62 protein-coding genes and 1 tRNA gene (2 of these 63 only partly in view) are annotated in these 54011 nt (G+C 69.6%); 31 read left to right on the top strand and 32 right to left on the bottom strand.

Annotation, left to right across the window (positions count from 1 at the left end):
• Positions 1-465, top strand: the final stretch of a protein-coding gene (locus AC1XX3_RS16635; protein WP_483322290.1) for an arginine deiminase. Its footprint begins 735 nt before the window's first position; only the last 465 of its 1200 coding nucleotides appear in the window; its start codon lies beyond the left edge, outside the window; its stop codon occupies positions 463-465.
• Positions 466-468: 3 nt separating this feature from the next.
• On the opposite strand, the gene AC1XX3_RS16630 is transcribed toward AC1XX3_RS16635, so the two are convergent.
• The 4 genes from AC1XX3_RS16630 to AC1XX3_RS16615 form a co-directional block, all read right to left on the bottom strand.
• Positions 469-1257: a glycerophosphodiester phosphodiesterase gene (locus AC1XX3_RS16630; RefSeq protein ID WP_483322503.1), complete on the bottom strand. Its 789-nt coding sequence runs from the start codon at positions 1255-1257 to the stop codon at positions 469-471.
• A gap of 137 nt (positions 1258-1394) precedes the next feature.
• Complete coding sequence (locus AC1XX3_RS16625) at positions 1395-1592, bottom strand: hypothetical protein (protein WP_483322289.1); 198 nt, start codon at positions 1590-1592, stop codon at positions 1395-1397.
• Positions 1593-1688: 96 nt separating this feature from the next.
• A complete protein-coding gene (locus AC1XX3_RS16620) occupies positions 1689-2246 on the bottom strand; it encodes a GNAT family N-acetyltransferase (protein ID WP_483322288.1) in 558 nt (185 codons plus the stop codon).
• A gap of 9 nt (positions 2247-2255) precedes the next feature.
• Complete coding sequence (locus AC1XX3_RS16615) at positions 2256-2624, bottom strand: MerR family transcriptional regulator (protein WP_483322287.1); 369 nt, start codon at positions 2622-2624, stop codon at positions 2256-2258.
• A gap of 221 nt (positions 2625-2845) precedes the next feature.
• Here AC1XX3_RS16615 and AC1XX3_RS16610 point away from each other — a divergent pair, with 221 nt between their 5' ends.
• Positions 2846-3550, top strand: a complete 705-nt coding sequence (locus tag AC1XX3_RS16610) for an SDR family oxidoreductase (RefSeq protein ID WP_483322286.1) — start codon at positions 2846-2848, stop codon at positions 3548-3550.
• A 50-nt stretch (positions 3551-3600) separates the two neighbouring features.
• Here the strand turns inward: AC1XX3_RS16610 and AC1XX3_RS16605 are convergent, their stop codons facing one another.
• The 4 genes from AC1XX3_RS16605 to aat form a co-directional block, all read right to left on the bottom strand.
• Positions 3601-3888: a rhodanese-like domain-containing protein gene (locus AC1XX3_RS16605; protein ID WP_483322285.1), complete on the bottom strand. Its 288-nt coding sequence runs from the start codon at positions 3886-3888 to the stop codon at positions 3601-3603.
• 55 nt (positions 3889-3943) lie between these two features.
• Entirely contained in the window at positions 3944-4780 is an 837-nt protein-coding gene (locus AC1XX3_RS16600; RefSeq protein ID WP_483322284.1) for an SDR family oxidoreductase, read from the bottom strand.
• A 67-nt stretch (positions 4781-4847) separates the two neighbouring features.
• Positions 4848-5711, bottom strand: coding sequence for an Fpg/Nei family DNA glycosylase (locus AC1XX3_RS16595; RefSeq protein ID WP_483322283.1), 864 nt, complete (start codon positions 5709-5711; stop codon positions 4848-4850).
• Between the two features lie 7 nt (positions 5712-5718).
• Positions 5719-6378, bottom strand: coding sequence for a leucyl/phenylalanyl-tRNA--protein transferase (aat, locus tag AC1XX3_RS16590; protein WP_483322282.1), 660 nt, complete (start codon positions 6376-6378; stop codon positions 5719-5721).
• A 191-nt stretch (positions 6379-6569) separates the two neighbouring features.
• Between aat and AC1XX3_RS16585 the strand changes: the two genes are divergently transcribed.
• Positions 6570-7262: a hypothetical protein gene (locus tag AC1XX3_RS16585; protein ID WP_483322281.1), complete on the top strand. Its 693-nt coding sequence runs from the start codon at positions 6570-6572 to the stop codon at positions 7260-7262.
• Between the two features lie 64 nt (positions 7263-7326).
• On the opposite strand, the gene AC1XX3_RS16580 is transcribed toward AC1XX3_RS16585, so the two are convergent.
• Both AC1XX3_RS16580 and nhaA read right to left on the bottom strand, forming a co-directional pair.
• Complete coding sequence (locus AC1XX3_RS16580; RefSeq protein ID WP_483322280.1) at positions 7327-8100, bottom strand: SDR family oxidoreductase; 774 nt, start codon at positions 8098-8100, stop codon at positions 7327-7329.
• 39 nt (positions 8101-8139) lie between these two features.
• The gene (gene nhaA, locus AC1XX3_RS16575; protein WP_483322279.1) at positions 8140-9447 is read right to left on the bottom strand and encodes a Na+/H+ antiporter NhaA; all 1308 of its coding nucleotides are present in this window, start codon (positions 9445-9447) and stop codon (positions 8140-8142) included.
• A gap of 240 nt (positions 9448-9687) precedes the next feature.
• Here nhaA and efeU point away from each other — a divergent pair, with 240 nt between their 5' ends.
• The 4 genes from efeU to AC1XX3_RS16555 are packed head-to-tail and all read left to right on the top strand — an operon-like array spanning position 9688 to position 14632.
• On the top strand, positions 9688-10578 hold the full coding sequence (gene efeU / locus AC1XX3_RS16570) for an iron uptake transporter permease EfeU (protein ID WP_483322278.1): 891 nt from the start codon (positions 9688-9690) through the stop codon (positions 10576-10578).
• Positions 10575-11765, top strand: a complete 1191-nt coding sequence (gene efeO / locus AC1XX3_RS16565) for an iron uptake system protein EfeO (protein ID WP_483322277.1) — start codon at positions 10575-10577, stop codon at positions 11763-11765. Before efeU ends, efeO begins: the two co-directional genes overlap by 4 nt.
• A gap of 43 nt (positions 11766-11808) precedes the next feature.
• Positions 11809-13164 carry an iron uptake transporter deferrochelatase/peroxidase subunit gene (efeB, locus tag AC1XX3_RS16560; protein ID WP_483322276.1) on the top strand — a complete coding sequence of 452 codons (1356 nt, stop codon included), beginning with the start codon at positions 11809-11811 and terminating at the stop codon, positions 13162-13164.
• A gap of 46 nt (positions 13165-13210) precedes the next feature.
• Entirely contained in the window at positions 13211-14632 is a 1422-nt protein-coding gene (locus tag AC1XX3_RS16555; RefSeq protein WP_483322275.1) for a carboxylate-amine ligase, read from the top strand.
• Here the strand turns inward: AC1XX3_RS16555 and AC1XX3_RS16550 are convergent.
• The 4 genes from AC1XX3_RS16550 to AC1XX3_RS16535 form a co-directional block, all read right to left on the bottom strand.
• Positions 14572-15429 carry an alpha/beta fold hydrolase gene (locus AC1XX3_RS16550; RefSeq protein WP_483322274.1) on the bottom strand — a complete coding sequence of 286 codons (858 nt, stop codon included), beginning with the start codon at positions 15427-15429 and terminating at the stop codon, positions 14572-14574. The two genes, AC1XX3_RS16555 and AC1XX3_RS16550, sit on opposite strands and share 61 nt — an antisense overlap.
• 29 nt (positions 15430-15458) lie before the next feature.
• Entirely contained in the window at positions 15459-15707 is a 249-nt protein-coding gene (locus tag AC1XX3_RS16545) for a hypothetical protein (protein ID WP_483322273.1), read from the bottom strand.
• Positions 15708-15841: 134 nt separating this feature from the next.
• Entirely contained in the window at positions 15842-16429 is a 588-nt protein-coding gene (locus tag AC1XX3_RS16540) for a hypothetical protein (protein ID WP_483322272.1), read from the bottom strand.
• A gap of 77 nt (positions 16430-16506) precedes the next feature.
• Positions 16507-17247, bottom strand: a complete 741-nt coding sequence (locus tag AC1XX3_RS16535) for an SGNH/GDSL hydrolase family protein (RefSeq protein ID WP_483322271.1) — start codon at positions 17245-17247, stop codon at positions 16507-16509.
• 104 nt (positions 17248-17351) lie between these two features.
• On the opposite strand from AC1XX3_RS16535, the gene AC1XX3_RS16530 reads away from it, so the two are divergent.
• The gene (locus AC1XX3_RS16530) at positions 17352-18545 is read left to right on the top strand and encodes a hypothetical protein (protein ID WP_483322270.1); all 1194 of its coding nucleotides are present in this window, start codon (positions 17352-17354) and stop codon (positions 18543-18545) included.
• Between the two features lie 19 nt (positions 18546-18564).
• Here the strand turns inward: AC1XX3_RS16530 and AC1XX3_RS16525 are convergent, their stop codons facing one another.
• The 3 genes from AC1XX3_RS16525 to AC1XX3_RS16515 all read right to left on the bottom strand — a co-directional run bounded on the left by AC1XX3_RS16525 (position 18565) and on the right by AC1XX3_RS16515 (position 20967).
• Positions 18565-19383, bottom strand: coding sequence for a GAF and ANTAR domain-containing protein (locus AC1XX3_RS16525; protein ID WP_483322269.1), 819 nt, complete (start codon positions 19381-19383; stop codon positions 18565-18567).
• Between the two features lie 130 nt (positions 19384-19513).
• Complete coding sequence (locus tag AC1XX3_RS16520; protein ID WP_483322268.1) at positions 19514-19756, bottom strand: CDGSH iron-sulfur domain-containing protein; 243 nt, start codon at positions 19754-19756, stop codon at positions 19514-19516.
• Positions 19757-19773: 17 nt separating this feature from the next.
• Entirely contained in the window at positions 19774-20967 is a 1194-nt protein-coding gene (locus AC1XX3_RS16515; RefSeq protein ID WP_483322267.1) for an iron-containing redox enzyme family protein, read from the bottom strand.
• Between the two features lie 640 nt (positions 20968-21607).
• On the opposite strand from AC1XX3_RS16515, the gene AC1XX3_RS16510 reads away from it, so the two are divergent.
• Positions 21608-22567 (top strand): aminoglycoside phosphotransferase family protein, encoded by a 960-nt coding sequence (locus AC1XX3_RS16510; RefSeq protein ID WP_483322266.1) that lies wholly within the window; start codon positions 21608-21610, stop codon positions 22565-22567.
• Between the two features lie 4 nt (positions 22568-22571).
• Here the strand turns inward: AC1XX3_RS16510 and AC1XX3_RS16505 are convergent, their stop codons facing one another.
• The 3 genes from AC1XX3_RS16505 to AC1XX3_RS16495 all read right to left on the bottom strand — a co-directional run bounded on the left by AC1XX3_RS16505 (position 22572) and on the right by AC1XX3_RS16495 (position 24890).
• Positions 22572-23408, bottom strand: coding sequence for an LLM class F420-dependent oxidoreductase (locus tag AC1XX3_RS16505; protein ID WP_483322265.1), 837 nt, complete (start codon positions 23406-23408; stop codon positions 22572-22574).
• A 169-nt stretch (positions 23409-23577) separates the two neighbouring features.
• Entirely contained in the window at positions 23578-23961 is a 384-nt protein-coding gene (locus AC1XX3_RS16500; RefSeq protein WP_483322264.1) for a VOC family protein, read from the bottom strand.
• Positions 23958-24890 carry a DUF817 domain-containing protein gene (locus tag AC1XX3_RS16495; protein ID WP_483322263.1) on the bottom strand — a complete coding sequence of 311 codons (933 nt, stop codon included), beginning with the start codon at positions 24888-24890 and terminating at the stop codon, positions 23958-23960. Before AC1XX3_RS16495 ends, AC1XX3_RS16500 begins: the two co-directional genes overlap by 4 nt.
• Before the next feature lie 61 nt (positions 24891-24951).
• Here AC1XX3_RS16495 and AC1XX3_RS16490 point away from each other — a divergent pair, with 61 nt between their 5' ends.
• Entirely contained in the window at positions 24952-25575 is a 624-nt protein-coding gene (locus tag AC1XX3_RS16490) for a hypothetical protein (protein WP_483322262.1), read from the top strand.
• 18 nt (positions 25576-25593) lie between these two features.
• On the opposite strand, the gene AC1XX3_RS16485 is transcribed toward AC1XX3_RS16490, so the two are convergent.
• The 5 genes from AC1XX3_RS16485 to AC1XX3_RS16465 form a co-directional block, all read right to left on the bottom strand.
• The gene (locus AC1XX3_RS16485) at positions 25594-26490 is read right to left on the bottom strand and encodes an aminoglycoside phosphotransferase family protein (RefSeq protein WP_483322261.1); all 897 of its coding nucleotides are present in this window, start codon (positions 26488-26490) and stop codon (positions 25594-25596) included.
• 119 nt (positions 26491-26609) lie between these two features.
• Positions 26610-27566 carry a phosphotransferase gene (locus tag AC1XX3_RS16480; RefSeq protein ID WP_483322260.1) on the bottom strand — a complete coding sequence of 319 codons (957 nt, stop codon included), beginning with the start codon at positions 27564-27566 and terminating at the stop codon, positions 26610-26612.
• Positions 27567-27692: 126 nt separating this feature from the next.
• Positions 27693-28259 carry a GNAT family N-acetyltransferase gene (locus AC1XX3_RS16475; protein WP_483322259.1) on the bottom strand — a complete coding sequence of 189 codons (567 nt, stop codon included), beginning with the start codon at positions 28257-28259 and terminating at the stop codon, positions 27693-27695.
• Entirely contained in the window at positions 28256-29089 is an 834-nt protein-coding gene (locus tag AC1XX3_RS16470) for a putative protein N(5)-glutamine methyltransferase (protein WP_483322258.1), read from the bottom strand. Before AC1XX3_RS16470 ends, AC1XX3_RS16475 begins: the two co-directional genes overlap by 4 nt.
• A complete protein-coding gene (locus tag AC1XX3_RS16465) occupies positions 29073-29432 on the bottom strand; it encodes an ArsR/SmtB family transcription factor (protein ID WP_483322257.1) in 360 nt (119 codons plus the stop codon). The genes AC1XX3_RS16470 and AC1XX3_RS16465 overlap by 17 nt, the downstream gene beginning before the upstream one ends.
• Before the next feature lie 89 nt (positions 29433-29521).
• Between AC1XX3_RS16465 and arsB the strand changes: the two genes are divergently transcribed.
• Entirely contained in the window at positions 29522-30676 is a 1155-nt protein-coding gene (gene arsB, locus AC1XX3_RS16460; protein WP_483322256.1) for an ACR3 family arsenite efflux transporter, read from the top strand.
• Positions 30673-31104: an arsenate reductase ArsC gene (locus AC1XX3_RS16455; RefSeq protein ID WP_483322255.1), complete on the top strand. Its 432-nt coding sequence runs from the start codon at positions 30673-30675 to the stop codon at positions 31102-31104. The genes arsB and AC1XX3_RS16455 overlap by 4 nt, the downstream gene beginning before the upstream one ends.
• 86 nt (positions 31105-31190) lie before the next feature.
• On the opposite strand, the gene AC1XX3_RS16450 is transcribed toward AC1XX3_RS16455, so the two are convergent.
• Positions 31191-33566 carry a glycoside hydrolase family 95 protein gene (locus AC1XX3_RS16450; RefSeq protein ID WP_483322254.1) on the bottom strand — a complete coding sequence of 792 codons (2376 nt, stop codon included), beginning with the start codon at positions 33564-33566 and terminating at the stop codon, positions 31191-31193.
• 264 nt (positions 33567-33830) lie between these two features.
• On the opposite strand from AC1XX3_RS16450, the gene AC1XX3_RS16445 reads away from it, so the two are divergent.
• The 3 genes from AC1XX3_RS16445 to AC1XX3_RS16435 all read left to right on the top strand — a co-directional run bounded on the left by AC1XX3_RS16445 (position 33831) and on the right by AC1XX3_RS16435 (position 35810).
• Positions 33831-34082, top strand: a complete 252-nt coding sequence (locus AC1XX3_RS16445) for a hypothetical protein (RefSeq protein ID WP_483322253.1) — start codon at positions 33831-33833, stop codon at positions 34080-34082.
• A gap of 28 nt (positions 34083-34110) precedes the next feature.
• The gene (locus AC1XX3_RS16440; RefSeq protein ID WP_483322252.1) at positions 34111-34836 is read left to right on the top strand and encodes a hypothetical protein; all 726 of its coding nucleotides are present in this window, start codon (positions 34111-34113) and stop codon (positions 34834-34836) included.
• A gap of 119 nt (positions 34837-34955) precedes the next feature.
• The gene (locus tag AC1XX3_RS16435) at positions 34956-35810 is read left to right on the top strand and encodes an alpha/beta fold hydrolase (RefSeq protein ID WP_483322251.1); all 855 of its coding nucleotides are present in this window, start codon (positions 34956-34958) and stop codon (positions 35808-35810) included.
• Positions 35811-36168: 358 nt separating this feature from the next.
• On the opposite strand, the gene AC1XX3_RS16430 is transcribed toward AC1XX3_RS16435, so the two are convergent.
• From AC1XX3_RS16430 to AC1XX3_RS16420, 3 genes are all read right to left on the bottom strand, one after another.
• A complete protein-coding gene (locus AC1XX3_RS16430) occupies positions 36169-36495 on the bottom strand; it encodes a transcriptional regulator (RefSeq protein ID WP_483322250.1) in 327 nt (108 codons plus the stop codon).
• Positions 36492-36992, bottom strand: coding sequence for a hypothetical protein (locus AC1XX3_RS16425; protein ID WP_483322249.1), 501 nt, complete (start codon positions 36990-36992; stop codon positions 36492-36494). Before AC1XX3_RS16425 ends, AC1XX3_RS16430 begins: the two co-directional genes overlap by 4 nt.
• Positions 36993-37460: 468 nt before the next feature.
• On the bottom strand, positions 37461-37910 hold the full coding sequence (locus AC1XX3_RS16420; protein ID WP_483322248.1) for a helix-turn-helix domain-containing protein: 450 nt from the start codon (positions 37908-37910) through the stop codon (positions 37461-37463).
• A 42-nt stretch (positions 37911-37952) separates the two neighbouring features.
• Between AC1XX3_RS16420 and AC1XX3_RS16415 the strand changes: the two genes are divergently transcribed.
• Genes AC1XX3_RS16415 through AC1XX3_RS16405 form a run of 3 tightly spaced genes read left to right on the top strand, consistent with a single transcriptional unit; the run spans position 37953 to position 39906 of the window.
• Positions 37953-38240 (top strand): AbrB/MazE/SpoVT family DNA-binding domain-containing protein, encoded by a 288-nt coding sequence (locus tag AC1XX3_RS16415; protein WP_483322247.1) that lies wholly within the window; start codon positions 37953-37955, stop codon positions 38238-38240.
• Positions 38237-39160, top strand: coding sequence for an ABC transporter ATP-binding protein (locus tag AC1XX3_RS16410; protein WP_483322246.1), 924 nt, complete (start codon positions 38237-38239; stop codon positions 39158-39160). The genes AC1XX3_RS16415 and AC1XX3_RS16410 overlap by 4 nt, the downstream gene beginning before the upstream one ends.
• Positions 39157-39906: an ABC transporter permease gene (locus AC1XX3_RS16405; RefSeq protein ID WP_483322245.1), complete on the top strand. Its 750-nt coding sequence runs from the start codon at positions 39157-39159 to the stop codon at positions 39904-39906. Before AC1XX3_RS16410 ends, AC1XX3_RS16405 begins: the two co-directional genes overlap by 4 nt.
• A gap of 603 nt (positions 39907-40509) precedes the next feature.
• Here the strand turns inward: AC1XX3_RS16405 and AC1XX3_RS16400 are convergent.
• Positions 40510-40592, bottom strand: a tRNA-Leu gene (locus tag AC1XX3_RS16400).
• 130 nt (positions 40593-40722) lie between these two features.
• On the opposite strand from AC1XX3_RS16400, the gene AC1XX3_RS16395 reads away from it, so the two are divergent.
• The 7 genes from AC1XX3_RS16395 to AC1XX3_RS16365 all read left to right on the top strand — a co-directional run bounded on the left by AC1XX3_RS16395 (position 40723) and on the right by AC1XX3_RS16365 (position 48800).
• Positions 40723-41442 (top strand): FhaA domain-containing protein, encoded by a 720-nt coding sequence (locus tag AC1XX3_RS16395; protein WP_483322244.1) that lies wholly within the window; start codon positions 40723-40725, stop codon positions 41440-41442.
• A gap of 9 nt (positions 41443-41451) precedes the next feature.
• A complete protein-coding gene (locus AC1XX3_RS16390) occupies positions 41452-41931 on the top strand; it encodes an FHA domain-containing protein FhaB/FipA (RefSeq protein WP_483322243.1) in 480 nt (159 codons plus the stop codon).
• A 7-nt stretch (positions 41932-41938) separates the two neighbouring features.
• The gene (locus AC1XX3_RS16385; RefSeq protein ID WP_483322242.1) at positions 41939-43363 is read left to right on the top strand and encodes a PP2C family protein-serine/threonine phosphatase; all 1425 of its coding nucleotides are present in this window, start codon (positions 41939-41941) and stop codon (positions 43361-43363) included.
• 3 nt (positions 43364-43366) lie between these two features.
• Positions 43367-44752: an FtsW/RodA/SpoVE family cell cycle protein gene (locus tag AC1XX3_RS16380; RefSeq protein WP_483322241.1), complete on the top strand. Its 1386-nt coding sequence runs from the start codon at positions 43367-43369 to the stop codon at positions 44750-44752.
• Complete coding sequence (locus AC1XX3_RS16375) at positions 44749-46188, top strand: penicillin-binding transpeptidase domain-containing protein (RefSeq protein ID WP_483322240.1); 1440 nt, start codon at positions 44749-44751, stop codon at positions 46186-46188. The genes AC1XX3_RS16380 and AC1XX3_RS16375 overlap by 4 nt, the downstream gene beginning before the upstream one ends.
• A gap of 127 nt (positions 46189-46315) precedes the next feature.
• Entirely contained in the window at positions 46316-48133 is a 1818-nt protein-coding gene (pknB, locus tag AC1XX3_RS16370; RefSeq protein WP_483322239.1) for a Stk1 family PASTA domain-containing Ser/Thr kinase, read from the top strand.
• Positions 48134-48170: 37 nt separating this feature from the next.
• Positions 48171-48800, top strand: a complete 630-nt coding sequence (locus tag AC1XX3_RS16365; protein WP_483322238.1) for an alpha-ketoglutarate-dependent dioxygenase AlkB — start codon at positions 48171-48173, stop codon at positions 48798-48800.
• A 25-nt stretch (positions 48801-48825) separates the two neighbouring features.
• Here the strand turns inward: AC1XX3_RS16365 and AC1XX3_RS16360 are convergent, their stop codons facing one another.
• Positions 48826-49470, bottom strand: coding sequence for an aminodeoxychorismate/anthranilate synthase component II (locus AC1XX3_RS16360; RefSeq protein WP_483322237.1), 645 nt, complete (start codon positions 49468-49470; stop codon positions 48826-48828).
• Between the two features lie 79 nt (positions 49471-49549).
• Here AC1XX3_RS16360 and AC1XX3_RS16355 point away from each other — a divergent pair, with 79 nt between their 5' ends.
• Positions 49550-50266 (top strand): DsbA family oxidoreductase, encoded by a 717-nt coding sequence (locus tag AC1XX3_RS16355; protein ID WP_483322236.1) that lies wholly within the window; start codon positions 49550-49552, stop codon positions 50264-50266.
• Here AC1XX3_RS16355 and AC1XX3_RS16350 read toward each other — a convergent pair.
• Positions 50194-51051 carry a DUF881 domain-containing protein gene (locus tag AC1XX3_RS16350; RefSeq protein ID WP_483322235.1) on the bottom strand — a complete coding sequence of 286 codons (858 nt, stop codon included), beginning with the start codon at positions 51049-51051 and terminating at the stop codon, positions 50194-50196. The two genes, AC1XX3_RS16355 and AC1XX3_RS16350, sit on opposite strands and share 73 nt — an antisense overlap.
• Before the next feature lie 129 nt (positions 51052-51180).
• On the opposite strand from AC1XX3_RS16350, the gene AC1XX3_RS16345 reads away from it, so the two are divergent.
• From AC1XX3_RS16345 to AC1XX3_RS16325, 5 genes are all read left to right on the top strand, one after another.
• A complete protein-coding gene (locus tag AC1XX3_RS16345; RefSeq protein ID WP_483322234.1) occupies positions 51181-51447 on the top strand; it encodes a cell division protein CrgA in 267 nt (88 codons plus the stop codon).
• Positions 51448-51491: 44 nt separating this feature from the next.
• Entirely contained in the window at positions 51492-51923 is a 432-nt protein-coding gene (locus AC1XX3_RS16340; RefSeq protein WP_483322233.1) for a DUF6884 domain-containing protein, read from the top strand.
• A gap of 139 nt (positions 51924-52062) precedes the next feature.
• Positions 52063-52914 (top strand): ABC transporter ATP-binding protein, encoded by an 852-nt coding sequence (locus tag AC1XX3_RS16335; protein ID WP_483322232.1) that lies wholly within the window; start codon positions 52063-52065, stop codon positions 52912-52914.
• The gene (locus AC1XX3_RS16330) at positions 52904-53686 is read left to right on the top strand and encodes an ABC transporter permease (RefSeq protein ID WP_483322231.1); all 783 of its coding nucleotides are present in this window, start codon (positions 52904-52906) and stop codon (positions 53684-53686) included. The genes AC1XX3_RS16335 and AC1XX3_RS16330 overlap by 11 nt, the downstream gene beginning before the upstream one ends.
• Before the next feature lie 15 nt (positions 53687-53701).
• Positions 53702-54011, top strand: the beginning of a protein-coding gene (locus AC1XX3_RS16325; RefSeq protein ID WP_483322230.1) for a MerR family transcriptional regulator. It continues 452 nt past the right edge of the window; only the first 310 of its 762 coding nucleotides appear in the window; its start codon is at positions 53702-53704; the stop codon falls past the right edge of the window.

Below are 54011 nucleotides of genomic sequence, written 5' to 3'. Positions count from 1 at the left end.
CGGCTCGGCCTGGCGCACAGCGTGCTCGCGGTGCCGATCGACCAGGACCGCGCCACCATGCACCTGGACACCATCTGCACCATGGTCGACACCGACGCGGTGGTGATGTATCCCAACGTCGCGCACCGGCTGGCAGCCATTCCGGTCACCGCTGGACCCGACGGCGACCTGGTCGTGGGATCGCCGGCGCCGTTCCTCCAGGCCGCCGCGGCGGCGATGGGGATCGACCAGCTACGGCTGATCGACACCGGGCTGGATCCGGTCACGGCCGAACGGGAGCAGTGGGACGACGGCAACAACACGCTCGCGATCGCTCCCACGTTGGCGGTCGCCTACGAGCGCAACGTGGAGACCAACGCCCGGCTCGAGGCGGCGGGCATCACGGTGATCGCCATCGCCGGCGCCGAGCTGGGCTCGGGCCGTGGCGGACCGCGGTGCATGTCCTGTCCGATCGCGCGGGACTGAGCCTCAGACCCCGACGAGCTGGCGGCCCGGATGCCGCTTGAGCACCGCGATCAGTCGGTCTGGGTAGTCCGTGGTGTAGGAGTGGACACCGAGGGACCGGCAGAACTCCATCTCCTCGGGGTCGTTGACCGTCCAGACGTGCACCTCGTGGCCGCGCGCGTGCGCGCGCTCCACCAGATCGGGGTCGGCCTGGAGCAGCTTGACGTCGACCCCGACCGCGCGGACGCCGGTGGGCAGCGTCCCGTCCACCCAGTGACCGAGTCCCTCCACCAGCAGCGTGCGTTCGATCTCGGGCAACAAGTCGCCGATGGTGGTGATCGCGTCGACGAAGAAGCTGATGATCCGCACGGGGGACCCAGCACGGTGCCAACCGAACTCGGTCAGCAGCTCCGCCACGGCCTCCTCGACGGCGAGACCACACGGGTTGGGGTGCTTGGTCTCGATCGAGAGGCCGATGTCGTGACCCTGCGCCCGCGCATCGCGGACCAAGCCGAGCAGCTCGCGCAGGGTGATGATCTGTCGCTGCTCCGGCGTTGGGTTCGACACCATCCAGGAGCCGAAGTCGATCTGCCGGAGCTCGGCCAGAGTGCGGTCGCGGGCCAGACCACTGTGCGACGAGGTGCGGTCGAGGCGGAGGTCGTGCAGGCAGATGAGCTCGTCGTCGGCGCTGAAGTGCACATCACACTCCAGGGCGAGGCTGACGCCGTGTTCGATGGCCCAGTCGATGGCGGACCGATAGGCCGCGATAGTCATTTCAGGTTGACGGGAAGCAAAGCCGCGGTGGGCGACCACCGAGGGGTGCGGGTAGGACACGGTCTCTACCCTCACACAGCAGGCGACACTGGCCCGGCAAGGTCCAGACAACGTCGACAAGTGTTGGATACGACGTCATCTCGTGTACACGCCGCGGACGGCGGGCGGATCGACGCTCAGACGAGCTGCATCTTCTGCCGCGCGAGCATCTCGCGCATCTCGGGGGTCTGCTCGTCGGGGTACCGGCCGAAGACCGCCAGCACCTCACGGCGCTGGGTCAACGCGGTGGAGCCGCTCCGCTGCCGCTGCAGGTGCTGGCGCTGTGCGCGGGCGGCGCGGGAGTTGGCGAAAGTCGTGGCGAGGATGTTCGGCATGCGGAGCCTCCGGTGGGACTGGAACAAGGAGGCGACGTTGCCCGGGCGGCCGGCTCGGCGAGTCGACCACCATAGTGAACGACACAGGTGGCGCGGCTATTCCGCGGGGCCACCCGCCGCCGAGTGATAGAGGACATGCGGGCGCAGCGGATGGCCGACCGGCAGGTTCGGATGGTCGAAATGGCTGTGCTCCACGAGCCCGATCCGGCGCATCACGGCCTGTGAGGCGGTATTGGTCACCGCCGTCATCGACCAGAGCTCGGCTAGGCCGAGCGAATGCAACGCGAGCCGCAGGGCGGCCCGGGCCGCCTCCGTGGCGTAGCCGTAACCCCAGGCAGCGCGCCGAAGTCGCCAGCCGATCTCCATCCCGCCCTCGCTCGGCGTTCCCGGCGGCATCGGATTGAGTCCGGTGTAGCCGAGGAACTCCCCGCTGCTCCGCAGCTCGACCGCCCACAGCCCGAATCCCTGCTCCTCGAACCGTTGCTCGATCCGGTCGACGAAGGCGTTGCTGGCCGACTCGTCCAGTGGCGCGGGGAAGTGCCGCATCACCTCGGGATCGGCGTTCATCGCCGCGAACGGCGCGCGGTCGTCGTCGTGCCAGCGGCGCATCCAGAGCCGCTCGGTGACCAGCTCATCGAATCGCGTCATCGTCATGGCGACACGCTAGCGAGAAGGCTGGGCCGCAGCGGTGGCGTGGCGACGGGTGGCGGTGATGACCTCATCCAGCCGGTTACGCGTGGTGGCCAGCTCGCGCATCTGGGCGTCGATCCGATCACGCTCGGCCGTGAGCTGAGTGAGCATCTCCGGCGTGGCCACCCCGGTGTGCACGCACGGCAGCAGTCGGGTGATGGCCCTGCTGCTCAAGCCCGCGGCGTACAGCGCCTGGATCCAGCGCACCCGCTCCACCGCCTCGTCGGGGTAATGCCGTTGGCCGCTGCTGCTGCGAACCGACCCGAGCAGCCCCTTCTCCTCGTAGTAGCGCAGCGCCCGGGTACTGACCCCCGAGGCCGCAGCGACCTCACCGATGCGCACCGGCGCTCCTGGTCATATCCCCGTCCGTCATATCCCCGTCCGTCATATCCCCGTCCGTCCGGTCCCCATCCATCGGTCCACCCCCACCTTCTGCCCGGGCGCTGCGGCAGGAGTTTCGACTCACCCTTGCCTTTGACGCCAACGTCAACTCTTAGCCTAGCCGGTACCGGCTGATCGGGCCCGCTCACGGGCTCGCCGGAACCTACGAAGGAACACTGCTGATGAACATTCCCGGATCCACCGCCCTGGTCACCGGAGCCAACCGAGGTATCGGCCGTCACTTCGCCGCTGAGCTCCTCGAGCGGGGCGCGGCCAAGGTCTACGCCGCCGCCCGCCGGCCCGAGAGCATCGACCTGCCCGGCGTCGACGTGATCGCCCTCGACATCACCGACCCGGCGTCGGTCGCTGCGGCAGCGGGACTCGCCGGTGACGTGGACCTGCTCGTCAACAACGCCGGCATCTCCACCGGCGCGACCCTGTTGGGCGATCTCGACCCGGTCCGGGCCGAGATGGACGTGAACTTCTGGGGCACGTTGTCCATGGTCCGCGCGTTCGCGCCGGTGCTGGCGGCCAACGACGGCGGCGCGATCGTCAACGTCTCTTCCGCGCTGTCCTGGTTCGCACTGCGCGGCTCGGGCGGGTATTCGGTGTCCAAGGCAGCCAACTGGAACATGAGCAATGCCATCCGTCTTGAGCTGGCCGGTCAGGGCACCCAGGTGACGTCGGTACATCTCGGCGCGGCCGAGACGGACCTGACCAAGGACTACGACGGCGCCAAGATGGATCCCGCCGCGGTCGTGGCCACCACCCTCGACGCAGTCGCGGCCGGTGAGCTGGAGGTCATCGTCGATGAGTGGTCCGCGATGATCAAGGCGTCCCTCGCCAAGGATCCCCGGGAGTTCTACGCCCAGTTCCTCACCCTCTGACCCGGCGAGGCCGAAGGTCCGGGCGTGGCCGACGAGCGGTGCGGGACGGTTCAGGCCTCGAGTGGCCGGCCCTCGTCTGCCCACCGGTGGACTCCGCCGACCAGGTTGAGGGCTTCCCGACCCTGCGCAACGGCGTACTCGGTGGCCTTGGCCGACCGGCCACCACCGGCGCAGACGAAGACGACCTGCGGGTCGACCTCCTCGAAACGGGCGACCAGCTGGTCCAGCGGGATGTGGCGGGCGCCGGGAATGCGGCCGTCGGCCCACTCGTCGTCGGTCCGGACGTCGACCAGCTGCCAGCCTTCGGCCAGCTTGGTGTCCAGCTCGGACGGGTTCACGCTCGGTACCTCAGGTTGTCCCCACATGCCTTCCATTCTGACCTGCCCGGCGCCGTTAGCGCGACTCCAGCAGCTCAGCCAGGGTGAGCGGTCGCCGTCCGGTGAGCGTCTCGACGTCGGCTGTCACGTCCGCGACCTCACCGGCGGCGATGGAGGTGTACGTGGAGACCCAGGCGTCGACCTGGAAGGCGGGGGCACCCCACGGGCGCCGCGACGCGTAGGCCTCAGCCACGGTCTCGTGGTGGAAGCTGACGGCGCGGCCGGTGACGGCGGTGATGGTCGCCGCCACCTCGGTCAGGGTGAGCGCCTCGGGGCCGGTGAGGGTGTAGGTCGCACCGCGGTGACGTCCGGGATCGGCGAGGACGGCGACGGCGGCGCGGGCGATGTCCTCCCGGGCGACCGCGGCGACCCGGCCGTCCGCAGCCGGCCCACGGATGACCCCGTCGTCGCCTGCCGTCTCGGGCAGGAAGTCGAGATAGAAGTTGTCCCGCAAGAAGGTGTAGGCCATCCCGGAGGCCCGGATGTGCTGCTCGGTGGCGTAATGGTCGCGGCCGAGGGTGAAGACCGAGTCCGCAGCCGCACCGGCGAAGGAGGTGTAGACGATGTGGCGCACCCCGGCCTCGACGGCGGCGTCGACGAACGTACGGTGCTGGTCGACGCGGTCGGCCGCCTCCGCGGCGGAGACCATGAACACGGTGGTGACGCCCGACAGGGCCCGGATGGACGCCTCCCGATCCGCATACGAGCACTGGACGACGACCGCACCGTCAAGCGCCGGTGCCTTGGCCGGGGTCCGCACCAGCAGGCGCTGCTGGATGCCCCGGCCGGCGAGGTCGCGCGCGACCATGCCGCCGAGCGCGCCGGTCGAGCCGGTGACGGCCAGGGTGGTCATGAGGCTCCTCGGTGGGTCGATCGCGCCGGGATGGGCCGGCCTTGGAACCGTACGGGCGACGACAGCCCTACTTGAGCAGGCGGGACATCCGCCGGTCGGCAAGCTTCTTTCCTCCGGTCTGGCAGGTCGGGCAGTACTGCAGCGCGGAGTCGGAGAACGACACCTCGGCGATCGTGTCACCGCAGACCGGGCAGGTCTCACCGGCCCGTCCGTGCACCCGCATGCCGGACTTCTTCTCGCCCTTGAGGTCCTTCGCCGCCAGCCCTTCGGCACGCAGGATGGCGCCGGACAGCTCGTCCTTGATGGCCACGAACAAGGTCGTCCGCTCGTCCTCGGTCAACGAGCCGGACGGCTTGAACGGGCTCAGCCGGGCTGCGTGCAGGATCTCATCGGAGTACGCGTTGCCGATGCCGGCCAGCGTGCGCTGGTCCCGCAGCACCCCTTTCAGCTGCGCCCGGCCGGCTGTGGTGAGCACCTCGGTCAGCGCCGCCAGGTCGAAGTCGTCGGCCAGCGGGTCCGGCCCCAGGGTGGCCACGTGTGGGATGTCCATCGGATCGCTCACCACGTAGACCGCGAGCTTGCGCTGGGTGCCGGCCTCAGTGAGGTCGAAGCCCGACCCGTCGTCCAGGGTGAGCCGCAGGGCCAGCGGGTTCTTGCCCGGCCGGGGCGGCGTCTCCGGCTGGGTGTCCTTCCACCGCAGCCACCCGGCCCTGGCGAGGTGGAAGACCAGGTGCAGACCCTGCGCCGAGACGTCGAGAAACTTGCCGTGGCGGCGAACCTGGTCGATCTCCAGCCCGGCCAGGGCCGACAGCGGCGGGTCGTATGTCTTCAGGGCGCTGAACGCGGCCAGGTCGACGCGGGCGATCGCGTGACCGACGCATCTGTCAGTCAGGAACCGCGCGAGCGACTCCACCTCTGGCATCTCTGGCATGACGACATTATGGTCCCCAGCTCGGTGCCGGCAGGGCCAGAGCGACCTCAAGCCGGCGCAGATATTCCTGCCGACTGATCTCGACAGCGCCCAACGACTCCAGGTGGGGCGTCACCCACTGCACGTCCAACAACCGCCCGTCGTCGCCGGCGGCGGTCAGCAGCTCGACCAGCCCGACCAGGGCCGCCTTGGAGGCGTCCCGCCCGATGTCGGGGCGGTGGAACATCGACTCACCGGCGAACAGCCCGCCGATGCTGACACCGTAGAGCCCGCCGGCCAGCTGCCCGTCGCCGGTCCACGCCTCCACCGAGTGCACCACCCCCTGGGCGTGCAGCTCGCGGTAGACCGAGGTGATGTCGTCGTCGATCCAGCCGCCGTCACGGGCAGGATCGGCGCAGCCCGCCAGCACCGCGTCGAAGTCGGTGTCGATCCGCACCTCGTAGCGCTTCAGCGTCTTGCGGAGCGACCGGGTCACCCGCAGCCCGTCGAGCGGCAGGACGCCCCGGTGCAGCGGGGAGTACCAGCCCATCAGCCCGTCCTCGGCCGGCATCGGGAACACCCCGTTGGCGTACGCCGCCAGCACGAGATCGGCGTCGAACTCGTGCGACAGCGCGATCAGGTCGCTCCGGCGCCAGCGGCGCGGCGGTCCGAAGGGCGAGGTGGGCACGAGCTCGATTCTGCCCGCTCCCCCGGGCACCTTCGCCGCGCGGGTCGTTGGCCGCTCAGGTCGCCGCTCAGGGCTGGGTCCGGGTCGCCTCCGGGTCAGCGACCCGCCAGGACCACGATCGGACACGTACGCTGGGAGTTGCGACTGCCGTCGTCCGGCGCCGCGACCCCGATACGCCCTGGGAGGCCCGCATGCCGTCAGCACAGGAGGTAGGCAAGATGATCGTCCGCGGCATCGGGCCTGTCGTCCGCGGCTCACAAGCGGCCGGTGGCGTCCTGCGCCGAGTGCTCGAAGCGGCGATCGACGGTGTCGGAAAGGTCCCCGGGGCGAAGGCCGCGGCGGCCCGCCAGCTGGAGCGCCATGGCGGTTCGGTCGAGGCCGCGATCGAGGCGGTGATCGACCAGCACGTCCGGCTGGGCTCGGTCCAGGGCTTCGTCACCAACATCGGCGGCATCGCCACCTTGCCGGTGGCCATCCCGGCGAACCTCACCGGCGTGGCCATCGTCCAGGTCCGGATGGTCGCCGCAATTGCGCACCTGAGGGGCTACGACCTCGACGACAACCGGGTCCGGACCGCACTGGTGATGTGTCTGCTCGGCGGTGAGACCGTGGCCAAGCACATCGTCGACGGCAAGCTGCCGACCTCGCCGATGGCGATCGCCACCGCACCCGTGTTCGACCCGGGTCTGGACCGCCGGGTGGCCGACGAGGTGGTCGCGGACCTGCTCGGCCGGATGAGCGGGAAGGGCCTCGCTCTCAGCCTCACCCGGCGGGTTCCGCTGGTCGGTGGTGGCATCGGCGCCGTGATGGACGGCATCGCGACCCAGCAGATCGGCAAGTACGCCAAGAGCGAGCTGCTCACCCGTCGTTCCCTGTCCGGCTGATCAAACCCCGAGCTCCGGCGGGGGCCGTCGCCTTTTCAGCGCAGACGTCGCGCGGGGCTGCGCCTCAGCCGCTGATCCGGCGGAGCACGCCGAGCGGCAGCACCCGCATCGGCCCCGCCATCAGCGCCCACGGCCGAGTCGGCACGTATGCCCGGGCCGGCTCCCGTTCGATCGCCTCGATCATCGCCGCAGTGCCGGTCCGAACATCGACGGCCCACTTCACGTGCGGGTCCTCGGCGTTGATCGCGGTCCGGATGTAGCCCGGATGGATGGTGGTGCACGCGATCGCGGTGTTCCACAGGTCGGACCGGATGCCCTCGGCCAGGGTGGCGATCGCTGCCTTGGAGGCGGAGTAGGCGTTCATCGGTCCCCGCAGCCCGCGCAACGCCGCCATCGACGAGATGACCACCAGGTGGCCGTACCCCTGACGACGGAAGATGCTGACGGCCGACTCGGCGGTGTTGAGGGTGCCGAGGATGTTGGTCTGCAGGGTCTGCCGGTTCCCCTCGGCGAATCCCCGGCCCACCGACCCGCCGCGGGCGATGCCGGCGTTGGCCACCACCCGGTCCAGTCCGCCGAGCGTCTCGGCGCAGCGGACGAAGACATCGTCGACGGCGGCGGGGTCGTTGACGTCCAGCGCCTCAATCAGCACCGTGCAGTCCGGGTGGTCGCGCACGAGCTCGTCGCGCAGCCGTTCCAGCTCGTCGCGGCGCCGGGCGCAGAGCGCGAGTGCCCGGCCGTCGGCGGCCCACTGCCGGGCCATCTGTGCCCCCAGACCTGACGAGGCCCCGGTAATCAGGATGCGGCGCCGGCGCACCGGTGGAAGTCGTCGGACCATGGACCCCACCGTACGGCCCACGGCCGGCGGTCGGAGGCGTCAGTCCCGACTCTGGTAGACGTCGGGGGTGCCGTCGGCGTCCTCGTCGATCGTCTCCCGCTCCCACAGCCGTCGATACGTCCGGTTGCGGGCCCGCAGCAGGATCGACGCCAGCACCGCCGCGAGCACCGAGCCGGTCAGCACCCCCACCTTGACGTGCTCGTCGCGGACGCTGCCACTGCCGAAGGCGAGATCGCCGATCAGCAGCGAAACGGTGAAGCCGATACCCGCCAGCATCGACACGCCCAACACGTCGACCCAGCGCAGCTCGTCGTCCAGGCTGGCCCGGGTGAACCGCGCCATCAGATAGGTCGCCGCGAAGATGCCGATCGTCTTGCCCACCACCAGGCCGACCACGATGCCGAGGGCGACCCGGTCCGCCAGCGACGTGCGCAGTCCGTCGAAGCCGCCGATGGTGACACCGGCGGCGAAGAAGGCGAAGACCGGGACCGCGAACCCGGCCGACAGCGGGCGGATCCGGTGCTCGAAGTGCTCGGCCAGTCCCGGGCCCGCGTCCGGGCCGCCGGCCGCCTGGCTGCGCATCACCGGTACCGCAAAGCCGAGGAGCACGCCGGCCACGGTGGCGTGCACGCCGGAGGCATGCACCAAGCCCCAGGTGAGCGCGGCCAGCGGCAGCAGCAGCCACCAGGAACGGATTCGTCGCTGCACCGCCACGGTGAACAGCGCCAACGGCACCAGGGCCGCCAGCAGCAGCAGCGGGTGCAGCTCGCGGGTGTAGAAGAGAGCGATGATGACGATGGCCAGCAGGTCGTCGACCACCGCCAGCGTCAGCAGGAACGTCCGCAGCCCCACCGGCAGGTGGGTACTCACCACGGCCAGGACCGCGAGCGCGAAGGCGATGTCCGTGGCGGTCGGGATGGCCCAGCCCTGCAATGCGCCATCGCCGGTGCTGAGGTTCACCACCACGTACAACACGGCAGGGACGATCATCCCGCCGACGGCGGCGACCACCGGCAGCGCGGCCCGGCGCGGATCCCGCAGGTCGCCGGCGACGAACTCGCGCTTGAGCTCGAGCCCCGCGACGAAGAAGAAGATCGCCAGCAGGCCGTCTCCGGCCCACTCCCCCAGCGTCAGGTCCAGATGCAGCGAGGCGGGACCCACTGTCAGATCGCGCAGGCCGATGTAGTCGGCCGACCACGGCGAGTTGGCCCACAGCAGCGCGACCACGGTGGCCACCAGCAGCAGCGCACCACCGACGGTCTCCTGCCGCAGCAGTTCGCCGATCCGGCTGGCCTCGGGCCAACTGCCCCGGCCGAAGAGACGTTGACCGGGCGGAGTGGTGGACATGAAGGACCTCTCGGGGTAGACGGACTCATCGCCGACCAGACTTCCCGGCACACCGCGTCTCAGCCTACCGACTCGAGCGCGGAGCGCCCGTCCGCTCAGTCCGTGGGCTCCGCGATCTCTTGCCAGGCCCCGATCCGCGAGTTAGGTTAGCCTAGGCTCGCCCTCATCGCGACGAACCACCTCTCGGACCCCTGAGGTCCGGGCGTCCGGATTCCGCGAACACCGAGAAGGTAGACGAAGATGGTGGCCAATTTTCTGATCGGCCTGCGGGAGGGCTTGGAAGCCGCTCTCGTCGTCAGCATCCTGATCGCCTACCTGGTCAGGTCCGGCCGCCGATCGCTGCTGCCCCGGGTCTGGGCCGGGATCGGCTTGGCCGTGGCGATCTCCCTGGCCTTCGGCGCAGCACTCACCTACGGCCCGCGGGGGCTGACGTTCGAGGCCCAAGAGCTCATCGGCGGCATTCTGTCCATCGTCGCTGTCGGCTTCGTCACCTGGATGATCTTCTGGATGGCGAAGGCAGCACGTAGCCTCTCGGGCACCCTCCGGGCCCAGGTCGACGACGCCGCCGACGGTGGCCGGTTCTCGCTCGCGCTGGTCGCGATGCTGGCCGTCGGCCGGGAAGGGCTGGAGACGGCGCTGTTCCTGTGGGCGGCGACCCAGGCCACCAGTCGCGCGTCGGGGGCGACCAGCACCCCGCTGATCGGCGCCGCCCTCGGGCTGGCCACGGCGGTGCTGCTGGGCTATCTGATCTATCGCGGGGCTCTGCGGATCAACCTCAGCCGGTTCTTCACCTGGACCGGCGCGTTCTTGATCGTGGTGGCCGGCGGGGTCCTGGCCTACGGCGTGCACGACCTCCAAGAGGCCCGGTTCCTGCCCGGTCTGCACACCCTCGCGTTCGACGTCTCCGCCACCATCCCCCCGACGTCGTGGTACGGCACGCTGCTCAAGGGCTTCTTCAACTTCTCCCCCGCCACCACCGTCCTCGAGGCGACGGTGTGGGCGCTGTACGTCATCCCCGTCATGGCCGTCTTTCTCATCCGGGCCGGGCGGCGCAACCGCTCCCCGGTCCGCCCGGCGCCGGCCCCGTCCGCGCCGGCCCGATCCCCGTTCTCTGGAGGAACATCAGCATGAACCTGCGTCCGACCGGTCGCCGTACCCTCGCGGGCTTCTCGACCGCCGCGATCCTCACCCTGCCTTTGCTCGGCGGGTGCACCGACAACGTCACCTCCGGGTCCGCCTCACCGGGTGGTGATCCGCGCACCCTCGCCGTCCAGGCCACCGACACCACCTGTCAGCTGTCCGCGGCCACGGCACCGTCGGGGAACCTGCGGTTCGCCGTGACCAACGGCGGCACCAAGGTGACCGAGTTCTATCTGCTGGCCGAGGACGGTCTGCGGATCGTCGGCGAGGTGGAGAACATCGGGCCCGGCCTGTCCCGGGACCTGGTGCTGACGGCACCTCCCGGCAGCTACTTCACCGCCTGCAAGCCAGGCATGGTCGGCGAGGGCATCCGCTCGGCGTTCAGCGTGTCCGACTCAGGCGCGGACCTGACCCCGGCCGGCGACGACAAGACCCTGGTCGACGAGGCCAACCGCAACTACCAGGCGTACGTCAAGGACCAGACCGCCCAGCTGGTGGCCAAGACCGACGAGTTCGCTGCGGCGTATCTGGCCGGCAAGGACGACGAGGCCCGGGCCCTGTACCCCGTGGCGCGGACCCACTGGGAGCGGATCGAGACCGTGGCCGAGTCGTTCGGTGACCTCGACCCCAAGATGGACCTGCGCGAGGCGGACCTGGAGAAGGGCCAGGAATGGACCGGATGGCACCGGATCGAGAAGGATCTGTGGCCGGCCCGGGCCAAGGGTTACCAGCCGCTGGACGACGCCGGCCGGCAGAAGTACACCAAGGATCTGGTGGCCAACACCGCCGAGCTGAACACCCGGGTGCAGAAGCTGAGCTACACCGTCGACCAGATCGCCAACGGGTCGAAAGGGCTGCTGGACGAGGTCGCCACCGGGAAGGTCACCGGCGAGGAGGAATACTGGTCCAGGACCGACCTGTGGGACTTCCAGGCCAACGTGGACGGCGCCCGAGTCGGGTTCGACGGTCTGCGGCCCCTGCTGCAGAAGAAGGACGCCGAGCTCGATAAGCAGATCGACGCGAGGTTCGTCGCTCTGCAGAAGCTGCTGGACCAGCAGAAGAAGGGGGACGGCTTCGTGCTCTACAACGAGCTCAGCACCGACGAGGTGAAGCAGCTGTCCGACGCCGTGAATGCCTTGTCCGAGCCGCTATCGAAGCTCACAGCGGCCATCGTCTGACCATCTCGCCTGAACCAGAACGTCCTCGGATCCAAGGAGAACGGTGAAGATTCGACGCAGTCGACGCAGACTCCACGCGGAGAGCACGTCAGGGTCCCCCGAGATCCTGGACAGCTCCACCTCCGCCGTCGCAGCGACCCCGAGTGGGGTCTCCAGGCGGGGTCTGCTCGGTGCCGCCGGCGCCGGTGTTGTCGGGATCGGCGCCGCGTTCGGCGGCGGTCTCGCGGCCGGCAAGCAGGAGGTGGAAGCGGCCACGACCGCTCCGGGACCGCTGCAGTATCCGTACTACGGCGATCACCAGGCCGGCATCGTCACCCCGATGCAGGACCGGCTGCACTTCGCGGCCTTCGATGTGGTCACCGACTCCCGCGACGACCTGATCCAGCTCCTTCATGCCTGGACCGAGGCGGCTGCGCGGATGACCGCTGGGCTGCCCGCCGGCGAGATCGGGCCCACCAGCGGCAACTACGACTCACCGCCCGACGACACCGGTGAGGCGATCGGGCTGCCCGCCGCCGGCCTGACGCTGACCTTCGGCTTCGGTCCGTCGCTCTTCGCCGCGAACCGGTTCGGTCTCGAGTCGCGCCGTCCACCCTCGCTGCAGACCCTGCCGCACTTCCCCGGCGACAACCTCGACCCGGCCCGCTCTGACGGCGATCTGTGCATCCAGGCCTGCTCCGATGATCCGCAGGTCGCCGTCCACGCCATCCGCAACCTGGCCCGGATCGGCTTCGGCGTGGTGTCGCTGCGGTGGTCCCAGCTCGGCTTCGGACGTACGTCATCGACCTCCACCGCCCAGACCACCCCGCGCAACCTGTTCGGCTTCAAGGACGGCACGGCCAATCTCAAGTCCGAGGACCCGGCTCTGCTGGCCGGTCACGTGTGGGTGAAACCCACCGCCGGGTCCGCGCACGACTGGCTGGTCGGCGGCTCGTATCTGGTGGCGCGCCGGATCAACATGACGATCGAGACCTGGGACCGGCAGTCGCTGAGCGAGCAGGAACGGGTGATCGGTCGGACCAAGGCCGAGGGGGCGCCGTTGTCCGGCGGCTCGGAGTTCTCGGCCCCGGACTTCGCCCTGACCGGGCGCGCGGACGAGCCGCTGATCGCCACCGACGCGCACGTACGGCTGGTGCACCCCGACCACAACGGCGGCGTGCAGATGCTGCGTCGTGGCTACAACTTCGTCGACGGCAGCAACGGTCTGGGCCGACTCGACGCCGGCTTGTTCTTCCTCGCCTACGTCTGCGACCCCAGCACCCACTTCATCCCGATCCAGACGAAGATCGGGCGCCGCGACGGACTCAGCGAATATCTGCAGCACACCGGCTCGGCCCTGTTCGCCGTACCTGGAGGGGTGGCCCCGGGCGAGTACGTCGGCCAGGCTCTGTTCGCCTGAGCCGGGAACGGCGGGCGTTATGATCGGGGCTTCTCGAGGAGGACTCATGTCTGGCCGACGCATCGCCGACGACGCTCAGTGCGGCCTGATCGCCGCCTTCCATGCCTGCGGCGCGAGCCTCGACGAGCTGTGGACGAGTTATCTCGGCCTCGGCGGCGAGGTCGGGCAGATCGAGATCGGGGCCTACCTGACGGGTGCGGCGAGGTTATCCGCGGACCAGCACAACCTCTTGGCGCGCGCCGTCAACGAGCGCATCGCGAAGATCCCTCCCCGGCGGCGCGCCCCCTACCGGATCATCGACGGTGATCCCGGACCGCTGCCGTCGATCGAGGCGCCGATCGTGTGGCGAGGCTCCACCTCCTCCAGCGCCAAGCCCGTGACCTTCGGCATCGAGGAGGAGTACCTGCTGCTGTCCCGCACCAACGGCAGCCCGGTCAGCGCCGCACAACGGGTGCTGGCCGAGGCGAGCACGGGGGCCGGTCAGTCACTGGACCTGCAGCCCGAACTCGTCCGCTGCCAGGTGGAGGTGGCGACGCCGGTCAGTGTGGAGCGAGCTGAGCTGGGCGAGCACTTACGCCGCTCGCGACGTCACCTCCAGCAGGTGGCCGGCCGGCACGGGCTGGTGCTCGCCGCTGTGGGGACAGCACCGCTGTGGGCGCCGGACGCCACCGTCACCGACGACAGCCGATATCGCGACATCCGCGACCGGGCACCGGCCCTGGTGGATGCGCAGATGATCAGCGGCATGCACGTCCACGTCGGCGTACCCAGCTCGGAGCTCGGCGTGACGGTGATGAACCGGCTCCGGCCATGGCTGCACGTGCTGCTCGCCCTGTCGGTCAACTCCCCCTACTGGCGCGGGATCGACTCCGGGTTCGCCAGCTGGCGTTCCGTGCAGGCCCAGCGCTGGCCGGTCGAAGGGCCACCACCGCAGTGGCGCGACCACGCCGACTATGCCGACACGATCGAGGCTCTGCTGGCCACCGGGTCCGTACTCGACCGAGGTCAGCTGTATTGGCAGATGCGGCTGTCGGACTCCTACCCGACGGTGGAGCTGCGGGTCTGCGATGTCTGCCTCGAGGTCGACACCGCAACCTGTCTGGCCGCCGTCATCCGCGCATTGGTCGTCACCGCCCTCGACGAGGCCGCGGACGGCGTGGCTGAGCCACGACTGTCCGACGCGGTGGTCCGCGCAGCCTCCTGGCAGGCGGCGCGGTTCGGGCTCGAGTCCGAGGTCGTCGACCTGACCGGACCCAGTCCCGAACTCCGTCCGGCGGTCCAGGTGATCGACACGCTGGTGCTGCGTATCGGCACCGCCCTCCGGGCGTCGGGGGATGAGGATGCGGTCCAGACGGCCCTCAGCCGGTTGCTCGACCACGGCTCCGGCGCCGCTCGGCAGCGCCAGGCCTACACCGCCGGCGGCCCCGAGGGACTGCTGCAGCTGCTCTCCGCGGCGACGGCCTCCTGAGCCTCGAGGTCAGCCAGCGGGGAGACGTCTCGGGCTGACCAGAGCCGCACCCGGTCATGGATCGCCCGGTCCAGCTCGTCGGCGTTCGTGTACGGGGTGTTGTGCGCGCCCGGGATGAGCACGCTGCGCTGCGAAGCCAGACTCGCCAGCTGCTCCACCCACCGCGGTGGTGCAAACGGGTCGGCTTCGCCGCTGACCACCAGCAGGGGGACGCGGACCCGCCAGATCAGGTCCTCGGGACGGTCCGCCACCACCGACCTGACGAGTCGCAGCCACCCGACGCCGCCGCTGCGGGCGTACCACGGCAGCACGCCCGGCAGCTCGTCGAGCGACTCGCGTGCCAACGTGGCGACGAACCGCCTCGCCAGCGTCCACGGTCGGCGCGCAGCTCGGTCGAGGGTCGGTCCGGCCAGCACCAGACCAGCAAGCCGGCGGGGCTCGCGCAGCGCCACCCGGAGCGCCGACTGGGCCCCCGACGAATGCCCGACCAACACCACCTGGTCGACGTCATGAGCCTCCAGCCACCTCGAGGCGGCGTCGGCCACGCCGTCGACCGTGGCGGGCCAGCGTCCCCGGTGCGCGTGCCAGCCGGGCAGGTCGAGCACCGTCACCTCGGTCCAGCGGCCGAGCCGCTCCATCAGGGGCAGCAGATAGCCGGGAGCGCCCAGACCGGGGAGCAGGATGACCGGCGGGAGGTCGCGGAGCGTGCCGGTCCGCAGCGACCGTACGAGCCGACCGTCGACGCGGCTGAGCTCCTCGACGAAGCCCGCCGGCGCACGGCGCTGCGCTTCGGCCATCCGACGAGACGACCGGCGACCCGACCCGATCACCGGCGGACCTGCATCGGTTCGGTCGTCGGGCGCGCGGAGTTCGCACACCCCGTTGTTCTCCCCGGGGCCTGGGTCCGCACTCGCATGCCGCCATCGTCTCGCATCGCCGGGGCCGCGTTGACCAGCTCAGGCGAGGCCCCCAGCTGGGACCGGGTGCCGAGCTGAGCGGCCCGGGAAGCGAAGATCGGCTCGTCGGTGACCCCGATGGTCTTCGTAGCGGCGCGGTCGAAGGTGGTTGGTGGCATCAGAAGCCCTGTCGTGTCCTGGAGCTGGGCACTGCACAGCTCTCGACGTCCTGGCCGCTTCTTGACCGGGGCGTCACTCTAGCGCCGGCGCCACCCGCTCGCCAATCCTGCGTCGAGGGCGTGGATTCCACCGGTCAGCGCACCGTGGTGACGATGCTGGTCACTGCCGGAGCGGCCGGGGTCGACCCGAATCCGAAGGTCACCGGTGGTGTGACCGTCATCAGCCGCCCCAGGGCCGACCCCTCCCAGCTGCCGGCGGCGCTGACCACCGCGTGCACGTCGTAGGCGCCGTAGAACTCCGACCGTCCGGCCCCGGCGGAGCCGTAGGTGCGCACACCGCGCATCACCACGCGGGCCACCGGGTCGAGAACCCGCAGCCACGCCGGCCAGGTCGCCAGCCGCCGCGGCACCAGGCGGAGCAGCTTCCCGATCGGCAGCCGCGGTCCGGCTTCGAACTGCAGCTCCAGACCCGGAGCACGGACCCGGTACGTGCTGTCGTGGCGCGTCACCTGGACTGCACCGATGCGGATCTCGTCGAAGCGGTAGGTGCCACCGATGAAGTCAGCGATCCGCTGGTCCGGCGCCAGCAGCACCCGGTGCCCGTCGGCCTGCTGCAGCATCACATCGGCGAAGGGTCCCATCGGGGTGGCGTCCCAGATGCCGACGACCACCCGCACGCCCGAGGTGCTGCCGATGCCGGCGATCTGACCCTCGAATCTCATCGCACTCCTGCCTGACCGGGCACCTCCCGCTGTCCCAGCCTGCGTCATCGCCCGCTCGGCCGACGACCGGGGGCGGTTCAGCCACCCCTGAGGTCGGAGCGTGCGGGATCGACCACGGTGGGAATGGGGCGCTTGGCGGTGATGGAGCGGCTCTGCGGGATGCCACGGATACCTTTGCCCAGCCACGGGGCGAGATAGTGCACGGCCCAGTCCAGGTCGCCGGCCAGCTGCTCCCGCGGTCGGCGCGCAGGCAGCTCCTCGGGCAGCGGTTCGGCCCACGACAGGTCCGACCCGGGCAGCCGGTCCTCGAACCACAGGCGTGGGTCGCTGGCCACCGGGTAGTCCTCGAAGTCGAGCACCAGCACCCCGTACCGCTCGGCCTCGGTCCGGATCAGCGCGTTCAGGGCGTAGATCCTGGGCCGCAGCTTCTTGCCGAGCGGGTTGATGGCGGCCGGGTCCGGCATGGTGAAGGTCAGCACGGTGATGTCGCGGGAGCGGGCCTGGTCGAACATCGTGGCCAGATGGGTCCGCAGGGTGCGGAAGTCGCACCGAACCCCGATCACGTCGTTGACGCCGCCGAAGATGGTCATCAGATCCGGGTGCAGGGCCAGCGCCCGGTCGAACTGCGTGCTGCGGATCTCCCCCAGCCGGAGTCCCCGTACGGCCAGGTTGGCGTACTCGAACGGCTCACGCTGGGCCTGCGCGATCAGCAGCGCCAGCCGGTCGGCCCAGCCGCGGTAGCCGCCGTTCCCGTTGGGGTCCTCCAACCCCTCGGTGCTGGAGTCACCGATGGCTACATAGCGACGGAATGGTTCCACTCCTCGATTATGGGCGCCGGCTCGTCGCCCGCGAGCGAGTTTCCTGCCCGTTGGCCTCCCCGGGAGGAGGGCTTCGAACTACGCTCGCCCTGGAGGTGGTGGCCATGCGGCAGGATCAGCGCGACGCGGAGTTCTCCGCCTTCGTGGCCGCTCACCGGCGGCTGCTGCTCGGTACCGCCTTCCTGATCCGCGGCAGCGCGTCGGCAGCCGCGAGCTGGGTGGACGCGGCGTTGGCCGACACCTTCCGTCGTTGGCCGGTCCCGGGCGGCGCCCTGCAGCACTGCCTGCGTACGGTGCTGGCGCCGCGGCCGCCGGCCGGCCCACGCCGATCCGGCGACCGGGTGCAGCTGGTGGACGGGCCGCCGCAGCCACCGCACCCCGTCGATCCGGTGCTGACCGACCTCGCGTTGCTGGCCGAGGGTCCCCGGCAGGCTGTCGTCCTGAACAGCTACGTCGGACTCGAGGTTGCCGAGGTGGCCACCGTCTCGGACCGTGACCGCTCGGCGGTGGCTGCCGACCTCGCCGCCGGGCTGGCATCGCTTCGCGCCCGAGATCCGGAACGGTCCGAGCCGGAGGTGCTGGCCGCCGAGCTTCGCGTCGCCGCCGACCATGGCCTGACGACCGACGCGCTGCGTTCGGAGGACCTGGCGCACGGCCGGCAGCTGCAGCGCCGCCGACGCCGCCAGATCGCCGTCGCTGCGGTGACCGTGATCGTGCTGGTGGGACTGGTGGTGAGTTCGCTGGCCGGCCTCCCGAAAGAGACCCGGGCAGCGGGCAACCGCGAGGTGCCGATCTCCACGTCGACACCGGGGTGCGACGAGCGGTGCCGGGTGGAAACCACCCGCGCCTGGCGCCAGGAGATGACCCGGATCGTCCGAAGCCATCTGGACGGCGCGGGAGATTACTTCACCGGCTACAGCTATTCCTATGACGCGAGCTACGACTCGGACAGTCTGTGGGCTGGTCACGACGGGGCTCTCGGCGTGGACGTGTTTCGGATGACGAACGGCGGTACCGAGGTCTTCCTGCAGATCGCGACTTCCCCACAGGTCGCTCAGCCCTGCGGCCGGCTCACCCGGCAGGACTGCACCACGATGCGATTTATGGACGGCAACCGATTCACGTTGACCCAGACCACCCACGTCAGCGAGGGCATCGAGGTGCAGCATCGCCCGGCCGGGACGTACGTGATCACGGTGGTGGCCCGCAACGTGTCGGGCGGAGACACCCTGGACGTGACCCGCGGCGACGTGATCAGCCTGGCTCAGGATCCGCGGCTGAAGCTCCCACCGTTGTAACGGGACCGGCCGGGCCGACCTACGACCGCGGCGCCTGGAACGGGGCGATCTTCAGGTCCTGGTCGTCTGCGTCGGCCACGATCTGCAGTGCGGCGTCGCGCAGCTTGATATTGAACTGCTGGGAGTAGCGCCGCAGCAGGGTGAAGGCGTCGGTGCTGCTGCTCTGGTTGCGTTCCATCAGGATGCCCAGGGCCAGGTCGATCACCCGACGGGAGTTCATCGCCGTCGTCCGGTCGTCGATCTCGCGCGCCTGCCGCACCAGATGCTCCGCCAAAGCGATGCCGCCGGCGATGGACAGTGCGCCGCGGCGGACCTGGTCCTGCTGCCCGGCTGTGAGCCCGTCGACCTCGCCGGCGTACGCCTTGACCACGGCGAGGGTGCGGGAGTCGACCAGGACCGGGACCGAAACGCAACAGGCGGCACCGAGGGCGGCTGCCTGCGGGCCGTAGTCGCCCCACCGCTGGTCCGCGGCCAGGTCGGGGACATACTGCCCCTCACCGAAGCGCAGCGCGTGCAGACACGGACCCACGCCGATGTCGTACTGCAGCAGGTCCACCTGCAGCGCCAGCGGGCTGCTTGCTCCGACGGTGACCGGCTCGCCGGCCACTGCGAACGTGATCGCGATGCTGGCGGCGTGGTCCAGCTCACCGGCGAGCTGAGCCGCAACGCCCTCCAGGTAGTCCACCAACAAGGTCACCATCGCGACCTGGGCCGCGCCGCCCTCGGCCGCCGGGAGGGCCACGCCGCGGCCCGACGCCCTGCCCGCGGCGACCCGTACCGATGCAACCGGAACCATCGCGGGCGAGACGTCCTCCGCCGACCCGCTTCCTGAACTCAACACGATCCTCACCGCTCCCCTAGTCGAACGACCGGCGCGCCGGCCGCCGTCGAGGTGTTCGATTCAGGTCGGGTTCACGGATGCGCTCGCTGCTGATCATGCGTCGCGGCCCGCCAACTGTCAATCGACGTCAGGTGCCGGCTGGCCGTGGGGTCGCCGTACGGAGCACGTGCTCGATGTCGGCGACCGCCGCGTCGTCGGCGAACCGGCTGAGCTTGTGCGAGCCGTCGCACAGCGGCTTGAGCCGGGAGCGACCGCAGCGGCACAGCGCGATGGTCTGTCGCTCGTGCTGCACCACCGTGCCGTCACCCGAACGCAGCTCCACCTGACCGCGGACGATCAGCGGTCCATCCGGGTAGACGGTGATCGACACCGGGTCCGGCGACGGCACTAGGCACCCCCAGTGGCGACGAGCCCGGCTCGTTCGGGGAGCAGGCTCGACTCGCCCCGCTCCCAGCACCCCAGCAGGTGAGCGGCGAAGACGTCGTCTGCGAACTGGGCACATCGGGCGCCGAACAGCACGTCCCCGCTCAGCTGCGGCTCGACATCGATCAGACCACCGGCCAGGTCGTGGGCCGCGAGCTGCTCATGGACCGCGTCGGCGATCACGTGTTCGTCGAAGAACCGGGCTGCGTCTTCACTCCCACCGAGTCGGCGGTGGCCGCGGGCGTAGCGGGCGTTGGGTGCGGACGAGGTCATCTCGAACATGGCCAGGTGGCCGATCAGCGCTCCGCGCCACCGTCGGTGCAGACCGAACAGGCTGATCAGGTTGCTCGCCAACAGGGTCGCCCCGGGGACGCGGTCCAGGTAATGGCCGTAGCGGGAGTCGAGCTGCCAGTCCTGCATCAGCACGCGGAACAACTGCGAATGCATCGCCTCGGTCCGCCCGAGGCCGTACTCGTCGGCCTGGATCGTGACCAGCGCCGCCTTGACGGTCCCGGACAGCCGCGGGATGGCCCAGGTATGCCCGTCGGCCTCCTTGAGGTGATAGATCGAGCGGTGGACGAGAAACTCGCCGAACTGGTCGCGGTCGGCGTCGCGCATCAGATAGCTGGACAGCGACGGTCCGGTGACCTCGGTCGAGATGGCGGGGAGCGTACGCACGGCCTCCGCCGTGTCGGCGACCCGCATGCCGTGCGGCGGACCGATCACCGAGAACAGCGCCACCCGCAGGATGGTCTCCCACTCCCGTACGGCGGCGATCAGCCCCGGGTCCCACTCCCAGCTGTCATCGACGCCGTCCAGCCCGCGGTAGTGCAGCTCGTAGGCCAGCCACAGGGCCAGCTGCAGATCGTCGTCAGTGGGTGCGTCGTCGATGTCACCGGTCCAGACCAGCCGGTCGTCCAGCGGGTCACCGCCCGGGCGCTGGCCCAAGATCTCGATCAGCGCGGCCGACACCGGCCCGCGCGGGGTCGGCAGCATCGCCGCCGGGTCGAAGAGACGACGGCGAGCGGCGTCGAGGGCTGGGGCGGAGCCGGCCGGGGCTGGGGCGGAGCCGACCGGGGCTGGGGCGGAGCCCGCGGGGGTTGAGCGGACGGCGGTGACGGCCTCGGTCGTGGTGGGTTGCGGATCGGTGAGCGTCATCGGATTTCCTCTCCACCCACCGCCTCGGTGAGCGAACCTGGATCGGCTGACCGCATCACCTGGACGCAGTCCGGGCGAAACAGTCTGTCCCCCGTCATCGACGGGGCACGGTGCTTCGCCTCCTGCGGTCTGAAGAGGCATCTAGTGACCTGTGCGTCGCGCTCGCTGCGGGCAGCTCCCAAGGGATCTCGAAGCCCGACGGCGATGTCAGACGCGCAAGCGCTTACCCCGGCACCATACCCTGGCTGCGCAATTTCACCCGCATGGTCGCCGGACGGGCCGAAAAGGCGGCAGGGCCCGCCAGTCCCCCGACTGCCGAGCCCCACCTGGTATCCACCCGGTTCCCCGGGTGACATCGCGACGAGCTGACGCTCGATATCCGGGCCATCCTCACAGCGTCGAACCGTCCCCCGACGTGATCCCGATCGACTGCACGTGACTTCCGAACTCGCTTTCCCTGACAAGGCCTTACCTTGTACCGTCCACCTCTACTGATCCTCTGGCGCACCTCAGGATCAGGTAAAGATTGGTCGGCGGTGACTGCGAGAGGCCGCGACCGCGATCAGTGACAGCTGCCCAGGAGGTACGCCATGCTGCTGCCAGGTCCTCGATGTCTGGCTCCACTGTCGGGCGGAGAACGGTGAGCGGGTCACACCCGCGCCTCGTGGTGCCGGCAGGGCTCGCGGCCTCGTCCCGCAGATATTTCGGTGACGCCGGGGACCGGTGGGTGGCGGCGTTGCCGGCCCTGGCGCGAAGCTGCCTGGAGCGGTGGCAGCTGACGATCGACGGGCCCGCGGGCCACGGCGCCGTCGCGTTGGTCCTGCCGGTCCGACGGACTGACGGCACCGCGGCCGCGCTCAAGCTGCAGCCGGTGGATGACGAGACCCGCGGTGAGGCGATGGCCCTCGCCTGCTGGGCCGGGCTCGGGGTGGTGCCGCTGCTGGAGCACGAGCCGGAGACCGGCTCGATGCTGCTGGCGCGACTCGACGCCGATCGGTCTCTGCAGAGCGTCGCCGACGACCTCGCGGCGGTCGAGGTGATCGCCACCCTGCTGCGTCGCCTGCACACGGTGCGGGCACCGGCCGACCTTCGGCGGCTGGACCAGATCGCCACCGCGATGCTCGACTCCGAGTTCCCGCGGACGGTCCCTCGGTTGCCGGCCGGTCCCACCCGATCACTGCTGGAGCAGTGTGCAGCTCAGCTACGCGAGCTGCTCGCGGACCCCGTCGACGACCGGCTGCTGCACTGGGACCTCCACTACGACAACGTCTTGGCGCCGCTGCCCGGCAGCGGCCTGGACGAGCCGTGGCTGGCGATCGATCCCAAGCCGCTGGCCGGTGACCCCGGCTTCGAGCTGTTGCCGGCGTTGTGGAACCGCTGGCCGGAGCTGGTGGCGCGTGGGGACGTCCGTGGTGCGGTGTTGCGCCGGTTCGACCTGATGGTCGACGTGGCGGAGCTCGACCCGCAGCGAGCCCGGGCCTGGACGTTGGCCCGGGTGCTGCAGAACAGCCTGTGGGAGCTCCAGGCGGACCTCCGGCCGAGCCTGGACCCCGCCCACACGGCGGTGGCGGAGGCCCTGCTCAGCCGCGAGTCGACCTGACGGTTCAGCCGCGCCCGGCGTTGAAGTCGTCGCGATAGGCGATCCAGTCGCGGAGCGGACCGAGGTCGTAGTTGTCCCGCCCGTCAACGCCGAGGGTGATCAGTCGGGTACCGATACCGGTCAGCGCGGCACCCTCCTCCTGCGGCGTGCCCGAGGCGGCCGTCGACCGTTCGATCTCGCCCGGATCGCGGCCGACCTGGGCGCACCAGTCGTTCAACACCTGGTTCTTGTGGGTCAGCGTCTCGACGTCACCGAAGCCGTGCCAGATGGTGGCGTGCTCGGCGACCAGCCGCAGCGTCTTCCGCTCACCGCCACCGCCGATCAGCACCGGGATGTCGCGGGTGGGCGGCGGGTTGAGCTTGGTCCACCGCTCGCTGATCCGCGGCAGTGCCTGACCGAGGTCGGCGAGTCGCTTGCCGGCGGTGCCGAACTCATAGCCGTACTCGTCATAGTCGCGTTCGAACCATCCTGCGCCGATGCCCAGGATCAGTCGCCCGTTGCTGATGTGGTCGACGGTGCGGGCCATGTCGGCCAGCAGATCGGGGTTGCGATAGCTGTTGCAGGTCACCAACGCGCCGATCTCTGCCCGCTCGGTCTGCTCCGCCCAGGCGGCAAGGGTGGTCCAGCACTCGTAGTGCAGCCCGTCCGGTTCGCCGCTGAGCGGGAAGAAGTGGTCCCAGTTGAAGATGACATCGACGCCGGCGGCTTCGGCGTCGTGGACCGCCCGCCGGAGACCGGCATAGTCGGAGTGCTGGGGTTGCAGCTGGACGCCGATCCGCAGTGGGCGGTCGGCGTACGGCTGCGCGGAGGTGGGCTGGTCAGGGCTGGCGTTCTCAGTCATGCGTACGCTCCTGGACATCGTTGGTCTGGGTATCGGCCACAGCCTAGGACCGGGCCTCGCTGCGGCGGCCACGGGTGGCACGCCGACTGATGGGCGCGTTCATCGATCAAGCGAATCGACGAAGGCCATCCCGGGAGGTGCGCGGCGTCGTCATCCGGCGACCGTACCGTCAGCCGTGCGGCGCGGGCGGCGATGACGTGCACAGGCCCAGCGGCAGACCGGTGGGGTCGCGGAGCTCTGCCCACCAGCCCATGTCGCCACCGATCTCGCTGCGCGGCCTCACCACGGTGCCACCGGCTCGCTCGATCGCGGCCAAGGTGGCCTCGAGGTCCGCCACGTTGACGTACAGCCGGATGCTGTTGGCCGCGAGGTCATCGGTGACCAGGGACAGGCCGCCGATCAACTCGCCGGCGTAGTTGATCCCGGCGTACTCCTCGTCGTCGCCGAAGCTGGAGTAGGTCCAGCCGAAGACCTCCGCGTAGAAGGTCTTGGCCCGAGACAGGTCAGTGGTGGGCAGCTCCCACCAGGTCACGGTGTTCATCGGTTCGCTCATCGGGTGGCCCTCTCCTCGTCGCGGACGGACTGCTGGTCGACGGAACCATCTTGGTGCTCGGGAGGCACCGGTGGATAGACCCAGGCGACAAGAACCACCGAGATGATCATGAGCAGATACCAGGAGACCAGCTTGCTGATCGAGACCAGCTGCCAACCGTCGAGCTGGTCCGGGTAGAGCCAGGCGTTGGACCAGGTGGCCACGTTCTCGGCCACCCAGATGAACAGCGCGACCAGGGCGAACGCGACCAGCAGGGGCATCCGAAGCCGGTGGGCGAAGACCCGGAAGTGCATCACCGTACGCCCGAACACCACGGCGACAGCGACCAAGATCACCCAGCGCAGGTCGACGATGTAGTGGTGGGTGAAGAAGTTGGCGTAGATCGCGGCCGCCACCAGCGCGGGAAGCCAGCGGCGGGGATAGCGGTCGAAGCGGAGGTCGAACAGCCGATAGACCCGGACCATGTATGACCCGACGGCGGCGTACATGAAGCCGGAGAACAGCGGAACGGCGCCGAGGTGCAGCACCCCACCGCCGGCGTAGCTCCACGACCCGACACTGGTCTTGAACAGTTCCATCCCCGTGCCCACCAGATGGAACAGCACGATCACCCGCAGCTCGCGTAGCGTCTCCAGCCGGAATCCCACCATCAGCAGCTGGATGACCACGGCGGCCAGGGTGAGGAAGTCGTTGCGCGCCAGCGCAGCATCGTCGGGATAGAACAGCCGGGTGAGCAGCAGCACCGCCAGCATGGCGGCGCCGAAGACGCAGGCCCACGCCTGCTTCGCCCCGAAGACCGCGAACTCGATCAGTCCGGCCCAGGCCCGGCTCCGCGGCGCCCGAGCGATCAGCCGATGCGCGGCGGCGTCGATCCGCTGCTCGAGCGGGGTCAGTGACCGCGTCTGCTCGAATCGCTTCCGGGTCCCCATCGGCACACCCTAACCGCGCGGCTGCGGATTCACGGACCTCGTCGGCCGTAGGCTGCCGGCAATGTCTGCCCGCAAACGAAAGTCGTCGAGACCCCCGGGATCCGGCGCCCGGCTGGCACTGGCGCTCCTCGGTCTCCCGTTCGCGGTCTTCTTCACCGCCCTGCCGCTCGCCTCGCTGGGGACAGGCACCATCCTCGCGTGGCAGAGCGTGCGGGGAACCACCGTCACCGGGGTGGTGGTGGAGAGCGCGACCCATCGGGTGACTAGCCGCGACGGTGTCGACGAAGTCACCTGCTACGGCCAGTTCCGGTCTGACGACGGCAGCCTCGCCCGCGCCCGAGTGCGCATCTTCCTCGACGGCGCCTGCTCCGATGCCGCTGGACGGCCGGCGGTCCTGGCGCCGGGAGTGGGTCGGGTCGTTACCGACCGGATCATCGACCCCGACACCGCCCGGACGGGCGACGCCATGCCGTTCAATGGCTTCTTCGGCACAACCGACGCGGCCATTGTGGACGCGGGTGCTGCCTGGCGCAGCCTGTGGGCGCTGCTCTTCCTGGTGCCGGTCGCGGCGGTCCTCGACGTCGCGATTGGGTGGACGCTGCGCAACCAGCTGGCCCGATACCGTTCCGCCAGTCGCCGGCAGCGGCGGTCCTCGTTCGAGCGCCGACGACGGCACGGCGTTTGACCTTTCGGCACGCCCAGCTCAGCGGCCGTCGATCAGCACCTCAGCCAGGGCTCGGGTGGCCTGGGAGATCATGCCGGGATTCGTGTTCCAGTAGTACGGCAGCGCGGACACCGCCTGATAGAGCGCCCAGCCGCGGCCGCGCAGCCAGGTGGCATCGTTGACGCCAAGCTCGGCCCGGAAGCGGTCGCGACTGGATCCGGTGACCACGTTCCAGGCCGGCTGGAGATCGCAGGCCGGGTCGCCGACGGTCAAGGACCCGAAGTCGATCACGGCCGAGAGCCGCCCGCCGGCCACCAGCAGGTTGCCGGGCAGCAGGTCGCCGTGCAGCCACACGTCGGCGCCGACGTGGCGGTCGGCCTCGAGCGACTCCTGCCAGGAACGCAGCGCGGCGGCTGCGTCGATGCGGTCAGCCAGCTCGGCGATGCTGCGCCGTACCTGCTCGTCGCGCTCGACCAGCGGGGCGCCTCGACCACCGTACGGGCGTGCCGGTGCACCGGTGGTGTCGATCTGCTGCAGCGCCGTGATGAACCCGGCGAGGTCGACCGCAGCCTGGTCGAGATCAGTCAGTGTGCCGTTGGCGTTGGCTCCGGGCAGCCAGGTGGACACCGACCAGGTGAACGGATAGCCGGCATCAGGTCGGCCCAGACCCAGCGTGGTTGGCACCGCGAGCGGGAGGTGCGGGGCCAGCCGCGGCAGCCAGAGCGCCTCCTTCGCGGCCTGTCCGTCGGCCCAGGCGATCCGTGGCAGCCGTACTGACAGCTCATCGCCCAAGCGATAGATGTCGTGGTCGGTCCCGTAGGAGTCGACCGGCTGGATCACCAGATCCGCCCACTGCGGGAACTGCGACCTCAGCAGACGGCGGACCAGAGCAGCGTCGGTCAGCACCTCGTCAGCGTGCATCCGGATACGGCTCACGCCTGGCATCGTGCGGCACGGACGACGAGACGGCAACCGTAATTGTCGGGCGGTGTCGACGTCGCCGAGAGCTGCCGATCACCGAAGACCCTCGGGCAGCGCCCGCCAGGGCTGGGCCCTCAACCCAGCTCATCGGCGAGCCGGAGCAGCCAGTACGACACCGTGTCACCGAAGCCGGTGCGGGCGGCCTGGTCCGGCGTCCCAAGGGCGCGGGCCCAGCCGGCGGCGCGACCGAGGGCGGCGGCGTGGTAGGCCAGATCGCTCTGCCGCTTCAGCTCGGCCCGGGACACCCCGCCGACCAGCCACGGCTCGAGATAGGCGTCCGCGACCCGGGCGACGGCGACGGCGTCCGCCCGACGCTGACGGACCAGGCCGTCGAGGGTGACCCGCAACGTGGTGAACGGGTGCGCCACGACGGCGTCGCCCCAGTCGATGATCACCGCGGCGCCGGGGTCGTCGATCGACCCGGTCGGACAGAAGACGTTGGCGTCGTGAAGGTCGTCGTGCTGCAGGGCGGCCGGCGGACCGCCCGCCAGCTCGTCGGTGAGCACCGCCAGCCGCTCCCGACAGCCGGCCACCCGAAGCGCCGCCTGCGAGTCGAGGTCCGGGGCGCAGGACGGTTCGAACCAGCCCGGCTCACCGAGCAGGCTGTCGAAGACCTCGAGCAGCCGCGCCGGGGAGAGATCGGGTACCCCGCAGTCGACCAGGTCAGTTCCCGCCACCTGCTGCTGCAGCACGGCGTAGCGCGGCAGCAGCCGCTGCCAAAATCGGACCAGGTCGGAGGTGGACGCACCACGTCGATCCAGCAGCTCGCGTGCGCAGCTGCCGGCATCGGCGACCAGCGCCCATGGCTGCGTGGGATGGGACCGCGACTCGACCAGCAGCGTGGACCCACGCGCAGCCAGCTGCGCGAGCAGCCGGGGCTCGTGCTGGGTCTGGCCGTAGTTGATCTTGAACCACCACCGTCCATCGGTGGCGTCCACCGACCACACCGAGGCCCAGGGGCGGTGGCGCAGCAGGGTGACCGCGCGGACCTCCAGCTGCTCCTCGACCCAGCTCAGCGCTGCTGGCTCCATTCGACCATCCTCACCCTCGGCTGCACCGACGACAGGAAAGCACCACAGTGCGGCGCTGTCACCTCCGTGGCCCGCCACCTCGTCGGGCTCCGGGCGCCGTCTCGTCGGGTCGCCGTCGGTCAGTCCTTACGCCAGCGCGTCGGCACCGACACCGCCGGCGGGCACCTCGAAGATGATCTCCAGACCGTCCTCGTCATCCCACTGCTCCCCCACCTCGACGAACCCGTACTGCTGGGCGAGCGCCTGCGAGGCTTCGTTGTCCGGGGCGATGGTGACGCGGACCAGCCCCACCGCGGGCTCCCGCCGGGCCCGTTCCAGCAGTGCCTCGAGCGCCGCCCGGGCGTATCCTCGCCGGCGGAAGGGCTCGTCGACGGCGTAGCCGATCTCGACCCTGCCGTCGGCGTCGGGAGGGCCGTGGAACCCCGCCCGACCCACCACGCTGTTGTTCGTGGCGTCGACCACGGCCCGGGTGATCCACCCCGCGTCGGCCGGGTTGCGTCGCAGCTGCGCGCTGCGCAGTCGCCACACGCTGCCCGACTGGGGATCCACGAAGAAGGCCGACAGCTCGATCGGTGAGGTGGCGTTGGCACGCCCCAGGTCGCCGGCGGCCAGCGCGTGGATGGTCTCGGCCGGCAGCTCGATCAGCTCCACGGCAGGGACGCCCTGAGGCCGGCTCGGACCAGAGCAGCTCACCGAGCCATCCTCGCGGACGATCTCCCTCGACCCACCTGTTCGGTGCGGGCCACGATGGCCGTCCCCGCCAGCTCGTCGGACCGCATCACCTCGGCCTCCAGCCCGGCGGCGGACATCAGAGCGAGAGCCACCGGGGCTTGCTGCTCACTGATCTCGATCAACAGCCGACCCCCCGGGGCCAGCCACGCGGTCGCCTCCGCCACGACCCGGCGGTGCAGGTCGAGCCCGTCGGGGCCACCGTCGAGTGCCACCATCGGTTCGTACAACCGCGCCTCGGGCGGCATCAACGCGATAGCGTCCGTGGGGACGTACGGCGCGTTGACGACCAGCAGGTCCACCCGGCCCCGGAGCGTGGCCGGCAGCGCTGCGAACAGATCCCCCTGGTACACCTCCCCAGTCGGCACGTTGCGCCGGGCGCAGCGCACCGCCGCCGGGTCGATATCGGCGGCGACCACCGTCAGGCCGGGCACGGCGGCGAGCAGCGCGGCGGCGACGGCCCCGGAGCCACAGCACAGGTCGACCACCACGGCACCCGACGCCACCCGGGCGCTGCCCAGCGCGACCAGCAGCTCGGTCCGCCGCCGCGGGACGAACACCCGAGGCTCCATCGCGATCCGTAGGCCGGCGAACTCGGCCCAGCCCAGGACCTGTTCGAGTGGCACCCCGGCCACCCGCTGCGCCACCATCGTCGCCAGATCCCGGCCCTCGGCGGCCGCCTCGACCAGCAGGTCCGCCTCGTCCTCGGCGAAGACGCAGCCCGCCGCGCGCAGGGTCTCGACCAGCTCGGCCGGGCGCTGGCCCTCCACGCCGGTGCTAACGAGACACCTCATCGAGGCCCGCCAGCAGCACTCCGACGTCGCTCAGCGCCCCCGGCACGAGGGAGTAGTAGACCCAGGTGGCGCGCTTCTCCCGGCGAAGCACGCCGGCGTCGACGAGGATCTTGAGGTGGTGGGAGATGGTGGGTTGGCTCAACCCGAGCGGCTCCGTCAGGTCACACACGCAGGCCTCCCGGTCACGGTGCGACGCGACCATGGCGACGAGCCGCAGCCGGGTCGGATCGCCGAGCGCCTTGAAAAGTCCCGCGTGCCGCGCGGCGTCGTCGGCGGGCATCGCGGCCAAGGCCACGGGCCGGCAGTCGTCGAGCAGCGGCAGGGGCGCGCGAGCCTGGGTCATGTCCCCATTATGTGCCTTCATTGACAGATGTCGATGGACTTCCTACGGTTGATCCATCGACGACCGTCGATGATCGACGAGAGGCCTCCGTGAGCCACCCCACGTCCCCGCAACCGCTCGACGCTCCCACCGCACGGCTGTCGACGCTCGACCGGTTCCTGCCGGTCTGGATCCTGGCCGCGATGGCACTCGGCCTGCTGCTCGGTCGGCTCGTGCCCGGCATCGCCGGCGCTCTGGACGCGGTCGCCATCGGGTCGGTGTCGCTGCCCATCGCGATCGGGCTGTTGATCATGATGTATCCCGTCCTGGCCAAGGTCCGCTACACCGAGACCCGCGGCGTGGTGTCCGACACCCGGCTGATGGTCACCTCGTTGGTGATCAACTGGGTGTTGGCACCGGCGTTCATGTTCGCGCTGGCCTGGCTGTTCCTGGCCGACCTGCCCGAATACCGCACCGGCTTGATCATCGTCGGTCTCGCGCGCTGCATCGCGATGGTGCTGATCTGGAACGACCTGGCCTGCGGGGACCGCGAGGCCGCGGCGGTGCTGGTCGCAGTCAACTCGGTCTTCCAGGTCGTCGCCTTCGGCGCCCTGGGCTGGTTCTATCTCCAGGCGCTGCCGTCCTGGCTCGGCCTGCCGACCACCTCCGCAGAGTTCTCGGTGTGGGCGATCACGGGCAGCGTGCTGGTCTTCCTCGGCGTGCCGCTGGTGGCCGGGTTCCTCACCCGCACGATCGGCGAGCGGGCCAAAGGCCGCACCTGGTACGAGGAGACGCTGCTGCCCCGGATCGGTCCATGGGCGCTCTACGGGCTGCTGTTCACCATCGCGGTGCTGTTCGCCCTGCAGGGCGACGCGCTCGTCTCCGAGCCCGGCGACGTGGTCCGGATCGCTCTCCCGCTGCTGATCTACTTCGCGGTGGTCTTCACCGCCAGTTTGCTGATCGGACGCGCACTGGGGATGGGCTATCCGCGGGCCACCACGTTGGCCTTCACCGCGGCCGGCAACAACTTCGAGCTCGCCATCGCGGTGTCGATCGCCACCTTCGGCGTGACCTCGGGTCAGGCCCTGGCCGGCGTGGTCGGCCCGTTGATCGAGGTGCCGGCTCTGGTCGGGCTGGTCTATCTGTCGCTGTGGGCGCGTCGCCATCTCTTCCCGGCCGATCGAGGAGCCGACTCCTCACCCCCAGCCGCCGGCACGTCGGCACCGGCCGAGCCGGCCCCCGCATCCACCGAGGGGTCCCGATGACCGCGACCGACGAACCTTCTCGGCCGAGCGTGCTGTTCGTGTGCGTCCACAACGCGGGCCGGTCCCAGATGGCCGCCGCCTTCTTGACCCACCTGTCAGCGGGTCGGGTCGAGGTTCGTTCCGCCGGCTCGCAGCCGGCCGACCGGGTCAATCCGGCCGCCGTCGCTGCGATGGCCGAAGTCGGTATCGACATTGCGACCCAGACCCCGAAGGTGCTCACCGGCGACGCTGTGCGCAGCTCCGATGTGGTCATCACCATGGGCTGCGGCGACAGCTGCCCGTTCTATCCCGGCAAGCGCTACGAGGACTGGGTGCTGGACGACCCCGCCGGCCAGGGCGTCGAAGCCGTCCGCCCGATCCGCGACGAGATCCTTCGTCGGGTCGAGCAGCTGCTCGACGAGCTGGTGCCCACCCCACCGGCGCCCTGACCGTACGCCAGTCCTCGGTCCCGGTCCGGCCAATCGCAGTCGAGGGTCGATCTCAGTCGGGGGCCGGTCTCAGTCGAGGGCCGGTCTCAGTCGAGGGGCACCGCCGTCGCCGTACCGGCCGGCAAGGCGAGCCGCCAGCTGCGCTCGCCGTGGCGTACCTGCACCTCCTGCGCAACCGGGGATAGCAGCTCGGCGGCGACCAGGTCGCCGTCGCGCCAGGCCATCGACACCTGTACGCCATGGCGGGCCCGCAGCCCCGAGACGCGCCCGGTCGCCAGTTCGGCGGGCAGCGCCGGAAGCAGGTGGATGGTGTCGGTGTGGCTCTGCAGCAGCGACTCGACCAGTCCGGCGACATAACCGAAGTTGCCGTCGATCTGATACGGCGGATGGGCGGCGAAGAAGTTCGGATACAGCCCACCCGACTGGCCGCCGCGGTCGGTGGTCATGTCCCGGAAGACCAGCCGCAGCAGGTCTGACACCTTGTGTGCCTGCAGCAGGCGGGCCCGCAACGCGAGCTTCCACGACAGCGACCACCCGGTCGACTCGTCACCGCGCCCGTCCAGGCTGGTCGAGGCCCCGGCAGCGAGCTCGGGCGTCAGCGGCTCGATCCCCGGATAGACGAAGTACAGGTGCGACACATGGCGGTGCCGCGGCTCCGACTGGGGGTGGTCGGCCAGCCACTCGCGGATCATTCCGCCCTCTCCCACGGCCGGGCCTGGAATGCGAGGCAGCGCCGCGGCCGCTGCCTGCACCACCGGGTCGTCGGACCTGTCCAGCCGCGCCGCGACGGTGATCAGATTGCGGAAGGTCTCCCGCAGCAGCGTCAGGTCCATGGTGGAGGAGATGCCGATGTCATAGGCCTCGTCGTCGACTAGGAAAGAGTTCTCCGGTGAGGTGGACGGCAGCGTGCCGAGTGTCCCGTCCGGCCGCTCGACCAACCAGTCCAACCCGAACTCCACGGCACCACGCATCGCCGGCCAGGCACGGTCGCGCAGGAACGCCTCGGCTGCCGGGTCGCCGGGCGCGGCGAACTCGAGGTGGTCCCAGAGGTGCTGCACCAGCCAGAGCGCCGACATCGGCCACAGCGACCATTTCGGCAGCGCCCGTCCATGCCCGACCGGGTGGCTGTAGCCCCACAGGTCGGCGTTGTGGTGACCGACCCAGCCGCGGTTGCCGTACAGCTCGCGCGCGGTCCGGGTGCCCGTCTGTTGCATCAGCTCGACGAGGCCGAACAGCGGTTCGGCACACTCGCTCAGCCCGACCGCCTCGGCGGCCCAGTAGTTCATCTGCAAGTTGATGTTGATTGTGTAGTTGGAGCTCCACGGCGCCGGAAGCTTGTCGTTCCAGATGCCCTGCAGGTTGGCCGGGGCGCCGCCGGGGCGGGAGGCGGAGATCAGCAGATAGCGGCCGTAGTTGAACAGCAGCTCGGCCAGCCGCGGGTCGGCGGCGAGAGCACCACCCGGATCCTGGTTGGCCCGTAGCAGCCGCTCGTCGCTGGACATCTCGGTCGACGCATCGGCGACGGTGCCCGTCGGCTCGATCTCCAGCCGCACCTGTTCGAACAGTGCGCCGTGGGTGCGTACCTGGGCGGTGACCAGCTCGGAGTAAGCCGACCGACCGGCACGGCGAAGCCGTTCCGTCACGGCGGCGAGCGCAGTCTCGGCGTCGCCCGATGGCGTACCGGGGAACGACTCCAGTGCGGTCTGGGTGCCCAACCGCAGGGTGACCGAGTGGGCGCCGCGGACCGCCAGCCCCGAATCGGTCTCCACCTCGGTGCCGTCGTGCTCCCACGCGACCGCCAGCGCGGCCTGCATGGCCAGCGTCGGGTCGTCGGAGTAGACCGTCTCGCCCGTGTCGTGGATCGGAAAGCAGTCAGCAGGGAGCTGGATCTTCAGCCCATACACTGCGTCGGTCACCGCGCTGCCGAGGGTCCGCAGCGGGGTCGACAGAGCAACCGACAGGTCCAGGCCGTCGGGCAGATCGGTGTCCATCCGGACCACCAACACGCCGGGCGAGGCGGAGATGAACGACGTCCAGCTCACCAGCGCCTCCCCGACGCGATACGACTCGACGTGCAGCCCGGTGGCCAGGTGCAGCTGGCGCGAGTAGCCCTCGGCTTCTCCGTGCGGGGCAACAGCGAGCTCGAGCTCGCCGAACGGCAGGTACGTCTGGCTGTGCCGGTGCTGCAGGCGCGGGGCCAGCGCGGTGGCGCCGGCGTAGTCCCCGGCCTCGAGGCACGCCCGCATCTGATCGAGCGCGGCGGCGAAGTCGGCCGAATCCGGGCTGTCCATCAGTTCGGACGCCGGCGAACCGGACCACGCCAGCCCGTCGTTGATCTGGAAGCGCTGGCCGGTCGTGCCGCCGAACACCATCGCGCCGAGGATCCCGTTGCCCAGGGGAAGGGCCTCCAACCACGTCGACGCGGGTTGGCGGTAGGTCAGCGTATCGTCAGTGATGGCCATGGGCCTCAGCCTCCCATGATCATGAGCAAACGATTGACCGACATCCCGGATCGTGAACGCCTAGGCTGCGCGGCAGCCCCGGCCAGCACCTGCTGGCTGCGGGAGTGCGGGTCGACGCGGTGGCCCGACTACCGCCTCGAAAGGAAGCGTCTCGGTGACTTCTGTGCCCGGGCCGGGGTCGACGCGGCAACTTTCTGGCACTCCGCGACGCCGGTCAGCTTCGGACCTAGCCTGAAGCCCATCGGACTCATCAGGACGGACGGCATGAGCGCAGAGGACTTGGTGCACACCCGGGCGCTGACCCGCAAAGCACTCCACGACTATCGAGACCCCGCCAGCCCGTTCGGCGCGGACGACCTGCTCGGCGTCACGGAGCGGCTGCTGCGTGCCACCGAGGAGTTTTCAGGTGAGTGTCAGCAAGACACCCCCTTTGCTCAGATGTTCCTCGTCTCCACCGGCGGCCACGCCTACTGGCGCTGCACCCACCGGCCGCCGCACGCGGACATTCCGGCGTGAGCACGCCGCAGACCGGCCGGCGTGACCGATGCTGTCGCCACTGCTGACTCCGCTGCGCACTGCGGGTTTCGCTGCCGGCGGAGCCCTGTTGGCCTGGCTCTGGTATGAGGTGTGGCGCCCGCTGCCGGTCATCCTCGTCGTGCTCATCTGGGCGGTGGTGCTCGCCATCCAGGCGGTCGCCACTCGCAAGGTGGCCACCCAACCACTGCAGGCGCTGCGGCTGATAGAGACCCGGATGTTCGGCATCGCCGTGGCGTCGGCAGCGGTCGCCGCCGCGGTGATCGTGATCGCGGTCGAACTGGCCGCGCCGAAGGACGCCGACGAAACCACCAAACAGCTCCTGAGCGCGGCTATCGCCGCCCTGTCGTCCTTCGTGGCCGGCCTCGCCATCTCCGCCGAGGATGCCGACCAAGCCGTCGGTGACTACGTACGCAAGGCCTTCCAGAGCACTTTCGTCAGCGACAACAGCAGCAAGGTGAAACCGGGTCAGGTCCGGCTGCCGGCCGGCTCGGATGCCCTCAAGGGCGTGCACACCCGCTACGAATACGGCTGGACGGACTGGTCGTCCGACATCCGGCGCCAGCGGGTGGAAGCGGTCGAGGAGCACCTGAACCCCCCCGGCACAGGCGCAGCCCTCGGCTCGCTGACCGGCCTCAGCCCTCCCCGCTCGTGCGAGCTCGTCGACTGTCGCAGCTGGCCGGCCACTGCCGGAGCCGTGTCGCCCAACGCACCCGCGCGTCGCTTCGGGGGGTGAGTGATGTCGCTTTCCGACGATGGTGCCGTGGACAGAGCGAACCCTACGGTCGGACCTGAGATTGCAGGGCATGGTCGCGAATCAGTGGCCGTGCCGACGAACGACGAGGGGGGATCGTGGTGTTTAGCGTGCAACTGAGCGCCGGTGAGATCGACTACACGGACACGGGCGGCGACGGGCCCGTGCTCGTGTTCCTGCACGGCGTCAACATGGACGCCTCGTTGTGGGACCCGGTGGTGGAGCCGCTCTCGGCCAGCTTCCGCTGCGTCGCGCCGACCCTGCCCTTGGGCAGTCACCGTCGGCCGATGGAACGACCCGAGCTCGTCACCCATCGAGGCGTCTCCTCGCTCGTGGGCGAGTTCCTGGACGCCCTCGATCTGCGAGACGCCACGCTCGTCCTCAACGACTGGGGTGGCGCCCAGTTCCTGCTCGCGGATGGACCGACCGACCGATTGGCGGCAGCGGTCCTGGTGGCCTGTGAGGCCTTTGAGAACTTCCCACCAGGTCGACCGGGGAAGATGGTCGCGCTCAGTGCCCGGCTGCCCTCGCTGTTGTGGCTCGTCATGCAGCTGCAGCGCTTCGCCTGGTTCCGACGGGCGCCCGGCGGGTGGGGATGGATGAGCAAGCGCCCGGTGGCCACGGAGGTGATGGATGCATGGTTCGAACCGGCGCAGCGAAACGCCGGCATTCGGCGCGACCTGCGAACCTTCGCGCTGTCCACACCCACCGAACAGGAGCTCTCGGAGCTTACGTCGCGGTTGGCGACCTTGCGCCAGCCGGTCCTGGTCGTCTGGGCAACAGAAGACAAGCTGATGCCGCGCGAACACGGCCCTCGGTTGGCATCGCTGTTCGCACGCGGACGCCTGGTCGAGATTCGGGATAGTTACACGCTGGTGCCGGTGGACCAACCCGATCGGCTCGCCGCCGAGCTCCGTGCCTTCGTCCTCAGCGACGTGGCCGAGGGCGCCCGGTGACGAGGACTGAGCACAGCAGTGCGCCCCCGCGACGGGGAGTCGACTCTGTGACACTCTGAGCGTGACCCGGGCTGTGAACGGATTCTCGTCCGGCCCGCCACCGACGACGACGCCATGGCCCTAGCTGAACTGAGAGAGCAGTGGCGGTTGGAATCACATCCGGTGCGCTCGGATCTGACCCGACCTTCACCGCGCGCTTCCTGGCGTGGCTCCGCTCCGAGCGGGCCGCCGGCTCACCGGCGTGGGTCGCCGAGGGGGTCCGGGCCATCGGAATGCTGCTGATGTTCGTGCACGAGCGGATGCCAGAGCCACACGTCCGACGACGAGTCTCGGCTGAGAGCCTGCCCGTGACCCGGCGCTATTCCTGTCGAGTCGCCCCCGACGCTTGCGTGGCCTGCGTTGCCATCTGGTGCAGCGCGGCAAGGTGGTTCTGGAAGGCTCGGCGCCCGGCTGGAGTCATCCGAACCCAGGTCCGCGCCCGGCCTTTCTGACCGGAGGGCTTGTCGAGCTGGACGTAACCGGCTTCGGTGAGCACCTTCAGATGCTTCGAGGCGACAGAGTCGGCGACGCCGAGGTGGTCGCGGACCACCCCGAACTCCAGGGTGTCGACCGAGGACAGCAGGGCGCAGATCTTGATCCGGTGCGGTGCGTGGATGACGTCGTCGAACCACGGCTCGACCCTCATCGGCCCGCCCGTGTCTGCCTCGGGGCGTCGACCCGGCCGGCACGGATGTCACGGAAGACCTGCCGGTCGTAGGCCCGCCCGAGGACCGTGTAGAGGACCGGCGCCAGGAGGGCGCCGACCAGGACCAGCCAGACGTGGCCCGTCGCCCGGCCGCCGAGAGCCAGGGCGAAGCAGAGGATCAGGGCCCCCACCAGTCCCGCAAGAATTGCTGCCCCCGTGCGGGTGGCCTGCTGGAGACCGAACCGCATTCCGCTCCGTCGGGTGTACGCGCCGATGACGACCCCCTCCACCGCCAGCAGCCCCACCAGGACGACGAATTGGACCGGGCCCGGCCAGTCGAGCCCGAGGGCGAGAACCACGAGTCCGATGCCGATCCCCAGCACCGGGTGGTACCAGCCCGGCGTGGCGCCGCGGCTGATGATCTCGTCCCGGGCCGTGTCGACGTCGCGCAGGGCGTCCTCGGGTCCGTACGGCGTGGGGTTGCTGACGTAGCTCATGGCGCCTCTCCTGCGGGGGGAAGTCACCGGCTGCGCTTCCCTATCCGTTATGGAAAGACTACTGCCTGATTTTCCATCATGGCAACACAAGAATCGGGTGAGTCCTGGACCGATCGCAGCGGCCAGCTCGGGCGAGGTGAGATCACCGCTGAGGAACCGGGTCGCGTTGGCGGAGACGAGGTCGCTGAGGGCACTGCCTTGTCGGCGCCCTGCCACTCAGGCAAGGGCGCCAGACACCAGCAGCCCAGATAGAAAGAGGGTCCGGGCTGCTGACGTGTTCACGTCAATAGCCCCGGACCCTGGTCGTGCGCGAGGGGGGATTTGAGGACGCAGACGGGAATCGCCTCCTGCGAGTCGACCCCAGCACCATCACCCTGTACACGACCAGCTCCTCGGCGATGTCGAGAATGACGTGCCACAGCTCCGCAACGGGTCCAGGCAGCACCGGCAGCTGAACGCGAGGCCGGGTCATGACCCAGACCTCTGCCGGAGCCCGGCCGACACCTCGACGAGCAGGGCGACCCCGGCAGCCCGCAGCCGGTGGTTGTCAGACTCGAGCAGGTCAGCGGCCAACACTGCAGGCCCAGGAGGCCGCCCGCCGAACGGGTCCAACGCTTCGGCGGTGGCCGACGAGCTGAACGCGGCGGACAGCTTCGCCTTGACCTGACTGCGCTCGGCGGCCGACAGCCAAGGCGCCTGCCGCCCATCAAGGAGGGCAAGCAGTCCCCAGGCGCGCGCGGGCGCCATCGGCCGGCCCGGCGGGGGACGATGCAGCCGGCGCCGCGCCAGGTCGTCGCCGTCGACCAGCCAGCGTCCGGAAAGGCGACGTCCCGAGAGCGTGCCACGCCGCCGCATCGCCCGCACGCGGGACTCGTCGACGCCCAGGCGCTGCGCAGCCTCTCCTACGCCGACCTCCACTGTCACTCCTCGTTGGTTATACTTGTGGGAAAAGTATTACTGGTGGGAGGCGACATGGACGTTGAGAATCTTCCCCCGGGGCCGCCGGGGAAGTTCGCCAGCACAGTCAAGGTGGGTGAGAAGGGGCAGATCGTCATCCCGAAGGGCGCGCGTGATCTGTTCGGCATCAAGCCGGGCGACACGCTGTTGCTGCTTGCCGATGCCGAGCAGGGCATGTCGATCGTGCGGCAGGACGTCTTCGACCGCTTCATCGCCCAGGTGATGCCTCCGCCTCCGGGGTCGCCGAGGGCCACCGGAGACGACGCCGGGCGAGGGGACGATCAGTCGTGAGCGTGGTGGTGTGTGAGGCAGTGGCGCGTCGGTTCGGAGACGTGGTGGCCCTCGATGACGTCTCCTTCCAGGTCAAGGAAGCGGAGATTTTCGGGCTCATCGGCCCTAACGGCGCCGGCAAGACCACGCTGCTGAACTGCATCGAGGGACTGGACAAGCCAACGTCGGGCAGCATCAGCGTGCTCGGTCTCCACCCGATCACCGATCAACACGAGCTCACGCTTCGCACCGGTGTACAACTGCAGAGCGCGGCGTTGCTGCCGCGTATCACCGTGGCAGAGGCGATGCGACTGTTCTCCGCGTTCTACGACGATCCAGCTCCGTGGGAGGAACTGCTGGGCACGCTGGGCATCGCAGGCAAGCAGAAGACCAGGGTCGATCGCCTCTCCGGTGGCGAGCGGCAGCGTGTCTTCATCGCTCTGGCCCTGTTGCACCGACCCGAGGTGGTGTTCCTCGATGAGCTGACCACCGCGCTGGATCCGCAGGCACGCCTGGCGATGTGGGACGTGGTGAAGGACATCCGAGACCGCGGCACGACCGTGGTGCTTACCACCCACTACATGGAGGAAGCCGAGCACCTGTGTGACCGGGTCGGGATCATCGACCACGGCCGACTGATCGCGCTGGACACCGTCCCCGCGCTCATCCGCGACCACGCCGGTGGGTCTTCCGCACGCCTGACCCTCAGCCAGCCGGCACCCGAGCCGCTCGACCTGGAAGAGATGGACACCGTGACCAGCGTGCACTCCGACGGGCTGCACCTGACCGTGCATGGCACCGGGGGCCTGCTCCAAGAAGTGCTCTCGGTGCTGACCGATCGCGGTCTGCGCGTCGCCGATGTGCGCACCACCTCACCTGGGCTGGAGGACGTGTTCTTGAACCTGACCGGCCGCGAGATGCGCATCAAGGAGCCCTCATGACCGGCTACCGACAGCTCACCGCCACCCTGTTCCGCTCCCTGGTACGCGAACCGGTCGGGTTCTTCTTCTCGTTCATCTTCGCGCCGCTCCTCGTGCTCATTCTGGGGCTGATCTTCGACCGCGGCCCCGACCCGGTCTTCGGCGGACGCAGCTTCATCGAGGCCACTCTCCCGGCCTTCCCCTCTTTGGTCCTGGCGATCACCGGCGTCCTGCTGGTTCCCGCGGGTCAACTCAACCTGCGCGAGAGCGGCGCGCTGCGCCGGCTGCGCCTCACCCCACTGCGCCCGTCGACGTTCGTCGCCGCGGACCTGACCGTGAACTTCGCGGTCGGCATGACGGGCATGATCGCCGCACTCGCCGTGGGATGGCTCGTCTTCGGTGTCACACCGTCGGGCAACCTTGTCGCCGTGCTGGCGGCCGCAGCCCTGGGGCTGGTGGCGTTCCTCGCGCTCGGCTACACCCTCGCCGGGATCTACCCGTCAGCGGGCGCAGCCACCGGCATCGGGAACGCCCTCATGCTGCTGCTCATGCTGTCCTCCGGCGCCTTCATCCCGCTCGCCACCATGCCCGAGGGCGTGCAGACAATCATGAACTTCTCCCCGGTCCGACACTTCGCCGACCTGATCCAAGGACTCTGGCAAGGCCAGGCGTGGTCCACCATGCTCCTGCCCACCGGAATCCTCATCGCCATGATCCTCGTCTTCGGCGCCCTCGCGTCATTGCTCTTCCGCTGGGAGCGCACATGAGAGCCGCACCGCGGAGGCGCGTGAACGGTGGTCAAGATGCCCGCGTCCCCTCGCCGTCTTGATGACCGCAGCCCACGCGCACGTCGCCGGGGCTGACATCGACGTCATGTCCGCCAGCTTCCTCCGGCTCAAGCTCCCCGACATCGCCGGTGCCACCGCGGCCCGCCCACTGATCGCCAAGGCCACCGAAGACCGAAAGGGCAGAACACACTGCCTACCTCGGTCAGGCGATGTAGCAGTCACTCGACCGTGAGTGGCGTAAGCCAAGGGTGGCGGCCCCCGTGGAGGTCGACCACGGCCCGCGCCACCTCCTCGCGGCTGGCCCGACCGTAGAGGTCGGAGGTGTCTCCCGGCTGGTGTCGGGCAAATTCCGCTGCAACCTGGTCGCTGGGCTTGGATGCTCCTCGCGCCGCTGCGAACGCCCAGAGTCGTTCAACGAACCACGCTGGCTGGGCCGCCGAGGCGACCCGTTCCTTCGTCTGGTCGAGGTTCCCGCAGGGCGACGGGCTGTCGGCGGGGTGCCGGGGCCAGACATGCGTCGAGGTCGGGCCTCCCTTTCGGGAAGCCCGACCTCGACTACCGGGGAGATCTCCCCGATGTGTGTGCGCGAGGGGGGATTTGAACCCCCACGTCCTTTCGGACACTGGCACCTGAAGCCAGCGCGTCTGCCGTTCCGCCACTCGCGCGAAGTCCGCACCTCATCGGTGTGAACCAGCCGGGAAACGGTAGCACGACTCACCCCTCAGGGTGGAATCAGCGCCCTTCGGGCCGCGGCAGATAGCATCTAGGCTGCATGCCGCGAGCGAGAGGAGGGACATGGGGATCTTCGGACGATTCGAGAAGAAGGTCGAAGGGGCCGTCAACGGCGTCTTCGCCCGCGCCTTCAAGGGCGACGTGCAACCGGTGGAGATCGCCGCGCGCCTCCAGCGTGAGCTCGACGCCGAGGCCAAGCTCATGTCCCGCGACAAGCGGCTGGTGCCCAACGAGTTCGCCGTCGGCCTCTCGCAGCACGACCACGACAAGCTGGCGCCGTACAGCAAGACCCTGAGCAGCGAGCTGGCCGGCGAGCTCAAGGCCCACGCCCAGTCCATGGGCTACGTCTTCAACGGCCCGATCATGATCCACCTGCTGCTGGACGAGTCGCTGCCCGTGGGGAGGTTCACCGTCGAGTCCGAGGCGGTGGCCGGGGTGGAGTCGAGCCGCCCGCGGACCGGACCCAGCCCGGCGGCGCTCAACCGCCACCAGCTGGTGCTTGAGGTGAACGGCATGCGGCACCCGCTGCAGCCGCCCGGCCTGGTCATCGGCCGGGGCACCGACGCCGACCTACGGATCAACGACCCGGGCATCTCTCGGCGTCACGCGCAGATCCGGGTTGCCGAGAACGGCCCCGAGACCACCATTGACATCGTGGACCTCGGCTCCACCAACGGGATCATCGTCAACGGCAGGCGCGTTCGGCACGCGGATCTGCACGAGGGCTCCAGGATCGAGATCGGCTCCACCCGGATGCTGGTGCACGCACCCGCCGGTCGCTGAGGTCCGTCGATGTCCGAGATCGCCCTCACCATCATCAAGGTGCTGTTCCTCGCCCTGCTGTGGCTCTTCATCCTCTCGGCTGTCTCGGTGATCCGCACCGATCTCTTCGGCAAGGCGGTCCCCGCGCCGGACCAGCCGCAGCCCCGCGAGCTGGAGTCGCCGCCCCCGCCGCAGCGCAAGGGACGCAAGCCCCGTGGCGAGCCCCGGGTGTTCTCCATCGTGCAGGGCAACCAGGCCGGCGAGTCGGCTGAGCTGGCTGCCGGCGTGGTGCTGATCGGCCGCGGCGCGGACTGCCAGCTGATCCTCGACGACGACTACGTCTCCACCCGCCACGCCCGCGTGGTCACCGGCGAGGACGGGTTCTACGTCGAGGACCTTGGATCCACCAACGGCACCTATGTCAACGGGCAGCGGATCACCGCACCGACCAGCATCACCCTCTCCGACACCGTACGGATCGGCAAGACCGTGTTGAAGCTGGAGACGTGACCACGACATGAGCCTCGCCCTCCGCTTCGTCACCCATTCTGAGATCGGCCTGGTGCGCAAGAACAACCAGGACTCCGGCTACGCCAGCCCTCACCTGCTGGTGGTGGCCGACGGCATGGGTGGCGCGGCCGCGGGCGACCTGGCTTCGGCGGTCGCCATCGACACCATCCGCCGCGTTGACGAACCGGTCGCCGGCGAGCGGATGCTCGAGGTTCTGGCCGGTGCGATCCACCGTGCCAACGACCGGCTTGCCGACCTGGTCGATGCCGACTACTCCCTGGACGGGATGGGCACCACAGTCACCGGCGCCATGTTCGACGGGGCCCAGCTCGGGCTGGCTCACATCGGCGACAGCCGGGCCTACCTGCTCCGCGACGGTCAGCTCGAACGCCTCACCCACGACCACAGCTGGGTGCAGTCACTGGTCGACGACGGCAAGATCAGCCCCGAGGAAGCGGCGATTCACCCGCACCGTTCGCTGCTGCTCAAGGTGCTGAACGGCCAGCCCGCCGCCGACCCTGATCTGACCATGGTGCCGCTGCAGGTCGGGGATCGGCTGCTGTTCTGCAGCGACGGACTGTGCGGCCTGGTGGACGACGAGGAGATCCTCGCCGGGATGCAGCTGGCGAGCATCGACGCGGCACTCGACCACCTCGTCGGCGAGGCGCTGGCCGAGGGTGGCATCGACAACATCACCGCGATTCTGGCCGATGTCGTGGAAGGGGACGGCAGCACCGGTGCGTACGTGCTCGGTGCGGCGGACGAGCGCGAGATCCCCGCCCCCGAAACCCTGGCGCGTCCAACGGGTGCAGGCGAGGACGAGGACGAGGACGAGGGCAGCGACGAGGCCGAGGTCACCGCCGCCGCTCCCCCGCACCCCGACGACGAGTCCCGCTACGCCCCGCAGGCCCCGCGCAAGCGGCGACTCGGCCGGACCCTGGTGAGCGTGCTCGTCCTGGTCCTGGTCCTGGGTGCATCCGTCGGCGCGGGCTACGCCTGGACCCGGACGCAGTACTACGTCGGCGTCGCTCAGGAGCAGGTCGCCATCTATCGCGGGCTGGCCGAGAACATCCCCGGCGTGCCGCTGTCGGAGGTCTATGAGGTGCAGCCCTTCGGGGTGGCGTCCCTGCCGCCGTACTACCAGGACCGGGTCCGCGCCACCATCGCCGTCGCCGACCTGGCCGCCGCGCGGGCGGCCGTCGCCGAGCTCGCCGAGGCCGTCGAGCGCTGCGAACAGCAGCAACCCAATCCCTCGGGCCCACCGGCCACACCCAGAACGCCGGCGGCTCCCCAGACGCCGGCGGCATCGACGAGAACGCCCGCGGCACCGCCCAGTTCGTCGGCGACACCCGGCAACCCACCGGCGCCCGCCACGCCAGGGGGTGGCACCAGTCCCGGCAGTGCCGGACCGACTCCCGGACAGAGCTGCTGATTCATGACCAACCAAGCGAGCGTGATGACTGTCATCCCGCGCAAGCGCCGTGGTGTGGAACTGATGCTGCTGCTGCTCGCGTTGGTGATCAGCATCGGCGCCTTCGCCGTGATCGACATCAATGTCACCGGCGCCACCTCACCGCGGCTGCCGTTGGTGGCCGGCATCGGGGTGGCGCTCGCCCTGGCTGCCCACGGGGCGGTGCGTTGGCGGCTGCCGTACGCCGACCCGGTGATCCTGCCCTGCGTCGTGCTGCTCAACGGCCTCGGGCTGGCCATGATCCACCGCATCGACCTGATCAACGACCCGCCGCTGAACGGTGCCCGGCAGCAGCTGATCTGGACCACCCTCGGAGTGATCTTGTTCATCGCGGTGGCCGTGGTCGTTCGGGACCACCGCCCGCTGCAGCGCTACACCTACACGATGTTCCTCGCCGGCCTGTTGCTGCTGCTGCTGCCGCTGGTGCCGGTCCTCGGCGACGAGAAGTTCGGTGCCCGGATCTGGATCTCGGTCGGTGGCCTCAGCTTCCAGCCGGCGGAGGTGGCCAAGATCGTCCTCGCGATCGCGTTCGCCTCCTATCTGGTCGAGAAACGCGACGTGCTGGCGCTGGCCGGCTATAGGGTCCTCGGCATCGACCTCCCGCGGGCCCGCGACCTCGGTCCGATCGGCCTGATGTGGGGCGCCAGCCTGGCGGTGCTGATCTTCCAGAAGGACCTGGGAACCTCGCTGCTGTTCTTCGGGTTGTTCGTGATGATGCTCTACGTCTCCACCGAGCGCGCCGGCTGGGCCGTCCTCGGCACCCTGCTGTTCGCCGTCGGCGCGTATCTGGGCTATCTGCGGTTCAGCCATGTGAAGATCCGCGTCGGCGCCTGGCTGGACCCGTTCTCCGACTTCGACCTCTACTACCAGGTCATCACCGCCCAGTACGGCATCGCCTGGGGCGGACTGCTCGGCACCGGTCTCGGAGAGGGTCGCCCGGGCCTCACTCCGCTGGCTCGCAGCGACTTCATCGCCGCCGCCATCGGGGAGGAGCTGGGGATGGCCGGACTGATGGCCGTCATCATGATCTACGGACTGATCGTCGCCCGCGGTCTGCGCACAGCCCTGCAATGCCGCGAGCCATTCGGCAAGCTGCTGGCCGCCGGATTGTCGTTCGGCTTCGCCCTGCAGGTCTTCACCATCATCGGCGGCGTCACCCGGCTGCTGCCGCTCACCGGGCTCACCACCCCGTTCATGTCCCAGGGTGGCTCCTCGCTGATCGCCAACTGGGTCATCATCGGGTTGCTGATGCTGATCTCCCACCAGGCGCGCAAGCCCATCGCGACGGTGACCGACCTCGACGCCGACGCTGATGCCGAGCAGACCCAGCTGATGAGGAGGATGGCATGAACCGCCCGATCCGCCGGGTCGCGTTCGTGGCCATGATGATGTTCGCGCTGCTGCTGGCCAACGGCACATACGCCGTCTTGTTCCGGCAGGCCTCGCTCGACGCCCAGCCGCAGAACCGCCGGGTCCGCGACGCGGAGTACGCGCAGGACCGAGGCTCCATCCTCGCTGCCGGCAACGTCGAGATCGCCACCACCAAGCGGTCCAACGACCGGTTCAAGTATCAGCGCGTGTACCCGGACGGAAAGCTGTACGCCGCCGTGACGGGGTACTACTCCTACGACCACGCCCGGTCGGGGCTGGAGAGCTCCTACAACACCCAGTTGGCCGGCACCGACGACTCGCTGTTCGTGCGGCGGCTGATCGACCTGGTCACCAACCAGACGCCGCAGGGCGCCAGCGTGCACACGACCATCGTGCCGGCCGCGCAGAAGGCCGCGGCCAAGGCGCTCGGCGACAACAAGGGTGCGGTGGTGGCCCTTGACCCCAAGACCGGCGCGGTGCTGGCCGTGGTGACGAGCCCGACCTACAACCCGAACGACATCGCCAGCCACGACATCGGCGATGCCGACAAGGCCTACCAGAAGCTCGCCAGCGACCCCGCCAACCCACTGACCAACCGCGCGGTCCGCGAGATCTATCCTCCGGGATCCACCTTCAAGCTGGTGACCGCCGCCGCCGCGCTGACCGCCGGCCAGACGCCACAGAGCAAGGTGGCGTCGCCGAACAAGCTGAAGCTGCCGGGCACCAACACGTTCCTGGGCAACTCGACCAACTGCGGCGGCACCACCACGACCATCCAGAAGGCGCTCGAGGTGTCCTGCAACACCGCCTTCGCCAACCTGGGGATCAGCCTCGGGCAGGACAAGCTGCGCGAGCAGGCGCAGGCCTTCGGCTTCGACCAGCGGCACTTGAGCGCTCTCAACGGGGTCGCGAGTCGCTTCCCCGACGATCTCGACCAGGCGCAGACCGCACTGAGTGCCATCGGCCAGTTCGACGTGGCGGCCAGTCCGTTGCAGATGGCCATGGTCACCGCCGCGATCGCCAACGACGGCGTGCTGATGGACCCGTACCTGGTCAGCCAGGTCCAGGCGCCCGACCTCAAGGTGATCGAGAGCCACAAGCCGACGCAGCTGTCGGAGCCCCTGACGCCGGATAACGCCAAGCTGCTGCAGCAGATGATGGTCGGCGTCGTGGAGAACGGTACGGGCAGGGTCAGCCGGATCCCCGGCGTCACCGTAGGCGGCAAGACGGGCACGGCCCAGTCCGACCCCAAACGCAAGCCGTTCGCCTGGTTCACCTCCTACGCGACGCTGGGCGACGAACAGGTCGCCGTCGCCGTCGTGGTCGAGGACGCCGACATTCCCCGAGAAGACATCGCCGGTGGCCGGGTCGCGGGACCCATCGCCAAGGCCGTGATGGAAGCGGTGCTGAAGTGAGCACACCTGGATACGTCAGGATCGCCGTCTCCGGTGTGGTCGGCGGCCGTCCGCAGCGCCGTACGTCATTTCGTCACGGCCGATCCGATGGCCGACAATGGCTCGGGATCGAGAGAGGAACGCGCGAATGACAGGCGAGCCGGTGATGGTCGGAGGACGCTACGAGCTGGGTGACCTGCTCGGGCGGGGCGGCATGGCAGAGGTGCGCTATGCCGTCGATACCCGGCTGGGGCGACCCGTCGCGGTCAAGCAGCTGCGCACCGACCTCGCCACCGACCCGACCTTTCAGGCCCGATTCCGGCGGGAGGCGCAGTCCGCCGCCGGCCTGAACCATCCGACCATCGTGGCCGTCTACGACACCGGCGAGGAGACCGACCCGGTCAGCGGTGTCTCCATCCCCTACATCGTGATGGAGCTGGTCGAGGGTCAGACGCTGCGCGACGTCCTGCGCGATGGCCGCAAGATCCTCCCGGAGCGCGCGCTCGAGCTGACCCAAGGGGTGCTCGACGCCCTCAGCTACAGCCACAAGGCCGGCATCATCCACCGCGACATCAAGCCGGCCAACGTGATGCTGACGCCGACCGGCGGGGTGAAGGTGATGGACTTCGGCATCGCACGGGCCGTCGCCGACACCTCCGCCACCATGACGCAGACCGCCGCCGTGATCGGCACAGCGCAATACCTCTCCCCCGAGCAGGCCCGCGGCGAGACCGTGGACGCCCGCAGCGACATCTACTCCGCCGGCTGCCTGCTGTACGAGCTGCTGGTCGGGCGGCCGCCGTTCGTCGGCGACTCGCCGGTCAGCGTGGCGTACCAGCACGTCCGCGAGCAGCCGGTCCCGCCCAGCCAACTCGACCCGGTCATCACCCCCGACATCGACGCCATCACCTTGAAGGCGCTGGCCAAGGACCCCGACGACCGCTATCAGTCCGCGCGCGAGATGAAGGCCGACATCAGCCGGGTCCTCGCCGGCCAGCAGGCGACGGCCCTGGTGCCGCGGGTGAGCGACTACGACGCCACGCCGACCCGCGTGGTGCCGGCCGCGGTCGCCGCGCCGACCGCGGTGGAGTCGCTGCAGGAGGACAAGGTCGAGGACGACGAGGAGGAGCCGCGCAAGTCCCGGGTGGGGCTCGGCCTGTTCATCGCCGGCTTGGTGCTGGTGCTGCTGGGCGGCGGAGCGTATGGGCTGTATCGGATGATGCAGCCTGACACCCCGGCGCCGGTGCAGACCGTGGCCGTGCCGTCGGTGATCGGTTTCAACCAGGCCTCGGCGGGCAGTGTGCTGAGCAACGCCAACCTCGTCGCCGAGTTCAAGAAGGTCAACGGAAAGGACGACTCGACCGTCAACACGGCGACCAAGCAGGCGCCGGTCGCCGGCGAGCAGGTGCCGGTCGGCAGCACCGTCGTGGTTGAGATCAACGTCGGCCCCAAGACCGTCAAGATCCCCGCCGGACTGGTCGGCGAGGACGTCGACGACGCGACCGAGAAGCTGGAGAAGGCCGGCTTCGAGGTCAAGGCCGTCGACGCGGCCACCGAGCCCCCGGACTCCAAGAAGGGCGAGGTGCTCGAGGTCAGCCCCACCGAGGGCCAGTCCGTGGCCGAGGGCAGCACCGTCGAGCTGACGGTCGCCACCGGGATGTCGGAGGTCCCCAACTTCGACGGCGTGACGCGGGAGCGGGCCAAGGACCTCGCGCGGGAGGCCGGCTTCGGCACCCCGAGGTTCGTCGAGAAGGAGAGCGAGGAGACCGCGGGTACGGTCATCGGCCAGCAGCCGCCGGCCGGCCAGAAGGCCGATCGGGACACCAAGATCACCCTCGAGGTGGCCAAGGCCAAAGAGGTCGAACCGCCTCCGGCCTCCACCCCGCCGCCGGCGTCGACGCCCGCAAACACCCCGCCGCCGACGCCTGCCAGCCCCGTGACGCCGCCGGAAACTCCCGGCGGATAATCGAACGGCTGATCGATTTCTGCGCTAGGCTGCGGACATGACGTCCGTAGTCCAGGGATCTCTGTTCGACCTCGGCGAGGAGCGCGGGCTGGTGCCGATGGCCCAGCTGGTCACGCGCCAAGAGCTGGGGCGTGGCGCGTGGATCGACCTGCTGCCCGGCTGGCTCGGGTCGGAGACCTCGCTGTTCGACGACTTGGCCGAGCAGGTGCCGTGGCATGCGGAGCGGCGGCAGATGTATGACCGCGTGGTCGACGTGCCGCGGCTGCTCAGCTTCTTCGGGGAGGACGACCCGCTGCCCCATCCGCTCCTGGTCGAGGCGCGCGAGGCGCTGTCCGCGTATTACCGCGCAGAGCTCGGCGAGCCGTTCCGCACGGCCGGCCTGTGCCTGTATCGCGACGGTCGCGACTCGGTGGCGTGGCACGGTGACACCATCGGGCGCGGCCGGGCCGAAGACACCATGGTCGCGATCATCTCCCTCGGCTCACCCCGTGCCCTGATGCTGCGGCCACGTGGCGGCGGCGCGACGGTCCGGCAGCAACTGGGTCACGGCGACCTGATCGTGATGGGCGGGTCGTGCCAACGGTCCTGGGAGCACGCCATCCCCAAGACCTCCAAGGCGGTCGGCCCCCGGATCAGTGTGCAGTTCCGGCCCCGGGGTGTCCGCTAGCGCCGCGGTCGGCGCAACCGGCCGCTCAGGCGCCTGTCGCCGACATCAACGGCGCCATGCCGGCGGCCCGGGCTGGTGCCTCTGTGTCGCCGCAGATCGCCAGCCAGTTCGCCAGCATCTGATAGCCGCCCTCGGTCAGCACTGACTCCGGATGGAACTGCACCGCCTCCACCGCCAGCTCACGGTGACGGACGGCCATGATGACGCCGCTGTCAGTCACCGCGGTGACCTCCAGCACCTCGGGCAAGCTGTCGGGTTCGATGGCGAGCGAGTGATAGCGGGTGGCGGTGAACGGCGACGGCAGCCCGGTGAGCACGCCAAGACCGTGGTGCTCAATGGCCGAGGTCTTGCCGTGCAGCAGCTCCGGGGCGCGGTCGACCACGCCGCCGTACGCCACCCCGATCGACTGCAGCCCGAGGCAGACCCCGAAGATCGGCACCTCACCGCCGTGGCGGCGGACGACGTCGATGCACACGCCGGCCTCCTCCGGGGTGCCCGGACCTGGTGACAGCAGGATGCCGTCGAAAGCGGCGGCGAAACCGGGGTCGTCGAACCGCGGGTCGTCGTTGCGCCACACCTCGACCTCGGCGCCGATCTGCGCCAGGTACTGCACGAGGTTGTAGACGAACGAGTCGTAGTTGTCGATCACGAGGATCTTTACGCGGGCCACCCCTGTATTGTCGCGCACCCGCCGGCACCGCCGCCGGGTGCGACGGAATAGCGGGACACGACCCCGACGTTGAGCCCCCATGACTGCTCTGACGGTGGACATCTGGTCCGATCTCGCCTGCCCGTGGTGCTACATCGGCAAGCGCAAGTTCGAGCTGGGACTGGCAGCGTTCACCAGCGAGCATCCCGAGGCCGACGTGACCGTCGAATTTCACAGCTATGAGCTCTCGCCCGACACTCCGAACGACTTCGAGGGGTCCCAGGTCGACTTCCTCGCCGACCACAAGGGCATCGACCCGGCCCAGGTGGAGGCGATGCTGGCGCAGGTCACCGCGATCGCCGCGTCAGTGGGCCTCGACTACGACTTCGACGCGCTCCGCCCCAGCAACACCCTCAAGGCCCACCAGGTGATCCAGCTGGCCAAGGACAGCGGCCTGCACCACGAGGTCACCGAGCGGTTGTTTCGCGGTCACTTCGTCCAGGGCCGCCATCTTGGGCGGGAGGAGGAGCTGGCCGAGCTGGCCGCCGAGGCGGGGCTGGATCACGACGCCGTCCGCGCCGCGCTGTCCTCCGAGTCGCACCTGCCCCGCGTGCAGGCGGATCTGGCGCAGGCACGGGCCTATGGGATCTCCGGTGTGCCGTTCTTCGTGCTCGACGACCAGTTCGCCATCTCCGGCGCCCAGGACCCGTCGACGTTCACCCAGGCGCTGACGCAGGTCTGGGATCAGCGCGGGGTCCGCGAGCCTGACGAGTCCGACTCGTCCCCGGTCGGTCCGGGCGAACCATCGCCACGGTAAGCCTTGGCGAACTGCAGCTCGAGGGAGCCCTCGTAGGCGGGGAACACGGCCCGCGCCTCCGACTTCTCGGTGTAGACCAGCCCGTAGGCGTCGACGTACTGCTTGTAGATGCGGATGTACTCCGAGCCGGCCAGTGAGGCCCGCAGCGCACGGTCGTCACCGATCGCGCTGATGACGTAGGGCGGGGCGTACGGGATGCCGTGCAGCACCACGGTGTTGCCGACACACTTGATCCCCGTCGTCGAGATGACCCGCTGGCCCTGGATCGTCATCGCCTCCGCACCGCCGGCCCACAACGCGTTCACCACCGCCTGGATGTCCTGCTGGTGGACGACCAGCAGATCCTCGTCGATGCCGTCGGCGGCCACCGTGACCGGGGCGTCATCGATGGTGACGGTGACGGCCGGGCCCGTGACCGCGGTCACGCCGGCGAGGCGCGCCTGAGTGGCGAGCTCCGGTCCGAGGCCGGACTCCTCGTTCTGAGCGGCCGACAGTGCGTCCACCTGCGCGCGGAGGTCGGTCACCTGCGCCGCAAGCTCGGCGTTACGGCGGGACTGCGACTGCACCAGGCTCACGAGGTCGGTGTTGCGGCCCGGGCGCAGGTCGGTGCCGCGGGCGTTGAGCGCGCTCACCACGACCATCAGACCCACCAGCAGGCAGACCGCGGCCGTCAGCAGCCGCCCGACGGTCGTACGGTCGGCGGCGCGGCGTCGTTGCCGGGATGAGGCCCGCAGCAGCACGCGGCGAAGGCCGGCGGCGACGTCGGCGGCTGATCTGTCGGCCACGGCGAATCCCCTCCGTCCTCGGCTCGGTGACACCGGCGGGGTCGCCACGGATGGTGAGCGACTGCGGCGAGATGGCTAAGGTTACGTGCTCACGGCTACGCTACCTAGACGACAAGCAAGGAGAATGTGGTGCCGGAGTCCAGAACGCGCAAGTCCGCCGAGGCGAAGAAGGCGAAGTTCAAGGAGCCCAAGCCCAAGAAGGTGAAGTCGCCGAGCAGTCGGCGCTGGGTCCCGCCGACCTTCATCACCGTCGGCCTGCTCGGCGTCGCCTGGTTGATCACCTACTACGTGGGTGGGCAATACATCGGTTTCATGACCGAACTCGGCAACTGGAACATCCTGATCGGCATGGGCGGCATGGCCGCCGCGTTCGCCATCGCCACTTTGTGGAAGTAGCGGCAACCCCGGCGGCGTAGTCGGCGCAGCGTTACCGTCCACAGATGACGTTCCAGACGCTGCTGATCTGCTGTGTGTACCCGAAGCTCCCCGCGCCGGCCGCCGCCCGCGATCTCTACGTCGGTCCGCTCTTCGAGCGCTCCAGACGGTACGCCGAGCAGCAGCCACGTCCTTGGTTCATCCTCTCCGGTGAGCACGGTCTCGTCCGTCCGAACGACTGGCTGGCGCCCTACGACACGGACGTAAGCGAAATGTCGGCGAGCTACCGTCGAGCGTGGGGCTCGTGGATCGTCGCCAAACTGGACCGAGAAGCGGGCGGACTGGTCGGAGCCGTCATCGAGGTGCAGGCACCCGACTCCTACGTCAGCCCGATCCATCAGCTGCTGACCGATGCCGGCGCCACTGTGGTGCTGCCGTTGGTGAATGTTCCGTACGTCGACTGGCCAGCCTGGTACGACCGCGAGCTGTCCGGCTAGACCCGCGGCGATCGCCATGGGCTTGACCTTGACGCTGGGTCAACCCTCCATCCTTCTGGCAGGAGGTCCGGGCAGCGGACCTGGACGAAGCCAGAGAGGACCAGCTGATGACGACTCGACGTAGCGGGGTGACCCGATGATGACGGTCCCAGCAGACATCGAACCCGCGGTTTCCGTGCAGGGTCTGGAGAAGTCGTACGGGCAGCTCAACGTGTTGCGCGGGGTGAGCTTCGACGTGCAGCCCGGCAGCATCTTCGCCCTGCTCGGCGCGAACGGGTCGGGCAAGACCACGGTCGTGAGGATTCTGGCGACCCTCCTTCGGGCCGACGCGGGCACGGCCAGCGTCAACGGCTTCGACATCACCACCCAGCCGTCGAAGGTACGGGAGTCGTTCAGCCTGACCGGTCAGTTCGCCGCCGTCGACGATATCCTCAGCGGGCGGGAGAACCTCGTCCTCGTGGCCAAGCTCCGCCACCTTCGAGACCCGGGCGCGATTGCCGATGACCTGCTCAGACGCTTCTCACTGACCGAGGCCGGCGGGCGGCGGCTGTCGACGTACTCGGGTGGGATGCGCCGTCGACTGGACATCGCGATGAGTCTGGTCGGCAATCCCCCGGTGATCTTCCTGGACGAGCCGACGACCGGTCTCGACCCCGAGGCGCGCCTCGAGGTGTGGCAGACGGTGAAGGACCTCGTCGGCGCCGGCACGACGGTGTTGCTGACGACGCAGTATCTGCACGAGGCCGAGCTGCTCGCCGACCGGATCGCGATCCTGCACCAGGGTCGGATCATCGTGAACGGCACTCTCGCCGAGCTCAAGCAGCTGCTGCCGCCCGCACAGGTGGAGTACGTCGAGAAGCAGCCGACTCTCGAGGACGTCTTCCTCGCGGTCATCCAGGACACCGCAAAGACCGACGAGCACCAGACCTTGAGCGAGCCCGGCCACGACCGCAACCTCGGCTCGGACAAGGAGTACTCGAATGAGCAGTAGCGGGGCCGTGCCGGCCACTCACGTCTTCGGCGACACTCTCGTCCTCACCGGTCGCACCCTGCGCCACGTGACGCGCAGCCTGGACACCATCATCACCACCGCCATCACGCCGATCGCCATGATGGTCATGTTCGTCTACGTGTTCGGCGGCGCGATCGACACGGGGCCAGTGGCGTATGTCAATTACCTGTTGCCCGGCATTCTGCTGATCACGATCTCCTCGGGGATCTCTTACACCTCTTTCCGGCTGTTCACGGACCTGGAGAGCGGGATCTTCGAGCGGTTCCAGTCCATGCCGATCGCGCGATCGGGGGTGCTGTGGGCACACGTGGTGACGTCGCTGATGGCCAATGCGATCTCGCTGCTGATCGTGCTGGGCGTCGCTGTGTTGATGGGCTTCCGTTCCGCGGCGGGGCTGTGGGCCTGGCTCGGGGTGGCCGGCATCCTGCTCCTGTTCACCCTGGCGCTGACCTGGCTCGCGGTGATCGCGGGCCTGTCCGCCTCCTCGGTCGAGGGGGCCGGGGTGTTCGCCTATCCGCTGATCTTCCTGCCGTTCATCAGTTCGGCGTTCGTCCCGACCCAGACCATGCCCGGCCCGGTGCGCTGGTTCGCCGAGAACCAGCCGATGACGTCGATCGTCAACACGATCCGTGACCTGCTCGCCGCGCAGCCGGTCGGCGATGGCATCTGGATCGCGCTCGCCTGGTGCGTCGCCATCCTCGTCGTGGCGTACCTGGTTGCGATGATCGCCTATCGCCGGAAGATCTCCTGAGCCAGGCTGTACTCCATGCTCACCATCAGCCAGTTGGCCGAGTACGCCGGCGTGACGGTGCGGGCCGTGCGCCACTATCACCAGATCGGACTGCTGCCCGAGCCCGAGCGGGACCAGTCCGGCTATCGGATCTACGATTCCGCCGCGGTGGTCCGCCTCATCCGGATCCACACCCTCGCCGATGCCGGCGTACCGCTGACCCGGGTGCAGGACCTGCTCGACGCCAGCCGTGATCAGTTCGCCCTCTGCGTGCAGGAGATCGACAAGAAGCTGCGGGCCGAGGCCCAGCGGATCCAGCGGAGCCGCCAGCGGCTCGCTCGGCTCG

The sequence above is a fragment of the Microlunatus sp. M237 genome (assembly GCF_056896895.1).
Note: the sequence above shows the minus strand (reverse complement) of the source record. Positions and strands in the feature narration are given on the sequence as shown.

Bases quoted from the DNA above. Each gene is read 5' to 3' on its own strand.
- AC1XX3_RS16625 (WP_483322289.1), bottom strand. From the start codon at position 1,592: ATGCCGAACATCCTCGCCACGACTTTCGCCAACTCCCGCGCCGCCCGC.
- AC1XX3_RS16620 (WP_483322288.1), bottom strand. From the start codon at position 2,246: ATGACGATGACGCGATTCGATGAGCTGGTCACCGAGCGGCTCTGGATG.
- AC1XX3_RS16610 (WP_483322286.1), top strand. From the start codon at position 2,846: ATGAACATTCCCGGATCCACCGCCCTGGTCACCGGAGCCAACCGAGGT.
- AC1XX3_RS16600 (WP_483322284.1), bottom strand. From the start codon at position 4,780: ATGACCACCCTGGCCGTCACCGGCTCGACCGGCGCGCTCGGCGGCATG.
- AC1XX3_RS16595 (WP_483322283.1), bottom strand. From the start codon at position 5,711: ATGCCAGAGATGCCAGAGGTGGAGTCGCTCGCGCGGTTCCTGACTGAC.
- AC1XX3_RS16585 (WP_483322281.1), top strand. From the start codon at position 6,570: ATGCCGTCAGCACAGGAGGTAGGCAAGATGATCGTCCGCGGCATCGGG.
- AC1XX3_RS16580 (WP_483322280.1), bottom strand. From the start codon at position 8,100: ATGGTCCGACGACTTCCACCGGTGCGCCGGCGCCGCATCCTGATTACC.
- nhaA (WP_483322279.1), bottom strand. From the start codon at position 9,447: ATGTCCACCACTCCGCCCGGTCAACGTCTCTTCGGCCGGGGCAGTTGG.
- efeU (WP_483322278.1), top strand. From the start codon at position 9,688: ATGGTGGCCAATTTTCTGATCGGCCTGCGGGAGGGCTTGGAAGCCGCT.
- efeO (WP_483322277.1), top strand. From the start codon at position 10,575: ATGAACCTGCGTCCGACCGGTCGCCGTACCCTCGCGGGCTTCTCGACC.
- AC1XX3_RS16555 (WP_483322275.1), top strand. From the start codon at position 13,211: ATGTCTGGCCGACGCATCGCCGACGACGCTCAGTGCGGCCTGATCGCC.
- AC1XX3_RS16550 (WP_483322274.1), bottom strand. From the start codon at position 15,429: ATGGCCGAAGCGCAGCGCCGTGCGCCGGCGGGCTTCGTCGAGGAGCTC.
- AC1XX3_RS16545 (WP_483322273.1), bottom strand. From the start codon at position 15,707: ATGCCACCAACCACCTTCGACCGCGCCGCTACGAAGACCATCGGGGTC.
- AC1XX3_RS16540 (WP_483322272.1), bottom strand. From the start codon at position 16,429: ATGAGATTCGAGGGTCAGATCGCCGGCATCGGCAGCACCTCGGGCGTG.
- AC1XX3_RS16530 (WP_483322270.1), top strand. From the start codon at position 17,352: ATGCGGCAGGATCAGCGCGACGCGGAGTTCTCCGCCTTCGTGGCCGCT.
- AC1XX3_RS16515 (WP_483322267.1), bottom strand. From the start codon at position 20,967: ATGACGCTCACCGATCCGCAACCCACCACGACCGAGGCCGTCACCGCC.
- AC1XX3_RS16505 (WP_483322265.1), bottom strand. From the start codon at position 23,408: ATGACTGAGAACGCCAGCCCTGACCAGCCCACCTCCGCGCAGCCGTAC.
- AC1XX3_RS16500 (WP_483322264.1), bottom strand. From the start codon at position 23,961: ATGAGCGAACCGATGAACACCGTGACCTGGTGGGAGCTGCCCACCACT.
- AC1XX3_RS16495 (WP_483322263.1), bottom strand. From the start codon at position 24,890: ATGGGGACCCGGAAGCGATTCGAGCAGACGCGGTCACTGACCCCGCTC.
- AC1XX3_RS16490 (WP_483322262.1), top strand. From the start codon at position 24,952: ATGTCTGCCCGCAAACGAAAGTCGTCGAGACCCCCGGGATCCGGCGCC.
- AC1XX3_RS16480 (WP_483322260.1), bottom strand. From the start codon at position 27,566: ATGGAGCCAGCAGCGCTGAGCTGGGTCGAGGAGCAGCTGGAGGTCCGC.
- AC1XX3_RS16470 (WP_483322258.1), bottom strand. From the start codon at position 29,089: ATGAGGTGTCTCGTTAGCACCGGCGTGGAGGGCCAGCGCCCGGCCGAG.
- AC1XX3_RS16465 (WP_483322257.1), bottom strand. From the start codon at position 29,432: ATGACCCAGGCTCGCGCGCCCCTGCCGCTGCTCGACGACTGCCGGCCC.
- AC1XX3_RS16455 (WP_483322255.1), top strand. From the start codon at position 30,673: ATGACCGCGACCGACGAACCTTCTCGGCCGAGCGTGCTGTTCGTGTGC.
- AC1XX3_RS16450 (WP_483322254.1), bottom strand. From the start codon at position 33,566: ATGGCCATCACTGACGATACGCTGACCTACCGCCAACCCGCGTCGACG.
- AC1XX3_RS16445 (WP_483322253.1), top strand. From the start codon at position 33,831: ATGAGCGCAGAGGACTTGGTGCACACCCGGGCGCTGACCCGCAAAGCA.
- AC1XX3_RS16440 (WP_483322252.1), top strand. From the start codon at position 34,111: ATGCTGTCGCCACTGCTGACTCCGCTGCGCACTGCGGGTTTCGCTGCC.
- AC1XX3_RS16430 (WP_483322250.1), bottom strand. From the start codon at position 36,495: ATGAGGGTCGAGCCGTGGTTCGACGACGTCATCCACGCACCGCACCGG.
- AC1XX3_RS16425 (WP_483322249.1), bottom strand. From the start codon at position 36,992: ATGAGCTACGTCAGCAACCCCACGCCGTACGGACCCGAGGACGCCCTG.
- AC1XX3_RS16405 (WP_483322245.1), top strand. From the start codon at position 39,157: ATGACCGGCTACCGACAGCTCACCGCCACCCTGTTCCGCTCCCTGGTA.
- AC1XX3_RS16395 (WP_483322244.1), top strand. From the start codon at position 40,723: ATGGGGATCTTCGGACGATTCGAGAAGAAGGTCGAAGGGGCCGTCAAC.
- AC1XX3_RS16390 (WP_483322243.1), top strand. From the start codon at position 41,452: ATGTCCGAGATCGCCCTCACCATCATCAAGGTGCTGTTCCTCGCCCTG.
- AC1XX3_RS16385 (WP_483322242.1), top strand. From the start codon at position 41,939: ATGAGCCTCGCCCTCCGCTTCGTCACCCATTCTGAGATCGGCCTGGTG.
- AC1XX3_RS16380 (WP_483322241.1), top strand. From the start codon at position 43,367: ATGACCAACCAAGCGAGCGTGATGACTGTCATCCCGCGCAAGCGCCGT.
- AC1XX3_RS16375 (WP_483322240.1), top strand. From the start codon at position 44,749: ATGAACCGCCCGATCCGCCGGGTCGCGTTCGTGGCCATGATGATGTTC.
- pknB (WP_483322239.1), top strand. From the start codon at position 46,316: ATGACAGGCGAGCCGGTGATGGTCGGAGGACGCTACGAGCTGGGTGAC.
- AC1XX3_RS16365 (WP_483322238.1), top strand. From the start codon at position 48,171: ATGACGTCCGTAGTCCAGGGATCTCTGTTCGACCTCGGCGAGGAGCGC.
- AC1XX3_RS16355 (WP_483322236.1), top strand. From the start codon at position 49,550: ATGACTGCTCTGACGGTGGACATCTGGTCCGATCTCGCCTGCCCGTGG.
- AC1XX3_RS16340 (WP_483322233.1), top strand. From the start codon at position 51,492: ATGACGTTCCAGACGCTGCTGATCTGCTGTGTGTACCCGAAGCTCCCC.
- AC1XX3_RS16335 (WP_483322232.1), top strand. From the start codon at position 52,063: ATGACGGTCCCAGCAGACATCGAACCCGCGGTTTCCGTGCAGGGTCTG.
- AC1XX3_RS16330 (WP_483322231.1), top strand. From the start codon at position 52,904: ATGAGCAGTAGCGGGGCCGTGCCGGCCACTCACGTCTTCGGCGACACT.